51 protein-coding genes and 1 pseudogene (2 of these 52 only partly in view) are annotated in these 56,607 nt (G+C 64.6%); 19 read left to right on the top strand and 33 right to left on the bottom strand.

Annotated features, from left to right (window positions below; genetic code table 11):
* The 4 genes from cyoD to ACIPHM_RS09765 form a co-directional block, all read left to right on the top strand.
* Positions 1–105, top strand: the 3' portion of a protein-coding gene (gene cyoD / locus ACIPHM_RS09750) for a cytochrome o ubiquinol oxidase subunit IV (protein ID WP_400327302.1). It extends 267 nt beyond the left edge of the window; only the last 105 of its 372 coding nucleotides appear in the window; its start codon lies off the left edge, out of view; the stop codon is at positions 103–105.
* A 2-nt stretch (positions 106–107) separates the two neighbouring features.
* On the top strand, positions 108–1,046 hold the full coding sequence (locus ACIPHM_RS09755) for a LysR family transcriptional regulator (RefSeq protein ID WP_400327304.1): 939 nt from the start codon (positions 108–110) through the stop codon (positions 1,044–1,046).
* 171 nt (positions 1,047–1,217) lie between these two features.
* A complete protein-coding gene (locus ACIPHM_RS09760; RefSeq protein WP_400327306.1) occupies positions 1,218–1,838 on the top strand; it encodes a hypothetical protein in 621 nt (206 codons plus the stop codon).
* Positions 1,839–2,039: 201 nt separating this feature from the next.
* Entirely contained in the window at positions 2,040–3,560 is a 1,521-nt protein-coding gene (locus ACIPHM_RS09765) for a hypothetical protein (protein WP_400327308.1), read from the top strand.
* Between the two features lie 112 nt (positions 3,561–3,672).
* Here ACIPHM_RS09765 and ACIPHM_RS09770 read toward each other — a convergent pair whose 3' ends face one another.
* The 3 genes from ACIPHM_RS09770 to hpnC all read right to left on the bottom strand — a co-directional run bounded on the left by ACIPHM_RS09770 (position 3,673) and on the right by hpnC (position 7,066).
* Positions 3,673–4,839 (bottom strand): NAD(P)H-dependent flavin oxidoreductase, encoded by a 1,167-nt coding sequence (locus ACIPHM_RS09770; protein WP_400327309.1) that lies wholly within the window; start codon positions 4,837–4,839, stop codon positions 3,673–3,675.
* Positions 4,840–4,974: 135 nt separating this feature from the next.
* Positions 4,975–5,925 (bottom strand): DMT family transporter, encoded by a 951-nt coding sequence (locus ACIPHM_RS09775; RefSeq protein ID WP_400327310.1) that lies wholly within the window; start codon positions 5,923–5,925, stop codon positions 4,975–4,977.
* A gap of 286 nt (positions 5,926–6,211) precedes the next feature.
* On the bottom strand, positions 6,212–7,066 hold the full coding sequence (gene hpnC, locus ACIPHM_RS09780) for a squalene synthase HpnC (RefSeq protein ID WP_400327311.1): 855 nt from the start codon (positions 7,064–7,066) through the stop codon (positions 6,212–6,214).
* A gap of 215 nt (positions 7,067–7,281) precedes the next feature.
* On the opposite strand from hpnC, the gene hpnD reads away from it, so the two are divergent.
* The 4 genes from hpnD to ACIPHM_RS09800 all read left to right on the top strand — a co-directional run bounded on the left by hpnD (position 7,282) and on the right by ACIPHM_RS09800 (position 12,345).
* The gene (gene hpnD, locus ACIPHM_RS09785; protein WP_400327313.1) at positions 7,282–8,130 is read left to right on the top strand and encodes a presqualene diphosphate synthase HpnD; all 849 of its coding nucleotides are present in this window, start codon (positions 7,282–7,284) and stop codon (positions 8,128–8,130) included.
* Complete coding sequence (hpnE, locus tag ACIPHM_RS09790) at positions 8,130–9,383, top strand: hydroxysqualene dehydroxylase HpnE (RefSeq protein WP_400327314.1); 1,254 nt, start codon at positions 8,130–8,132, stop codon at positions 9,381–9,383. Before hpnD ends, hpnE begins: the two co-directional genes overlap by 1 nt.
* Before the next feature lie 170 nt (positions 9,384–9,553).
* Positions 9,554–11,518, top strand: a complete 1,965-nt coding sequence (gene shc / locus ACIPHM_RS09795) for a squalene--hopene cyclase (protein ID WP_400327500.1) — start codon at positions 9,554–9,556, stop codon at positions 11,516–11,518.
* A 131-nt stretch (positions 11,519–11,649) separates the two neighbouring features.
* Positions 11,650–12,345, top strand: coding sequence for a phosphorylase (locus ACIPHM_RS09800; RefSeq protein ID WP_400327316.1), 696 nt, complete (start codon positions 11,650–11,652; stop codon positions 12,343–12,345).
* Between the two features lie 110 nt (positions 12,346–12,455).
* On the opposite strand, the gene ACIPHM_RS09805 is transcribed toward ACIPHM_RS09800, so the two are convergent.
* The 5 genes from ACIPHM_RS09805 to ACIPHM_RS09825 form a co-directional block, all read right to left on the bottom strand.
* Positions 12,456–13,658, bottom strand: coding sequence for a glycosyltransferase (locus tag ACIPHM_RS09805; RefSeq protein WP_400327317.1), 1,203 nt, complete (start codon positions 13,656–13,658; stop codon positions 12,456–12,458).
* Entirely contained in the window at positions 13,655–14,650 is a 996-nt protein-coding gene (gene hpnA, locus ACIPHM_RS09810) for a hopanoid-associated sugar epimerase (RefSeq protein ID WP_400327319.1), read from the bottom strand. Before hpnA ends, ACIPHM_RS09805 begins: the two co-directional genes overlap by 4 nt.
* A complete protein-coding gene (gene hpnH, locus ACIPHM_RS09815; protein ID WP_400327320.1) occupies positions 14,651–15,772 on the bottom strand; it encodes an adenosyl-hopene transferase HpnH in 1,122 nt (373 codons plus the stop codon).
* Between the two features lie 24 nt (positions 15,773–15,796).
* The gene (gene ispH / locus ACIPHM_RS09820) at positions 15,797–16,756 is read right to left on the bottom strand and encodes a 4-hydroxy-3-methylbut-2-enyl diphosphate reductase (protein ID WP_400327322.1); all 960 of its coding nucleotides are present in this window, start codon (positions 16,754–16,756) and stop codon (positions 15,797–15,799) included.
* A gap of 336 nt (positions 16,757–17,092) precedes the next feature.
* A complete protein-coding gene (locus ACIPHM_RS09825; protein WP_400327323.1) occupies positions 17,093–17,737 on the bottom strand; it encodes a phospholipid-binding protein MlaC in 645 nt (214 codons plus the stop codon).
* 247 nt (positions 17,738–17,984) lie between these two features.
* Here ACIPHM_RS09825 and ACIPHM_RS09830 point away from each other — a divergent pair, with 247 nt between their 5' ends.
* Entirely contained in the window at positions 17,985–20,615 is a 2,631-nt protein-coding gene (locus ACIPHM_RS09830; RefSeq protein ID WP_400327324.1) for an MMPL family transporter, read from the top strand.
* Positions 20,616–20,719: 104 nt separating this feature from the next.
* Here ACIPHM_RS09830 and dxs read toward each other — a convergent pair whose 3' ends face one another.
* The 8 genes and pseudogenes from dxs to ACIPHM_RS09870 form a co-directional block, all read right to left on the bottom strand.
* Entirely contained in the window at positions 20,720–22,624 is a 1,905-nt protein-coding gene (dxs, locus tag ACIPHM_RS09835) for a 1-deoxy-D-xylulose-5-phosphate synthase (RefSeq protein WP_400327326.1), read from the bottom strand.
* A 31-nt stretch (positions 22,625–22,655) separates the two neighbouring features.
* The gene (locus ACIPHM_RS09840) at positions 22,656–23,729 is read right to left on the bottom strand and encodes a 2-aminoethylphosphonate aminotransferase (RefSeq protein ID WP_400327328.1); all 1,074 of its coding nucleotides are present in this window, start codon (positions 23,727–23,729) and stop codon (positions 22,656–22,658) included.
* A gap of 39 nt (positions 23,730–23,768) precedes the next feature.
* A complete protein-coding gene (gene aepY, locus ACIPHM_RS09845) occupies positions 23,769–24,956 on the bottom strand; it encodes a phosphonopyruvate decarboxylase (RefSeq protein WP_400327330.1) in 1,188 nt (395 codons plus the stop codon).
* Complete coding sequence (gene aepX, locus ACIPHM_RS09850) at positions 24,949–26,658, bottom strand: phosphoenolpyruvate mutase (RefSeq protein ID WP_400327332.1); 1,710 nt, start codon at positions 26,656–26,658, stop codon at positions 24,949–24,951. Before aepX ends, aepY begins: the two co-directional genes overlap by 8 nt.
* On the bottom strand, positions 26,655–27,419 hold the full coding sequence (locus tag ACIPHM_RS09855; protein ID WP_400327334.1) for an NTP transferase domain-containing protein: 765 nt from the start codon (positions 27,417–27,419) through the stop codon (positions 26,655–26,657). Before ACIPHM_RS09855 ends, aepX begins: the two co-directional genes overlap by 4 nt.
* Positions 27,420–27,434: 15 nt before the next feature.
* Positions 27,435–28,457 carry a flippase-like domain-containing protein gene (locus ACIPHM_RS09860; RefSeq protein WP_400327336.1) on the bottom strand — a complete coding sequence of 341 codons (1,023 nt, stop codon included), beginning with the start codon at positions 28,455–28,457 and terminating at the stop codon, positions 27,435–27,437.
* Positions 28,458–29,303, bottom strand: coding sequence for a 2OG-Fe(II) oxygenase (locus tag ACIPHM_RS09865; RefSeq protein WP_400327502.1), 846 nt, complete (start codon positions 29,301–29,303; stop codon positions 28,458–28,460).
* 93 nt (positions 29,304–29,396) lie between these two features.
* Positions 29,397–30,044, bottom strand: a pseudogene (locus tag ACIPHM_RS09870) (CDP-alcohol phosphatidyltransferase family protein); the annotation flags it as partial.
* A 331-nt stretch (positions 30,045–30,375) separates the two neighbouring features.
* Between ACIPHM_RS09870 and ACIPHM_RS09875 the strand changes: the two are divergent.
* Complete coding sequence (locus tag ACIPHM_RS09875; protein ID WP_400327338.1) at positions 30,376–31,131, top strand: SDR family oxidoreductase; 756 nt, start codon at positions 30,376–30,378, stop codon at positions 31,129–31,131.
* A gap of 136 nt (positions 31,132–31,267) precedes the next feature.
* Here ACIPHM_RS09875 and ACIPHM_RS09880 read toward each other — a convergent pair whose 3' ends face one another.
* The 4 genes from ACIPHM_RS09880 to ACIPHM_RS09895 all read right to left on the bottom strand — a co-directional run bounded on the left by ACIPHM_RS09880 (position 31,268) and on the right by ACIPHM_RS09895 (position 33,493).
* Positions 31,268–31,615, bottom strand: coding sequence for a hypothetical protein (locus ACIPHM_RS09880; protein WP_400327340.1), 348 nt, complete (start codon positions 31,613–31,615; stop codon positions 31,268–31,270).
* Between the two features lie 200 nt (positions 31,616–31,815).
* Positions 31,816–32,166 (bottom strand): cupin domain-containing protein, encoded by a 351-nt coding sequence (locus ACIPHM_RS09885; protein ID WP_400327342.1) that lies wholly within the window; start codon positions 32,164–32,166, stop codon positions 31,816–31,818.
* A gap of 59 nt (positions 32,167–32,225) precedes the next feature.
* Positions 32,226–33,065: a siderophore-interacting protein gene (locus ACIPHM_RS09890; protein ID WP_400327344.1), complete on the bottom strand. Its 840-nt coding sequence runs from the start codon at positions 33,063–33,065 to the stop codon at positions 32,226–32,228.
* Positions 33,065–33,493 carry a PadR family transcriptional regulator gene (locus ACIPHM_RS09895; protein WP_400327346.1) on the bottom strand — a complete coding sequence of 143 codons (429 nt, stop codon included), beginning with the start codon at positions 33,491–33,493 and terminating at the stop codon, positions 33,065–33,067. The genes ACIPHM_RS09890 and ACIPHM_RS09895 overlap by 1 nt, the downstream gene beginning before the upstream one ends.
* Here ACIPHM_RS09895 and ACIPHM_RS09900 point away from each other — a divergent pair.
* Positions 33,482–33,688, top strand: a complete 207-nt coding sequence (locus ACIPHM_RS09900) for a hypothetical protein (RefSeq protein ID WP_400327347.1) — start codon at positions 33,482–33,484, stop codon at positions 33,686–33,688. The genes ACIPHM_RS09895 and ACIPHM_RS09900 overlap by 12 nt on opposite strands.
* A 332-nt stretch (positions 33,689–34,020) precedes the next feature.
* Positions 34,021–34,467: a GNAT family N-acetyltransferase gene (locus tag ACIPHM_RS09905; RefSeq protein WP_400327349.1), complete on the top strand. Its 447-nt coding sequence runs from the start codon at positions 34,021–34,023 to the stop codon at positions 34,465–34,467.
* Between the two features lie 133 nt (positions 34,468–34,600).
* Here the strand turns inward: ACIPHM_RS09905 and ACIPHM_RS09910 are convergent, their stop codons facing one another.
* The 3 genes from ACIPHM_RS09910 to ACIPHM_RS09920 form a co-directional block, all read right to left on the bottom strand.
* Positions 34,601–35,398 (bottom strand): transporter substrate-binding domain-containing protein, encoded by a 798-nt coding sequence (locus ACIPHM_RS09910; RefSeq protein ID WP_400327503.1) that lies wholly within the window; start codon positions 35,396–35,398, stop codon positions 34,601–34,603.
* A gap of 459 nt (positions 35,399–35,857) precedes the next feature.
* Positions 35,858–36,313: an HU family DNA-binding protein gene (locus ACIPHM_RS09915; RefSeq protein WP_400327351.1), complete on the bottom strand. Its 456-nt coding sequence runs from the start codon at positions 36,311–36,313 to the stop codon at positions 35,858–35,860.
* Positions 36,314–36,637: 324 nt separating this feature from the next.
* Positions 36,638–37,747: a hypothetical protein gene (locus ACIPHM_RS09920; RefSeq protein ID WP_400327352.1), complete on the bottom strand. Its 1,110-nt coding sequence runs from the start codon at positions 37,745–37,747 to the stop codon at positions 36,638–36,640.
* A 362-nt stretch (positions 37,748–38,109) separates the two neighbouring features.
* On the opposite strand from ACIPHM_RS09920, the gene ACIPHM_RS09925 reads away from it, so the two are divergent.
* A complete protein-coding gene (locus tag ACIPHM_RS09925) occupies positions 38,110–39,336 on the top strand; it encodes a sugar MFS transporter (RefSeq protein ID WP_400327354.1) in 1,227 nt (408 codons plus the stop codon).
* Positions 39,337–39,338: 2 nt separating this feature from the next.
* Here ACIPHM_RS09925 and pagP read toward each other — a convergent pair whose 3' ends face one another.
* Entirely contained in the window at positions 39,339–40,031 is a 693-nt protein-coding gene (gene pagP, locus ACIPHM_RS09930) for a lipid IV(A) palmitoyltransferase PagP (RefSeq protein WP_400327356.1), read from the bottom strand.
* 724 nt (positions 40,032–40,755) lie between these two features.
* Here pagP and ACIPHM_RS09935 point away from each other — a divergent pair.
* Entirely contained in the window at positions 40,756–41,742 is a 987-nt protein-coding gene (locus tag ACIPHM_RS09935) for an acetaldehyde dehydrogenase (acetylating) (protein WP_400327358.1), read from the top strand.
* A gap of 34 nt (positions 41,743–41,776) precedes the next feature.
* Positions 41,777–42,796, top strand: a complete 1,020-nt coding sequence (dmpG, locus tag ACIPHM_RS09940) for a 4-hydroxy-2-oxovalerate aldolase (protein WP_400327359.1) — start codon at positions 41,777–41,779, stop codon at positions 42,794–42,796.
* A 178-nt stretch (positions 42,797–42,974) separates the two neighbouring features.
* Here dmpG and ACIPHM_RS09945 read toward each other — a convergent pair whose 3' ends face one another.
* Positions 42,975–43,766 carry an IclR family transcriptional regulator gene (locus tag ACIPHM_RS09945; RefSeq protein WP_400327361.1) on the bottom strand — a complete coding sequence of 264 codons (792 nt, stop codon included), beginning with the start codon at positions 43,764–43,766 and terminating at the stop codon, positions 42,975–42,977.
* Positions 43,766–44,743, bottom strand: coding sequence for a flagellar brake protein (locus tag ACIPHM_RS09950; protein WP_400327362.1), 978 nt, complete (start codon positions 44,741–44,743; stop codon positions 43,766–43,768). Before ACIPHM_RS09950 ends, ACIPHM_RS09945 begins: the two co-directional genes overlap by 1 nt.
* Before the next feature lie 312 nt (positions 44,744–45,055).
* Here ACIPHM_RS09950 and ACIPHM_RS09955 point away from each other — a divergent pair, with 312 nt between their 5' ends.
* Positions 45,056–46,678, top strand: coding sequence for a hypothetical protein (locus ACIPHM_RS09955; protein ID WP_400327364.1), 1,623 nt, complete (start codon positions 45,056–45,058; stop codon positions 46,676–46,678).
* A 61-nt stretch (positions 46,679–46,739) separates the two neighbouring features.
* On the opposite strand, the gene ACIPHM_RS09960 is transcribed toward ACIPHM_RS09955, so the two are convergent.
* The 7 genes from ACIPHM_RS09960 to ACIPHM_RS09990 form a co-directional block, all read right to left on the bottom strand.
* On the bottom strand, positions 46,740–47,942 hold the full coding sequence (locus tag ACIPHM_RS09960; RefSeq protein ID WP_400327366.1) for a flavin-containing monooxygenase: 1,203 nt from the start codon (positions 47,940–47,942) through the stop codon (positions 46,740–46,742).
* Positions 47,939–48,547 (bottom strand): OsmC family protein, encoded by a 609-nt coding sequence (locus ACIPHM_RS09965; protein ID WP_400327368.1) that lies wholly within the window; start codon positions 48,545–48,547, stop codon positions 47,939–47,941. The genes ACIPHM_RS09960 and ACIPHM_RS09965 overlap by 4 nt, the downstream gene beginning before the upstream one ends.
* A 72-nt stretch (positions 48,548–48,619) precedes the next feature.
* Positions 48,620–49,393: an ABC transporter ATP-binding protein gene (locus ACIPHM_RS09970; RefSeq protein ID WP_400327370.1), complete on the bottom strand. Its 774-nt coding sequence runs from the start codon at positions 49,391–49,393 to the stop codon at positions 48,620–48,622.
* Positions 49,390–50,265 (bottom strand): ABC transporter permease, encoded by an 876-nt coding sequence (locus ACIPHM_RS09975; RefSeq protein WP_400327372.1) that lies wholly within the window; start codon positions 50,263–50,265, stop codon positions 49,390–49,392. Before ACIPHM_RS09975 ends, ACIPHM_RS09970 begins: the two co-directional genes overlap by 4 nt.
* Positions 50,262–51,335 (bottom strand): ABC transporter substrate-binding protein, encoded by a 1,074-nt coding sequence (locus ACIPHM_RS09980; RefSeq protein WP_400327374.1) that lies wholly within the window; start codon positions 51,333–51,335, stop codon positions 50,262–50,264. The genes ACIPHM_RS09975 and ACIPHM_RS09980 overlap by 4 nt, the downstream gene beginning before the upstream one ends.
* A gap of 157 nt (positions 51,336–51,492) precedes the next feature.
* A complete protein-coding gene (locus ACIPHM_RS09985) occupies positions 51,493–52,080 on the bottom strand; it encodes a TetR/AcrR family transcriptional regulator (protein WP_400327376.1) in 588 nt (195 codons plus the stop codon).
* A 265-nt stretch (positions 52,081–52,345) separates the two neighbouring features.
* Positions 52,346–53,548: an ammonium transporter gene (locus ACIPHM_RS09990; RefSeq protein ID WP_400327378.1), complete on the bottom strand. Its 1,203-nt coding sequence runs from the start codon at positions 53,546–53,548 to the stop codon at positions 52,346–52,348.
* Between the two features lie 424 nt (positions 53,549–53,972).
* On the opposite strand from ACIPHM_RS09990, the gene ACIPHM_RS09995 reads away from it, so the two are divergent.
* The 3 genes from ACIPHM_RS09995 to ACIPHM_RS10005 all read left to right on the top strand — a co-directional run.
* A complete protein-coding gene (locus tag ACIPHM_RS09995; RefSeq protein WP_400327380.1) occupies positions 53,973–54,272 on the top strand; it encodes an antibiotic biosynthesis monooxygenase family protein in 300 nt (99 codons plus the stop codon).
* A gap of 186 nt (positions 54,273–54,458) precedes the next feature.
* The gene (locus ACIPHM_RS10000) at positions 54,459–55,190 is read left to right on the top strand and encodes a FadR/GntR family transcriptional regulator (protein WP_400327382.1); all 732 of its coding nucleotides are present in this window, start codon (positions 54,459–54,461) and stop codon (positions 55,188–55,190) included.
* Positions 55,191–55,267: 77 nt separating this feature from the next.
* On the top strand, positions 55,268–56,607 hold the 5' portion of the coding sequence (locus tag ACIPHM_RS10005) for an FAD-binding oxidoreductase (protein ID WP_400327384.1). 73 nt of this gene lie beyond the right edge of the window; 1,340 of the gene's 1,413 nt are visible here — the first part of the coding sequence; it begins with the start codon at positions 55,268–55,270; its stop codon lies beyond the right edge, outside the window.

The following is a 56,607-nucleotide window of genomic DNA, read 5'->3' on the forward strand; positions in this document are numbered from 1 at the left end:
TTGATCGCGATCATCGTCGCGGGTTCGTTGTGGGTGATGCATAACGCCAACAACAACATGATGCCCACGCACATGTCCATTGAACGGGCGAAGCTGCGCGACTGACCATGGACCGCCTCAAATGCATGGAGGTGTTCGTGCAGGTCGTGCGTGCCGGGAGCCTGTCGGGCGGTGCGGCGGCCTGCGGCATGTCTGCGGTCACGGCAACGCGTCACGTGCAGGCGCTCGAAGGCCGGCTCGGGCAGCCGCTGCTGCGTCGCAGCGGGCGGCGTCAGGTGCCGACCGAACTGGGCGAGCGCTACTTCATCGAGTGTGCGGAAGTGCTCGCGCGCATCGAGAACGCCGATGCGCTGGGGGACGTCGGGCCTGCGGGGTCGTCGATGTCCTCGGCGCTCGTGCGGCCCGTCGGCCAGATTCGCGTGAGCGCGCCGACCACCGTCGGCTCGCATCTGCTCATGCCGATTTTTGCCGAGTATTTGCAGACGCATCCGGACGTGGCGCTGGATCTCGCTCTCAAGGACCGCGCCGTCGATCTGGAGGAGGAGGGGATTCACGCCGCGTTTCAGGCGGGCGGGAATCCGGAGCCGGGGCTTGTCGCACACACGCTGCGCGGGGTCACGCGCGTGGCGTGCGCGTCACCCGGCTATCTCGCGCGACGCGGTATCCCGGGACACCCATCGGATCTCGCCGGACACGACTGCCTGGGCTTTCGTTATGACGACGTGCTCGGGCGCTGGGCGTTTACCGATGCCGCAGCGAATACCGGGACGGTGCGCGACGCGCGTCTCATCGCCAACAATCCGCTCGCGCAGCTTCAGGCGGCGGTGCATGGCATGGGCATTGCGCTGCTTCCCGAGTATCTGCTGGCGCCGGAGGTGGATGCGGGGCGTCTCGTGCGCGTGCTCGAAGCCGAGGCGCAACTGAGCGAACCGATGCATCTCGTGCATCTCGCCGGACGCTACGTGTCGTCGAAGCTAGAGGACTTTGTGCGCTACATGGTCGCGAAGCTCGGGCCCGAGGCCTGTCCGGTCGTGACGTCGGCCTGAGATCGACATGAGATCGACATGAGGTTGGCACGCCACCGCAGCCAGCGGTGGTGGGGCAGACGTGGGGCGTCGCGCGGTCACTTCGGCTAAGATGCACCCATCGACGTCGGGGCCGATGCGATATCTCCCAGAGCGCGGCCGTTTGAGCCCGCCATCCCTTTTCCGGCAATCATGCTACGAGGCAAAGCACTGCGACGCCTGTTCGCCTGCATTTCCGTGAGCACGGCGGTTGTGTGGACGGCTGCCGCACTGGCGCAGCCACCGCAATACAAGAACGAAGCGGAGTTGATGGGGGCAGCCATTGCGTCGCCCGAGGGCGTGGGGCAGGTGCTGGAGCGGCTCGTGCAGAAGTGCGGGCTGTATGGCGAGGCGACCAAGGCTCATGGCAACGCCGCTCTGCGCGCGTGGCAGACGCGTCATCGCGACTATCTTGCAGAAGGTCAGCGCGTGCGCGCCGAGCTGCGCGCTGTCTACACCGATGCCGAGGCGCGCGAGCGCTTCGACGATCTCCTGAACAACCAGTTTCCGATGCTCGTGGAGCGACAGTTTGTCGTGTATTCGCGCAGCATCGACGACCAGCCGACCGAGGCTGCCAAAGCGGAGCTTTGCGACGGCTATTTCAACGCCGTCGACGATCGTCAGTTCGATCTCACCGTGAACGATCCAGCACTTGCCGGGTTCTTCGACCGACGCATTGCAGCGCGTGCCGAAGCCGCGAAAGACAGTCATGCGGGAGCTGCGCCGGATGCGCAGGTCCCGGCCTCGCCGGCGAGTGCGCCGTCGTCGCAGTAAAGTGCTCGGGACCGGACCCGCGAAGGTACTGCCGCATGCCCTGCCATCGAACGTCAGCACTGCGCCCTCACGCCATCCCGCTTTGAGCACGCGGTGGCGAGGCGATCCGTGTTTTGTATCGCCACGTCGCCTGTCAATGTTGACAGTTGGTGCCCGGTGAGGCGTTAGGTAATCTGGCCGAACCCACATGAGGGGAAGCCAATGAAGATCATTCGGATCTTGGCGCTGATCTGCTGGGTGAGCTTGCTGCAATGCGGGCTTACCGTCTCGGCACTGGCGTTTCAAGGGGATACGGGCGCAGTTGCTGTCGAGCAAGCCGTCGCCCCGCGCCTGGACGGCACAGCCGTCGCCTATCTGGTCAATCAGCGATACAACAACGCGACATCCCGTTGTTTCGTGAACAGCCCCGTCTACGATTGCTCGGGGCTCCTGCTGCGAACCCTGCCGGACGGCGGCAGTGCGGGGAACTTCTGGCAGGTGAGCGATACGGAAGTGGCGAACGGATATGCCACGTTGATATACGCACGCAAGGATGTGCCGCCGTCGACCTTGTCGAATTCGGTTGGATTCATTCTGGCCGATCGACCGAGCGCTGTCGGCGCCGGGCAACCCTACGAGCTTCGCTGCGGCGACGCCCCCATTGGCCCGGCACTGCCGCCGTGCGTCCCTCATCCGACAGATCCGAACGCCGTCGGTGTGAGCCTTTGGGACGTGAATCATCCGGCGTTGCTCGCGGTACAGGCGATCTTCTACGATGCCTCGCTACCCGGTCAACTCGCGCAGGCGCTGCATTATCAGCGGCAGTACTACGTCGCCACGGGGGAGATGGTGCCAGTCCTGCGGGCTTGGTTCGGTGCTGGCGCAGCCACGTCGTTCGGATTCGACGCCAAGGAGCAACTGGATTGGGGCGCGAGCCTCGCTGAGGATCTCAAAAATCGCTACAAGGACACACGCGAGAATTGCGGCGGCCCGAACTTCCCGGCGTTCCTGTGTTCCGGCGTTCTGTTTCGCGCGACCGAGCCATCCACGCAGTACGACGCGTGGGATCCGAGTCCGTCGTCTATCACGCGCGGGGGCGTTTCGTTCGCCTATATGCGTGCGGACGCCAAGGCCTATGGTTTTTACGCGCCGCGGTACTCGAATGGTTTCATCTTCACGCCGTACTTCCGGGCATCCGCGGGTATGGAGCAACCGGAAATCCTGTGCGCGTTCCCCTATGACGCCGGCACGTCGAGCCGCGCACCGCCCGGAGGTTGCGGCGCACAGCCCAGTTACCCGGCAACGAGCGGGCCTTGTCAGACGTTAGGCATTACGACAGCCCAACAGTGGTATTCAAACTTCAAACAAGTGGGGGAATACAGCGGCGGATGGTCCAGCAAGCACGCATACAACGAGTGCGGTTTCTCCCTGGCGGAGAATTACGTCAATAGCGCCCCCATCTTTTATCAGATGCTGCTATCCGTCTCCATGATTCCCGAATTTCTGCACGACGTGACCGATGAACTGATTATCAAACCCTGGGATCCGGGCATTCCCGGCAAGCTGCCGCTCGAAGCCTTTTTCTACGTCGGCGCGGGGCTTGTAAATGCGCAGTACGACCAGCAGAACTTCTTTTCGAAAACGGGGAAGTACGTGCCGATCATCCACTTAACGTGGCCCGTGAACGTCAATGACAATGCGTCGTTTGTCTTTCGGGTCGACGAACAAGTGATCGGGAGATAGCGGAGCAGCGCGGTGCACTTCATGCCGCCACACGGGACGTTTTAGGTGGCGGCCCGTGTGGCGCGTGTCGCGACAAGCGCGCCGAGTGCGTTAAGCTCGACCACGGGGTGACTCAAGCGGCGGTGCCCGACGTCATGTCCGCCGGCCGCTCCCCGGTGAGCAGGTAACGCATCAGATCCGCCACGGGGCGAATGCGCTCGCCGAACGGCAGCGGGTCGCGTCCACGGAAGAAGAGCCCGCGGGCGACGTCGCCACGCACAGCCTGCGCGAGCTTGAGGTCGATGCAGAACTGCCCGATGCGCGCCACACCGTCGCGCAAGCCGCATGCCTGGAGACAATCGAAGCCTTCCAGACACTGACGCACTTTCGCCTTCGCCTGCAACGCACTCTCGCGCGAGAGATATTTCCTGAGCCACGGCGTGAGCACCGCGCGCGCGGGCAACCCTGCCACGCTGGTGAATTCGACGATGTCTTCGGGGCGTGCGCTCGTGAGCACTTCCTTGAATGCGGGGTGCGCATCCGATTCTTCGGTGACGGCGAATGCTGTGCCCAGTTGCACACCTGCCGCGCCTTTTTCGAGCCAATACCTGACGTGTTCGTGACGATGAATGCCGCCGGCCACGATCAGTGGCACTTGCGTCCATTCGATGCCCAGCGACGCGTAAATTTCGCGGCATTCGGTGAGCACGCGTTCGAAGGAAAAGCGCGCGTCGCCCAGCTCCTCGATGCGCGACGCCCCGAGATGACCGCCCGCATGGGCCGGATGTTCGATGACGATGGCGTCGGGCAGTCGGCCCTTCTTCATCCACTTGCGCAGCACCAGGCTCACGCCGCGCGAGTCCGAGAGAATCGGGATCAGCGCGACGTTCGGATGCGAGGCCGCGAGTTCTGGCAGGTCGAGCGGGAGCCCGGCCCCCATGACGATCGCTTGCGCGCCGCTCTCGCACGCTTGACGTACGAGCGACGCGTGCGCACTCACGGCCTTCATGACGTTGACCGCCACGAGCCCGTTGCCGCCGGCAATCGCCTTGGCCGCGCGGATCTCGCGGTCGAGCGCGATCAGGTTCACGGCCTCGATGGCGGCCTTGTCACGTGTGCCTTCGACCTGGGCGAGCAGGTCGGGGTGATGGTGGCGCAGATCGATGCTCGCAATCGTGCCCATGCCGTTGTGCTTCGCCACCGTGCCCGCCAGCCGGTGCGCGGAGATGCCGATTCCCATGCCGCCTTGCACCACCGGCACCAGCCGGCGTCCGGCCAGCGTCAACCATTGCTCGTTCATGTCAGTTCCGTTCGTCGAAGAGTGCCTGCGCGCACGTGCGTATCGCGTGTTTGCCGTGTGTGTGCGCCAGGCAGTCCCGGCAGTCTGGCACTGCGCTTGCGAACGGTTTTTGCGATGGGTCAAGCGCGCTCGCGCTCAGGCGGGGCTGTCGGTGCGGCATGGCGTCGCAGGACGCGCTGCCGTGCCCAGTGCAATGCCGCCCACGATCAGCGCCAGCGCGATCCAGACATCCAGCCCGAGCGACTCGCGCAGAATGAGCGCCGACGCAAGCGTGCCTACCACGGGCACGCCGAGCAGGCCGAGCGAGGTCACGCCCGCCGGTAATTGACGTGTGACGACGCCCGCCAGCCAGTACGCGATGCCGCCACCCACCACGCCGCCGTATGTCAGCAAACCCGAAAATCCGGCCCAGCCGGTCACGCGTGGAGGGCCGTCGACCGCGAGCGCGAGCGTGCACAACAGCACGCTGGCGAGCAGCAGTTGCCACGGGCTGAGTTCGAACGGGCCATTGACCCAGCGGTGAGCGCGCATATGGACGATGGCGAGCGCCCAGACGAAGGCCGACAGCAGCACAAGGGCATTGCCGAAGATCGCGTTGCGGTCATGCCAGTCGAAAGCGAGCGGGTTGAACATCACCGCCACGCCGAGCAGGCCGCAGGCGAGCCCGAGCAGACGGCGCGGCGTGAGCGCCTCGCCCAGCCACAGACGCGCGGCGGGCATCACCCAGAGCGGCGTGGTGTAGGCGAGCACGGCGGAGCGTCCCGCGCTGACGTATTGCAGGCTGAGCGCCACGAGCAGCGAGAACACGGTCATGTGCAGCAGGCCGACGCTCAGGATGACGGGCAGGTCGCCCCGGCGCGGCAACACGAGACGCCGGGTCAGCGCGCAGATGACGAACAGCGTCGTCATGCCGATGGCCGAACGCAGCGCGGCGCTCCACCACGGCGAGACATGCGCGAGCAGCGCCTTGCTCACCGGCCAGTTCACCCCCCACGCCACGATGACGATGGCAAAGAGCACCCCGGCGTGCGAGCGCAGGGGAGAACGATGCGAAGCGAGGTGTTGCAGACTGGCAGGCAGGTTCACGCGGCCGGATTCCGTCAAGGGATGCAAGGGGGACGGTCTGCGCCAGCGTTCTGGAAAGCGGACCGGACTATCCCATCACGTTAGGGCAGTCGTGGCTCGCCGAGAAGCGCCAGAAAGGAGGTAAACGTTGGTGCCATGGCCCGTGAGCGGCGAATGGCACCACGGAGGACATAGAGGAGGTATGGCCCTGCACGGCGACGGTGACGGCGACGGCGGCAGGGCGAGATGTGGGCTGTGCGGCTAAGGCAGGGTCGGCAGGGTCGGCAGGGGCGGCAGGGCCGTCCGCTCAGCGCTTCGGCGGCGTGCCGCTCAGCTTCATGCCGAGGCCGCGCAGGAAGACGCGAATGCCGTCGCTCTTTCCCAGTTGCGGACGGTGGCGGAAGACGTCGTAATCGACGGCCTCGATCATGTCGAGGATGCGCAAGCCGCCGTGCACCACGCAGCAAAGCTCCAGACCGAAGCGGCCCGGCACGCGGTTGGCGAGCGGCGCACCGCGCAGCATCATCTGGCGTGCGAAGTCGACTTCGAAGCGCATGAGCGCGCGCCAGCGGTCGTCGAACGTCTGCGCACCGATGTCGGCATCGGTCACGCCGAAGCGCGCCATATCGTCTTGCGGCAAATACACGCGCGCCTTGCGCCAGTCGACTTCCACGTCCTGCCAGAAGTTGATCAGTTGCAGCGCGGAACAGATATCGTCCGAGCAGGCGATGTTCTCGGGCGTGTCGAGCTTGAACAGGCCGAGCATGATGCGTCCGACGGGGTCGGCGGAGCGGCGCGTGTAGTCGCGCAGTTCGGCAAACGTCCCGTAACGCTTGGTCTCGATGTCCTGATCGAAAGCGGAGAGCAGGTCGGAGAATGGCTGCACCGCGAGTTGGTGTTCGGCGATCACGCGGGCGAGCGCGGCGAACAGCGGCTTGTCGGGCGAGGTCGGCTGCCCGGCGGCAATCTTGTCGAGCTCGGCCTGATAGGCGGCCAGACCGGCGTGGCGCTCGGCATTGGTGGCGTCGCCTTCGTCGGCAATGTCGTCGGCCGTGCGGGCAAAGTTGTAGATCACGCCTACCGGCGCGCGCATCTCGCGCGGCAGCAGGACGCTGGCGACCGGGAAGTTCTCGTAGTGCTCGATCTTGGCGTCGGAAGTCATCAGGCGGGTGAGGCAAATAAGGGCAATGTCGCCCGGATCCCGTGAGGCAATGACCGGGACGAGCCGGGGCGGCGTCAAGTGCCCCGAGATTCTATGTCATCGCCCCGCATCCTGGCGGGAAAGTCGCGCCAATCCCCGGTATACTTCCTCCTTTGTACGAATTCCCTGAGCTTTTTTGCAGTGTCACCCCGTTCCCCTGTACGACGAGGAGCCTCGTGAGCGTCGCCGAACCGATCGAAATTTCGCCTGAGCAGAGCAGCGCACGCGTGGCGTCGGGCAGCAGTTTTTACACTGCGATGCGTATTCTGCCGCCCGCGCAGCGTGAAGGCATGTTCGAGATCTACGCCTTTTGCCGCGCCGTGGACGATATCGCCGACGATGGCGACGACACGTCGGCAAACCGTATGGCGCGTCTGGCCGTGTGGCGGCGCGATCTGGCCGACTTGTATGACGGTCGTCCTGTGCCCTCGCTCGCGAACCTCGCGCGTGTCGTCAAGCAATTCGGCCTGAAGCACGACGACTTCCTCGCCGTCATCGATGGCATGGAAATGGACGCCTGTGGCCCTATCGTCGCCCCGGACCTGCCGACGCTCGATCTGTATTGCGATCGCGTGGCGAGCGCCGTGGGCCGGCTGTCGGTCAAGGTGTTCGGTATGCCCGAGCAGGACGGCATCGACCTGTCCTATCACCTCGGCCGCGCCCTCCAGTTGACGAACATTCTGCGCGATATCGACGAAGACGCCGGTATCAGGCGCGTCTATCTGCCGCGCGAAACGCTGGCGGACGCCGGCGTCGTGAACGCCACACCCGAGACGGTCGTCGCCGCCAACCTCGAGCGCGCGTGTGCGCCGCTCGTGGCACAGGCGCGTGAGCATTACGCTCGGGCGCGCGCGATCATGGCGCGTCATCCGCGGCGCGTGGTCATCGCCCCGGCCGTCATGGCCCGCGCTTATGGCGCGATTCTCGACAAACTCATTGCGCGCGGCTTTGCCGTGCCTCGCGAGCGTGTGCGCGTGCCGCGCTGGCGTCTCATTCTGATGCTGCTGCGGCAGATGGCCTTCTGATGGCGGGCACGGTTCACGTCATCGGCGCCGGCCTTGCAGGGCTGGCCGCCGCGGTAAGGCTCGCCACGCGCGGTGTGTCCGTCGTGCTGCACGAGGCCGCACCGCAGGCGGGCGGACGCTGCCGTTCGTATTTCGACCGGCAGTTGAACGCCGTGATCGACAACGGCAATCATCTGGTGCTCTCGGGTAATACGACGATGCGCGAGTTCACGCGCACGATCGGCTCGGAACACACGCTCACCGGTCCGGGCCGCGCCGAGTTCGCATTTGTCGATCTCGACAGCGACGAGCGCTGGACGGTGCGACTGTCGGAAGGGCGGCTGCCCTGGTGGATCTTCGACAAGACCGCCCGGGTGCCCGGCACGAAGTGGTCGGATTACCTGTCGCTCGCGCCGCTGCTGCGCGCGGGACCGGACGCCACGATGACCGACGCCATGCATTGCCCGCCAGCGCTTTACAAGCGGTTGATTCATCCGCTGTTCCTCGCGGTGCTCAATGCCGATCCGGCAGAAGGCTCGGCGCAGATGGCCGGCGCCGTCATTCGCGAGACGTTGGTGCCGGGCGGCAAGGCTTGTCATCCGCTGATCGCGAGCGAGGGGCTGGACGTGTCGTTCGTCACGCCCGCGCTGGCGTATCTGGAGGCGAAGGGCGCACGCGTGATGATGCAGCACCGGGTGCGGGCGATGCACTTCGCCGCAGACGGCCGCCGCGTCGAATCGATCGATTTCGGCGACGGCCCCGAAGCGCTGGCGGCGGGCGATGCCGTCGTGCTCGCGGTGCCGCCGAACGTGGCGGCGTCGCTGGTGCCGGGTCTGACGACGCCCGACGAATACCGCGCCATCGTCAACGCGCATTACCAGGTGCCGCCCCCGCCGGGCTGCCCGCCGATGATCGGTGTGGTCAACGGCGTGAGCGACTGGATCTTCGCGTTCGACGGCCGGCTGTCGGTCACGATCAGCGGCGCCGATCATTTGCTCGATGAGTCGCGGGAATCGCTCGCGCAACGCATTTGGGAAGAGGTGGCGAAGGCCTGCCGGATGCCGTCCACACCGATGCCGGTGTGGCAGTTGGTGCGCGAGAAGCGCGCCACGTTTGCCGCCACGCCCGCTCAGGACAAGCGTCGCCCCGGTGTGAAGACACGCTGGCGCAACCTCGTGCTTGCCGGGGACTGGACCGCCACCGGGCTGCCCGCGACCATCGAAGGCGCGCTGCGCAGTGGTAACCGGGCCGCCGACGTCCTTCACCCGGCCTGAGTGAATGTTTAACCGGCGCGTACCCCGCGCCGCTCTATCGCCTTTGAGTAGGCAAGAACGCCATGGATACGATACGCGATGCTTCCGAAAAGGAAGCGCGACGCACGGCCACTGCCACGGCCGTGGATCTTAAACTGCATACCGAACTCGCTCAGAAGGTGAGCACGGCAATGGCCACGCAGACGCTGGAAACCGGCATCGACCGTTCGATCACGGCGCTGCTCGACCTGCAACAGGAAGACGGTCACTGGCTCTTCGAGCTTGAGGCCGATGCGACGATTCCGGCCGAGTACGTGCTGCTTCGCCACCATCTGGGAGAGAAGGTCGACGCCGAGCTCGAAGCGAAGGTCGCCGCGTATCTGCGTCGCATTCAGGGCGAGCACGGCGGCTGGCCGCTGTTCCATAACGGCAAGTTCGACATGAGCGCGAGCGTGAAGGCGTACTTCGCGCTGAAGATGATCGGCGAGCCCATCGACGCACCGCACATGGTGCGCGCCCGCGAAGCCATCCTCTCGCGCGGCGGTGCGCAGAATTCGAACGTCTTCACGCGCATTCTGCTGGCGCTGTACGGCGTGCTCTCGTGGCGTGCCGTACCGATGATGCCCGTCGAGATCATGCTGCTGCCGCAGTGGTTCCCGTTCCATCTCTCGAAGGTGTCGTACTGGGCGCGCACGGTGATCGTGCCGCTGCTGGTGTTGCAGGCCAAGCGTCCGCGTGCACGCAATCCGAAGGGCGTGGGCATCGACGAATTGTTCATCGGCAGCCCCAAGGACGTCGGTCCGCCCAAGCGCGCTCCGCATCAGAGCCGGTTCTGGTTCACGTTCTTCTCGGGCGTCGATCATGTGCTGCGCGTGCTCGATCCGTTCTTCCCGAAGACGCTGCGCGAGAAGTCGATCGAGCGTGCCGTCGAGTTCGTCGAGGAGCGCCTGAACGGAGAAGACGGTCTCGGCGCGATTTATCCGGCGATGGCCAACTCGGTCATGATGTACGACGTGCTCGGCTATCCCGAAGATCACCCGAGCCGCGCCATTGCGCGCAAGTCCGTCGAGAAGCTGGTCACGCCGGCCGATCACGAAACATACGTGCAGCCGTGTCTGTCGCCGGTGTGGGATACCGCGCTGTCCGCCCACGCGTTGCTCGAGACGGGCGACAAGCGCGCCATCGAACTGGCGGGCAAGGGGCTGGAATGGCTCATCCCGTTGCAGATTCTCGACGTGCGGGGCGACTGGATTTCGCGTCGTCCGAATGTGCGTCCGGGGGGCTGGGCCTTCCAGTTCGCGAACCCGCATTATCCGGACGTGGACGACACGGCTGTCGTCGCGATGGCGATGGATCGCTACGAGAAGCTCGCCGGCACGTTCAAGAACGACAAGGTCGACGCCAGCACGCGCCCGATGCGTCATGCGATCGATCGCGGCACTGAATGGGTCATCGGCATGCAGAGCAGCAACGGCGGCTGGGGCGCATTCGAGCCCGAGAACACTCATCTGTATCTGAACAACATTCCGTTCTCGGATCACGGCGCGCTGCTCGATCCGCCGACGGTGGACGTCTCCGCACGCTGCCTGTCGATGCTCGCGCAACTGCCGCAATCGCCGGAGCGTAAAGCCTCGGCCGATCTGGCGTTGAAGTACATCCTCGACGATCAGGAAGCCGATGGCAGCTGGTACGGCCGCTGGGGCATGAATTTCGTGTACGGCACCTGGTCGGCCATGTGCGGTCTGGCCGGGGCGGGCGTCCTGCCGGAGCATCCGGCGATGGCACGCGCTGCGCAGTGGCTCATCTCGATCCAGAACGCCGACGGCGGCTGGGGCGAGGACGGCGACAGCTACAAGCTCGAGTACAAGGGGTACGAGGCGGCGCCGAGCACGTCGTCGCAGACGGCATGGGCGCTGCTCGGCCTGATGGCGGCGGGCAAGGCCAACGATCCGGCGGTCAAGCGTGGCGTCGACTACCTGCTCAATACGCAGAACGAAGAAGGGTTGTGGGACGAAGCGCTCTACACGGCGACGGGCTTCCCGCGCGTGTTCTATCTGCGCTATCACGGCTATCGCAAGTTCTTCCCGCTGTGGGCACTCGCACGCTACCGCAATCTGACGGTGCGCAACGACTGCCCGGTGCCTTGCGGCATGTAATATCGTAGCGCGCCGTCTGCGTGCTGCATCCGTCGCCCCGGCGTTGACGATTTTCGCGTCGACTACCGGGGCGATTCGTTTCACTGTTCCCTTGATCCTCTGATCCCTATTGATCCTGCTGAAGGAAGCGCATGAGCTCACCCATCGTCGTTGTGACCGGCATGCCATTTGAAGCCCGCATCGCACGTGGCGACGGGGTGCGTGTGGTGTGTGCGCAGAACACCACGCTTGCCGGTGACCTGGAGACGGTCATCGCTCGCGAGGGCGCGCGCGGTCTGGTCAGTTTCGGCACGGCGGGCGGCCTGATTCCCGGCGTGAAGCCCGGGCAGTGGGTCATCGCGCACAAGGTGATCGATATACCCGCGAACGCGCACGAGTACGTCTCGTCGATGGCGTGGGGCGATGCATTGCGACGGGCCATGCCGTCGGCCTTGCGGGCCGACGTGGCAGGGGTGACGGCACCCGTGGTGACGGCCGGCGACAAGGCCGCGTTGTTCCGCGAGAGTGGGGCGGCGGCGGCCGATATGGAGTCGCATATCGTGGCGCGCGTGGCGCAGGCGCACGGCCTGCCGTTCGTCGTGGCGCGCGTGGTGATCGACCCCGCTGAACGTTCTCTGCCGGCGGCGGCGCTCGCCGGCATGCGCAGCGACGGTTCGACCGACATCCTCGGGGTGCTGCGCTCGCTCGCTGCCAATCCGCTTCAGTTGCCGGCGCTGCTACGCGTCGGGCACGACGCCGGTCGCGCCAAACAGGCCATGCGTCACGGGCGTCAGATCGTCGCCCTCAAACTCGGTGATGGGTTTGGCGCGGCGGTCGTCGGCATCTGAGCCTCTCCTGCGCGTCGTTCTCGCGAGCGGCGGCATCAAAGAAAAATGCCAGCGTGTCTGAACCGACAGGCTGGCATTTTTGTTTCCGGCTGACGCTCGAACGCGGTGAATCAGACGTCCGACGATTGCTGCCCGCGCGCTTGGGCGCGTCCCTTCCACATACCGCCGCGACCGCGCCAGTGTTGCAGCGCCGAGTCGAAGGTGAAGACAGTGTAGAGCGCGGCGACGAGCGGCAGCAGCGGTCCGAAGCTCGACGGCTGACGGTAGAAGCGCAGCATCGGCAGATACGACAGTGTCATCGCGATCCAGGCGAACAGGCCCAGCCACTGGCCGATGCCGTCGCCGAAAATCGTCATGACCGGCGGCACGATGAACGTGAGCAGCAGCGAGACGATCGTGCCCGCGAGCAGCAGCGGCGAGTATTGCAACTGCGCGTAAGCCGTGCGCGACACCATCTTGCGAATCTCGCCGAGGTTGTCGTACGGACGCACGCTCACCGCACGCTCGGTCAGTCCCAGCCAGATGGGGCCTTGCTTCTTGAGCATGCGTCCCATGGCGCAGTCGTCGATGATCTCGTCGCGAATGGCGTCGATGCCGCCGGCTGCTTCGAGCGACGCACGGTGGATCAGCATGCATCCGCCAGCCGCTGCCGCCATCTTCTTCTTCGGATCGTTGACCCATGCGAAGGGGTAGAGCATCTGGAAGAACAGCACGAACGCCGGAATCAGCGTGCGCTCGAACCACGCCGTGCAGCGCAGCTTCGCCATGAGCGAGACGAGCACGCGGTTATCTCCGTTCGCGCGCGTGACCAGACGGCGCACGTTCTCGGGCGAGTGGGCGATGTCGGCATCGGTGTGCAGCAGATAGTCGGGGGAGATGCCATCGTCGTTGGTAGCGGGGTCGCAGGCGAACGCAACCCCCTGACGCACGGCCCACATCTTGCCGGTCCAGCCGCCGGGCAGGGGCTGGCCGCTGAGAACATCCACGCGACGCGTGAGGCCATCGGCTGCCGCGCGCGCAGCTGCGTCGCGAGCGAGGTCGGCGGTGCCGTCGCTGCTCTGATCGTCGACGACGACAATGCGCAGCCGTCCGGCGTAATCCTGACGGCACAGCGACTCGACGACCTGACCGATCGATTCCGCCTCGTTGCGCGCAGGAATGACGACGGCGACAGCGGGCCAGACATCGGGCACGGGCAGACGCTCTTCGTCCAGATCGTCGCGCTCACGCGCACGCCAGAAGCCGCCTTGCGAGCTCAACAAATAGATCCAGATGGCCAGCGACAGGGCGGCGATCCAGGCCAAAACAGTCATGACAGATATCCGGCAGAACCAAACCAGGCGAGCGCGTCGCGCAGGCCTTCGGAGTAGGGGCGAGCGGTGTAGCCCAGTTCGCGCTTCGCCTTCTCCGACGAGAAGAACATGTGGTAGCGCGACATCTTCAGGCCGTCGACCGTGACGAACGGCTCCTTGCCGGTGAAGCGCGCCACGCCTTGCGCCGCCATGGCGAGCGGGTAGAGCGGCCAGCGCGGCAGCGCGATCTTCGGCGCCTTGCGCCCGACCTCGCCTGCGATGGTGGCGAGCATGTCGCGCAGCAGCACGTCGTCGCCGCCGAGAATGTAGCGCTCGCCGATACGGCCGCGCTCAAGGGCCAGCAGATGGCCTTCGGCGCAGTCGTCGACGTGCACGAGATTCAGACCGGTATCGACGAACGCGGGAATCTTGCCCTGCGCCGCTTCGACGATGATGCGCCCGGTTGGCGTAGGCTTGATGTCGCGCGGACCGATGGGCGTGGACGGATTGACGATCACGGCGGGCAGGCCGTCGTTCGCGATCATTTGCTCGACCAGACGCTCGGCCGCGACCTTGCTGCGCTTGTACACGCCGATGGTCGTGGCTTCGTCGTTCGGGGAGGTTTCGTCGACGGGGCCGGCAGCGTCGTGCACACGCAGCGTGGCAACGCTGCTGGTGTACACCACACGCTCGACGCCCGCACGCAGCGCGGCTTCCATCACCGTGCGCGTGCCGTCGATATTGGCCCGCATGATGTCGTTGGGGTCCTTCGCCCAGAGACGATAGTCGGCGGCGACGTGGAGCAGGGCGTCCACGCCGGCGAGCGCGCGTTGCATCGATGCCGCATCGCGCATGTCGCCTTCCACGACTTCAACGGGCAGATCGGCGAGGTTCGCGCGCGGGCTGGTGCCACGCACCAGCAGGCGAACCTCGTGACCGCGCGCGAGCGCCGTGCGTGCTACCGCAGAACCGACGAACCCGGAGGCGCCGGTAACCAGCACTCGCGCCGGCATTTACGCCTTGGCCCGGCGCAGTTCGTCGAGCTTGATCTCGACGTGCTTCGAGAACACGAACTCGGCCGGACGCTGCTTGGCGAACGAGATGTCTTCCGCCATCGGGCCATCGGTACGAACGCCCTTGAGCGCCACACCCAGCGCGCGCAACGGACGCGACATCGTCTCGTTCACGGCCGTGGCTTCGAAGCCGCTGTGCACCATGCAGTCGGCGCACTTCTCGTAGTTGCCCACACCGTACTTGTCCCAGTCGGTGGTGTTCATCAGTTCCGTGTACGTCTTGGCATAGCCTTCGCCAAGCAGGTAGCACGGACGCTGCCAGCCGAACACGGTACGCGTCGGGTTGCCCCACGGCGTGCAGTGATACGAACGGTTGCCGGCCAGGAAGTCGAGGAACAGGCTCGACTGGCTGAACGTCCAGTTCTTGCCGCCGTTGCCGCGCTTGAGAATGTCGCGGAACAGTTGCTTGGTCTTCGAGCGGTTCAGGAAGTGCTGCTGATCCGGGGCGCGCTCGTAGGCATAGCCGGGCGAGACGGTGATGCCGTCGAGGCCCAGGTCCTTCGTCGAATCGAAGAACCTGGCGACCTTTTCCGGATCGGCGTTGTTGAACAGCGTGCAGTTGATGTTCACGCGGAAGCCGCGCGACTTCGCCAGCTTGATGGCCGCCACGGCGCGGTCGTACACGCCTTCCTGCGACACGGCGGCGTCGTGCATTTCACGGTCGCCGTCGAGGTGAATCGACCAGACGAAGAACGGGCTCGGCTCGTAGTCGTCGATCTTCTTCTCGAGCAGCAGGGCGTTCGTGCACAGATAGACGAACTTCTTGCGCTCGATGATGCCCTTGACGATCTGGGGCATTTCCTTGTGCAGCAGCGGCTCGCCGCCGGCGATCGAGACGACCGGTGCGCCGCATTCGTCCACGGCGTCGAGCGAGTCCTTGAGCGAGACGCGCTGATTCAGGATGGGATCGGGATAGTCGATCTTGCCGCAGCCCGAGCACGCGAGGTTGCAGCGGAAAAGCGGCTCGAGCATCAGCACCAGCGGGTAGCGCTTGTTGCCCTTGAAGCGTTGCTTCATCAGATAGGCGCCAACATACGCCTGTTGCAGAAAGGGGATGGCCAAGTTCGGCTCCTGTTTCGTGTAGCGTTAGCCAGCGACCGCGTGGCGCGCGGCGGCCGGCTCGTCTTTGGTCAATTCCGACGGCAAGCGGAACTGGATAGTTTCCTCGATGCCGTCCATGAGAGTCACTTCGACAGTGTCGATACGACGCAGCGCGTCGATCACGTCTTCGACCATGCGCTCGGGCGCGGACGCCCCTGCGGTGATGCCGATGCGGGCCTGGCCGCGCACCCATTCCGGATTTACCTCGGAGCCGTCGGCCACGAGATAGCTCGGCAGCCCCATTTCGGAGCCGATTTCGCGCAGGCGGTTCGAGTTCGAGCTATTCGTCGCCCCGACCACGAGCAGTACGTCCACACGCTCGCACAGCTCGCGCACGGCGGTCTGGCGATTCTGCGTGGCGTAGCAGATGTCTTTGGTATTCGGGCCGACGATATCGGTAAAGCGACGTTGCAGCGCAGCAATGATACCGCGAGTCTCGTCGACCGACAGCGTGGTCTGCGTTACGTACGAGACCGGCGTATCGATGGCGAGCGGCAAAGCGTCGACGTCGGCCTCGGTCTGCACGAGATGCACGGGGCCGTCGATCTGGCCCATCGTTCCCTCGACTTCCGGGTGACCGGCATGGCCGATCAGAATCACTTCGCGCCCGGCAGACACGTAGTTCTTGCCCTGAATGTGCACTTTGGTGACGAGCGGGCAGGTGGCGTTGAGCACCTTCAGGCCGCGAATTTCCGCTTCCTGCTCGACGACGCGTGCGACGCCATGGGCGCTGAAAATGGTGACAGCGCCCGCAGGGGCTTCGGACAACTCGGCGATGAAGCGCGCACCCTTCGCCTTGAGCGAATCGACCACATGCTTGTTGTGGACAATCTCATGGCGAACGTAGACCGGGGCGCCGTATTTTTCCAGCGCACGTTCTACGATTTCGATGGCACGTATGACACCCGCGCAAAACCCGCGGGGTTGGGCAAGCAAGACTTGCATTCAGCTCTCCGGCTCAGGTCGGCCGGGATGGCGGTTTCTATCGGGTGCCCATGTCCTGACATCATGGCCTCATGGAACGCGCGAGGCCAGTTTCGATGGCAATTCGCGTGCACCCGCGGGGGGACCGCCGTCCGGTCGTTTGACAAGCGACGATTGTAACCGCCGCGGCCAAATGTTGCTGACGACCCCCGGTGGGAAGACGTCAGCCGGTGTTGCGTAAATGTTGACGAAACGACACGTATCCGGGGCGGATCTTTGCCGAAGTTGCCGTTATCCCGGCGCGCGCGCCCCGGATGGCTCGCGCCGGTCGCGACGTGCGTCGCTAAGTCTTTGATTTTATTTGCCGAAACGGTCGTTCTTTTCACGCAGGTAGGCGATCAGGCTGTCGATGCCGCCTTGCGCGATGCGTGCCTTGAACTGCGGCTGATACAACTGGATGAGCCATGCGTTGGCCACGTTCTCGCCCATCATGTTGATGTCGTAGATCTTCCAGCCCTTATCGGTCTTTGCCAACCGGTAGGCCACCGACAGATTGTCGCCGGTGCCGCTGACCGTGGCGCCGACCACGACGTCCGAGCTGTTCGCCGTGAGCTTGGCCGGGTCGAACTTGAAGGCGATATCGTTGCCGCGCACCTGCGAGAGTTGCAGCGCGAACGTGTTCACGAGCAACTGCTGGAACTGCTCGAAGACCTGTTGTTGCTGGGCCGGCGTAGCGGCGTCGAAGACCTTCGGGCCGACGGCGTAGCGCGTGGTGCGATGGAAATCGGCGTAGGGCAGGAAGTCGCGCGTGACGACACGCGCCGTGGCGGTGACGTCGCCGGTCTTGGCGGCCGCGTCGGCCTTCACGCCCTTGACGACCGTCTCGACGGCCGTCCTCACCATATCGTTCGGATTGGCGCTGCTCGCCTGTGCCCAGGCGCTGGATGCGCCACCGATGCCGCTCAATGCGACGGCGGCAACCGTCACCAGAAATTTGTTCATGCCAGCTTGTCTTCGTGGGTTGAATGCGGGTAGGCCGTAGTGTAGTGCAGGTGATGCTCACGCGGCCCCTGTATACTGCTGCGATTTTGTAAATTCACCGTTTCGTCGCTTTCCATGGGCTGATCGACGGGCATTGCCTGCGATTGGTTCCTTATTTCCCGCGATGTTTATCCTTTCGTGAACTATCGGAAAGGGAAGAAGCGACGTGCATGACGGTGAGACTTCCACTTTCTTCCGGAACCGCTACATGCTGACTTCGCTCGTCGTGCGCATCGTCCGTTTTTCGGCGAAGCACGCGTACCCAGTCATCTTCGCTTCGCTGCTGCTCGTGGTGGCCAGTTGTGTGTACGTCGCCAGGCATTTCGCGATCAACACCGACGTCTCCAGCCTGATCGATCTGAACACCCCGGCCGCCGAGCGTGGCCGTGAGATCGACCGTGCCTTCCCGCAGAAGACCGATCTCACGCTGGCTGTCGTACAGGCCCCCGCCGCCGAGTTTGCCGACAAGGCCGCCGCCGAACTGGCGGCAAAACTGGAGACCGAGACGGACGTATTCCGCACGGTGAGCCGTCCGGGGGCGGGCGAGTTCTTTGCGCACAACGCGTTGCTGTTCGCCTCGACCGACGACGTGAAGTCGCTCACCGGCAAGCTCGAAGACGCGAAGCCGCTCCTGAATCGTCTTGCCCAGGACCCCAGTCTGGCCGGTCTGTCGAACCTGCTGTCGGTCACATTGCAGACGCCGCTGCTCACCGGTCAGGTGAAGCTGGCGGACATGACGCGTTTGCTCGGCAACGCGGCGGATACCTCGGAAGCGGTGCTCGCCAATCGCCCGGCGGCGATGGCCTGGCGCGCCCTGGTGGCACCCGACACGGTGGCGCGCAGCTACGTGCAGGTGCAGCCGGTGCTGGACTACGCCGCGCTGGAAGCCGGGGCGAATGCCGCCACGCGCATTCGTCAGGCGGCGGCCGATCTGAAGCTCGCGGAGCGTTACGGTGCGACTGTGCGTCTGACGGGCCCGCGCCCGCTCTCGGACGAGGAGTTCGCGTCGGTGCGTCAGGACGCCGGGCCGAACGCCGTCATCACGCTGCTGGCCGTGCTGGTAGTGCTGTGGCTGGCCGTGCGCTCGGGCAAGATGATTGTTGCGGTCTTCATCACCTTGCTCGCGGGGCTGGCCATCACGTTTGCGCTCGGTTTGATGATGGTCGGCGCGCTCAACATGATTTCCGTGGCATTCGCGGTGCTGTTCGTGGGCATTGGCGTGGATTTCGGCATTCAGTTCGGCGTGCGCTACCGCGAGGAGCGTTATCGGCTGGAGCATGACAATGGCGTGTCGGGCGACGAGCGCTTGCGTGGCGCACTGGCGGGCGCAGGCAAGGCGATCGCCATGCCGCTGTCGCTGGCCGCTGCGGCCACGGCGGCGAGCTTCTTCTCGTTCCTGCCGACGGACTATCGCGGCGTGTCCGAACTGGGCCTGATCGCGGGCGTGGGCATTCTGTGCGTGGCGTTCCCGTCGGCCATCACGTTGCTGCCCGCGCTCATCAGCGTATTCAAGCCGAAGGGCGAGCCGAGCCCGCCGGGCTTTCGCAGCCTCGGGCCGGTCGACGACTTCACCGAGAAGCATCGCAAGCCGCTGCTCTACGGCACGCTCGCCCTCGTGATCGGGGGACTGCCGTTGCTCGCGCATCTGCATTTCGACTTCAACCCGCTGCATCTGAAAGATCCGCATACGGAGTCGATGGCGACGCTGCTGGCGCTGTCGAACTCGCCGGAAGCGGGGGTCAACGACGTGCAACTGCTTGCCCCGAACCTGGCTGAGGCCGACACCGAAGCCTCGAAGCTGCGCGCAGTGCCGGAAGTGGGACGTGTCGTGACGCTCACGACGTTTCTGCCGCCGGACCAACCGGCCAAGCTGGCGATGATCGGCACCGCGGCGGCGTCGCTGCTGCCGGTGCTCACGCAAACGGCGCTGGCGCCGGTGCCCGACGCCACACGCGTGTCGGCGCTCAAGACGGCTGCGGGCCAACTGGAAGACGCCGCGCTCGATTACCCGGGCGAAGGTGCGAAAGAAGCGCAACGTCTGGCCGCGGCGTTGCGCAAGCTCGCCGCTGCGGACCCGGCCACGCGTGATCGGGCCGAGCGTGCGATTGCCGAGCCGCTGAAGCTCGCGCTCGGCCAGTTGCGCGACGCGCTGCAACCGCATGCCGTGACGCGCGAATCGCTGCCCAAGGACATCGCGTCGCAATGGATTTCCGCCGACGGACGCGCCCTCGTGAACATCTCCCCGCGCGTGGCGAAGGGCGAAGATCCGAGCAACGACGTGATGCTGCGCAAGTTCACCGAAGCCGTGTTGCAGACCACGCCGGACGCCGTCGGCGGCCCGATCTCGATCCTGCGCTCGGCCAATACCATCATCCGCGCGTTCATCGAAGCGGGCCTGTGGGCATTGCTCTCGATCACGGTGCTGCTGTGGCTGGCGCTGCGTAGTTTTGGCGACGTGCTGCGTACGCTCGTGCCGTTGCTCGTCTCGGCGGCCGTCACGCTCGAAGTCACCGTGTTGATCGGCCTGCCGCTGAACTTTGCCAACATCATCGCGTTGCCGTTGCTGCTGGGCGTGGGTGTGGCGTTCAAGATCTACTACGTGATTGCGTGGCGTCACGGGCAGTACCGTCTGCTGGCTTCCGGCCTGACGCAGGCCATTGTGCTTTCCGCTGCCACGACGGGGATTGCGTTCGGCAGCTTGTGGCTGTCGCATCACCCCGGCACGTCGAGCATGGGCAAGCTGCTGGCGCTGTCGCTGGTGTGTACGCTCATCGGCGCGGTATTCTTCCAGCCGGTGCTCATGGGCAAGCCGCGCGAGAAGGCGGCGCCGAAATCCTGAGAACAGCAGGCGCAGTGAGGCAATAAAAAACGGCACCGAAAGGTGCCGTTTTTCTTGGCGATGCGCTTGCTGCGGGTGTCGTGTGCTGGCAATCGACCACGCGACTACACGGCCTCGACCTTGCCGCCAAGGCGTTCGGCCAATGCACGACGAATCGACGCGGCGATGCCCTGTGCATCGAGACCGACCGACGCGAGTTGCTGTGCCGGCGTGCCCTGATCGATGTACGTATCGGGCAGCCCCAGTTGCAGCACCGGGACCAGCACGCCGTTGGCGTTGAGCGCTTCGATGCACGCCGTGCCCGCACCGCCCATCACCGCGCCTTCTTCGAGCGTGACGACGAGATCGTGCGTGCGCGCCATGTCGAGTACCGTTGCAGTGTCGAGCGGCTTGACGAAGCGCATGTTGACCACGCTCGCGTCGAATGCTTCCGCCACTTGTTCCGCCGCGGCGACCATCGAGCCGAATGCCAGAATCGCCACGCGGCGACCTGCCGGGGCGGCGCTTTGGCGACGCGTCTGTGCGCGGCCCACCGGCAGCGTCGAGAGGCCCGCTTCGGTTTTCACGCCGGGGCCGGTGCCGCGCGGATAACGCACCGCGCTCGGGCCGTCGATGCCCAGCGCCGTTTGCAACATCTGACGGCATTCGTTCTCGTCGGCCGGCGCCATCACCACCATATTGGGAATGCAGCGCAGATAGGCAATGTCGTACGCGCCCGCATGTGTTGCGCCGTCGGCACCGACCAGGCCGCCGCGATCGATCGCAAAGACGACCGGCAGATTCTGCAATGCGACGTCGTGAATCAACTGGTCGTAGCCGCGTTGCAGGAACGTCGAATAGATCGCGACGACGGGCCTGAGCCCTTCTGTCGCCAATCCGCCCGCGAACGTGACGGCATGTTGCTCGGCGATCCCCACGTCGTAATAACGCTCGGGGAAACGCTTTTCGAACGCCACGAGACCGGAGCCTTCGCGCATGGCGGGGGTGATGCCAACGACCCGCTTGTCCGCCGCGGCCGCGTCGCACAGCCATTCGCCGAAGACTTGCGTGTAAGTCTTGGCCGACACCGTGCCCGGCGCCGAGGGCCGAATGCCTTCGTTCGGGTTGAACTTGCCCGGGCCGTGATACAGCACCGGATCGGCCTCGGCCAGTTTGTAGCCTCGGCCCTTGCGCGTCACGACGTGCAGGAACTGCGGCCCCTTGAGCGCCTTGATGTTCTCGAGTGCGGGAATCAGGGCGTCGAGATCGTGGCCGTCGATGGGGCCCAGATAGTTGAAGCCGAATTCCTCGAACATCGTGCCCGTCGGCGAGACGATGGCCTTGGCGTGTTCTTCGAGCTTGTGGGCGAGTTCGCGCATCGGCGCGGGCGCATTGCGCAGCAGATTGCGCACGCTTTCCTTGCCCGCGGAGTAGAACTGCCCTGACATCAGCCGTGTGAGGTACTGATTGAGCGCACCGACCGGCGGCGAGATCGACATATCGTTGTCGTTGAGCACGACGAGAAACGGCAGATCTTCGTACACGCCCGCGTTGTTCAGCGCCTCGAACGCCTCACCGGCAGTCATGGCGCCGTCGCCGATCACGGCAATCGCGTGGCGCTTCTCGCCCTTGACCTTGCTCGCCAGCGCCATGCCCAGCGCGGCCGAAATCGACGTACTCGAATGCGCCGTGCCGAACGTGTCGTACGGCGACTCGTCGCGCTTCGGAAAGCCCGACAGCCCGTGCCACTGACGCAGCGTGGGCATGGCCTCGCGCCGGCCCGTCAGGATTTTGTGCGGATAGGTTTGATGACCCACGTCCCACACAATGCGGTCGTTGGGCGTGTCGAAGACGTAATGCAGGGCAATCGTCAGTTCGACGGTGCCCAGATTCGACGACAGATGCCCGCCCGTGCGCGAGACATTCTCGAGCACGCAGGCGCGCAATTCGTCGGCCACGCGCCGAAGTTCGGCACGCGACAGGGCACGCAGTTCGGTCGGGGAGTGGATGCTGGCTAGCAAATCGGTCATGGCTGAACGTCCTGAACCGCCGTCTTTGCGCTCACTTCACCAGTCTGGCGAAGGAAGCGAGCAGGCGATCGATGTCGGCCGCCGTGAGGTTGCCCATCGTCGAGATACGGAACAGTTCCTTCGACAGACCGCCCTGGCCCGCGTAGATCACGAAGCCGTCGGCCTTGAGCCAGTCGTGCAGGCGCGGATAGTCGACGCCAGCGGGCAGTTGGTACGCGCGCAACACCACCGACGATTCCCCCGGCGGCAACACGCTGTCGATGCCCAGGGCGGCCAGACCAGCACGCGCCTGCTCGGCGAGCGCGCCGTAATGTGCGTGGCGCCGTTCCCAGCCACCGGCGTCGTCCAGTTCGCGCAGGGCTTCGACCAGCGCGTAGTAGGCCTGCACCGACGGCGTGAACGGCGTATTGCGCTCGGCTTGCAGCTTCGCAAGGCGGGCGATGTCGAGGTAATACGTGCGGCTGAAGGCCTTGGCGAGGGCGTCTTTGCGCACCAGCACGAACGACACGCCCGGCACGCCATGCACGCACTTGTTCGCTGTGGCCGCCACGGCCACGATGCCCGAGTCGTTGAAGTCGATGGCTTCGGCAGCAAAGCTGCTCACGCCGTCGACCAGCAGATCGATGCCGCGCTCGCGGCAGACGCGGGCGATGCCGGTCAGATCGTTCAGGCGGCCCGTCGTCGTCTCGTGGTGAATGATCGCCACGTTCGTGTACGGACGCTCACCGGCGGCGTCGAGCCTGGCGACGATCTGCGCCAGATCGGGCGCCTGCATCCATTCGAAATGGATGACGTCGTGATCGATGCGGTACTGCTTCGCGATCTGCGAGATGCGCTCGCCGTACACACCGTTCTCGACGATCAGCAGGCGGCCGCCTTCGGGCACGAGCCCGGCGGTCATGCTCTCGACAGCGGCCGTGCCCGAGCCGGTCATCAGCACCGGCGTCCACACGGCCGGGTCGAGGCCGTAGACAGCCGTCAGACGCGCGCGCGCCTCGTCTTGCAGGTCGAAGAATTCGGGCTCGCGGTGGCACAGATCGGGTTGCAGCAGGCTTTTGCGAACGCGCTCGGTCAGGGTAACGGGGCCCGGATTCAGTAACAGCATGGCGAAGCTTCCTCGGCAGATTTCGTAGTGGGGAGACGCTCAGGCGGTGGCCTGAGGGCGTTGTGCAATGTGGTCCATCAAACGCGACTTGACCGCTTCCGGCGTGATTTTCGGACGCGGCAAGCCGTCAGGCGTGCCGGGGCGCGTGGTCAGGCAGGCGAAGCGCGGGCCGTCGTTCAGGCTGGCGCTGCGGCCATCGAACAGTTGCTCGATGACGTCGAGCGTGTCGCCTTCGAGCGCGAGCGCGTAACCGCTGGCTGCGGCCACGCCGGCGAACGATACCGTCGGCGAGACCGTCGCCTGAGCGCCGGTCGAGTCGTGCGAGGCGTTGTCGAGTAACAGATGCACGAGATTCGACGGACCGTAAGCGCCCAGCGTCGCAAACGCGCCCATGCGCATGAGTGCCGCGCCGTCGCCGTCGAGCGCGATCACCCGCAGGTCGGGACGCGCCAGCGCAAGTCCGAGCGCCAGCGTCGTCACGCAGCCCATCGAGCCGACCATGTACAACTGGTTGGCGCGGTCGTCGAGCGCGTACAGTTCACGTGAGCAGAAGCCGGTCGACGCCAGCACGACGGTGCCTTCGAGCGGGGTGTGAGCGATGACGCGGGCGAGGGCATCGTGGCGCGTCGGCAATTCCGAGGGCGTCACGCCGTGCATGCTCGATACCGGTGCCGGCTGTGCCGGACGTGCGGGACGCTCGGCCGGTTGCAGCGGAAAGGGCGCCACGCTGCCCTTTTGCATGACGAGCGCGTAGGGGCGGCCGGTGTCGTCCATATGACGCACCGCACGCGCGAGCGCCGGGGCAATCGCCTCGGGCTCGGTCGGGAACAGTTCCCACGGCACTTCCATCAGGTCGAGCATGGCCGGCGTGATCGGGCCCATGAGCGCATGCTGCGGCTCATCGGTGATGCCCGGCTGGCCGCGCCACGTCACGATCAGCAACTGCGGCAGACGGAAGGTCCACGTGAGCGACGTGAGCGGACTCACGGCGTTGCCCAGGCCCGAGTTCTGCATCATCGTGACGGCACGCGCGCCACGGCCTTCGCCGAGCGTCGCCCCCGCCGCGATGGCGACCGCGTCGCCCTCGTTGGCAGCCGACAGGTAATGCAGTGTCGGGTCTTGCAGCACGTAGTTGATGAACGGCGTGAGGAATGAGCACGGCACGCCGGTGTACCACGTGAAGCCGTGCTCGCGCGCGGCTTCGACGAACTGTCCTGCCTCAATCACCTTGCGCCTCCGGGGTGGCGCCGCTGAACGGCGTCTGTCCGTGGGCGAAATCCGCCGCGCGGCGGAATTCTTCCATGTCGTTCACACCGCGCCAGTGGCCGTGCACGTATTGAACTTCGATCTTTGCGCCGTCGGCAGCCAGCGCGTTGATGAGTTCCGGCATGCCGAGCTGGTCGAAATCGGGGCGGGCCTGCAACGCGGCGAAAACACGTTGGAGTTGCGCGCGGCCCTGGTCGCCATGCACACCCAGCAGGCCGATCCAGCGGCCGTTCGGGGTGCGCCCGGCATCCGAGGCGTCGCCGCTGATCTTCTGGAGCAGCACTTGCTGGCCGAACAGGCCGCGGTCGTCACCGGCCGAGCAGTACGCGAAATCGCGCACGCTGGCGTTGGCGGTATTGGCATTCACGGCGGCCGTGGAGTCGACCACGACGGTGAAGTCGGCGTCGCTCTCGACCAGATCGCGCACGATGTAGCTGCGGAACAGCAGGTCGCCGTACGAGATGACCGTATCTTGTGCGAAGGCGTCGGCCACGCGTGCGAGCGAGGCGAGCTCGCCGGTTTCGGCGTGACGTTCGTTGATCGCGAGCGTGATACCGGCCGTGTCGATGGCGTCGGCACGATAGCCGCCCACGACCGTGATGTCGTTCACGTTCTGCTTCTTGAAGCCGTCGACCAGCCAGCGCAGCAGCGGCTTGCCCGCGACCGGCAGCATGACCTTCGGACGGTCGGTTGTCACACTCTCCAGATTCTTGCCACGGCTTGCGGCCAGCACGATGGCCGAGCGCGGAGCGTTGGCGGCGGACAGGTAACGGTCTTCGGCTTCGGTGTACTCGTCGGCGTCTTGCAGACGGAAGATTTCGTCGACGGTCGCGATGCGGTCTTCGACATTCACCAGCGTTTCGTTGCGATGGATCTCCGCAGCCACGGCTTGCATGGCCGACGTGGCCGAGCGAATCAGATGGTTCGCCCAGATCACCAGGCTGATGCCCGCTTCGCGGAATACGTCGGTCGGCGTGCTGTAGTACTTCGTCGGCACGATCACCAGCGGGCAGCGGTTATCCCACTCGCGGGCGAACTGCACGATCTCGTCGGCGCGCTTGAGCTTGCTGTGAATCAGGATGGCGTCGGCACCGGCCTGGCGATAGGCCTCGGCACGGCGCAGGGCTTCTTCCATGCCCCAGCCGGCGATCAGCGCTTCGACACGGGCGACGATCGAGAAATCGTCGTCGGCCTGCGAGTCCTTGCCGGCCTTGATCTTGCCGCAGAACTCGTCGATGTCGGCCAGCGGCTGACGCTCGCCGCCAATGAAGCTGTTGGTCTTCGGGAAGACCTTGTCTTCGATACACACGCCGGCAACACCGCGTTGCTCGAGCTTGCGCACGAGACGTCGCATGTTGTTGAAGTTGCCGTAGCCGGTGTCGCCGTCGAGCAGGATCGGCAGGTTGCTGGCGTCGGCCATGAATTCGAGGTTATCGACCACCTGCGTCCAGCTCGCTTCGTTGTTGTCGCGAACGCCGAACTGCGCCGAAATGGCCAGGCCGGACGCCCAGATGCCTTTGAAACCGGCCTCGCGCACGATACGTGCGGACAGGCCGTTGTGGGCTTCCATCAGGAATTCGAGTTGGTTGCTGCGCAGCATGGCGCGCAGTTGTGCCGCGCGCGTGGCGGTCGGCGGGAGGGTGAATGCGTCGGGAGCGTTCATTCGGACACCATCGTGAGCGGTTCGAGTTGCGGCAGCACGTCATCGGCTGCGCGTTTCACATCTTCAGGGTAGTCGATTTCGATCCACGGGAAGCCCGTGACATCGGCCGTTTCGAATTGCGCGCCGCGCTCGAGCAGCAGATCACGCACGGCTTCTTCGTGCGGCATCTTGGCGCGGCCCGATTCGACGTAATCGCGCGTGATTTCCGCCAGACGCGTGGCCGTCGCTTCGTTGAAACGGAAGAAGCCGACCGACTCGCCAACGGTGTCGTATTCGAGGCCGACCATGACCTGCTTGCGCAGCTCGACGGGCACGCCGTCGCGCAGGCACAGCTTGACCGGCTCGTCGCCGACTTCGAAGTCACGGTCGATGAGCAGACGGTTCGCCGTCTTGCCCGCAACGAGCGCGTTGAAAATGCGCTGGTCGTAGAGTACGTCCGCGTCCATCACGAGCACGTCGCCGCCGGCGGTCATCGCGTCGGCCGTAACGTGCAGCGTGAGCACGCTGCCCAGATTGAATTCCGGGTTGAGGTAAATCCTGGGGCGCGGTGTCCAGTTCAGGCGGTCGAGTTCCTCGCTCACCTGCTCATGATGGAAACCGAGCGCCAGCACGACGTCGGTAATGCCCGCAGCGGCCAGCATGCGCAGGTGGCGTTCGAGCAACGACATGCCGTCGAACTTCAGCAGGCACTTGGGCGACTGCTTGTTTTCGGGCTGGAGCAAACGCAGGCCCATGCCTGCTGCGAGAATGATGGCCCGCATGATCGATATCCTTCTTTAGAGCGGTGCAGTATCCGTGGCAGTGGGCAGCGGCACGCTTTGTTGCGCGGCGCGCTGGCGGCGCCAGCCACGTTCGGAGAAATGCAGATAGACGAGGCCCGGCACGCCGAGCAACAGCTCGCGCGTACGTTTGGCCAGCGACAGGGCGAGCGCGGCGTCAGCCGGCAGCCCCACGAGCGGGGCAAGTAGCAGATAACCGCCTTCCTGCACGCCGAGCGAACCCGGCACGAAGAACGCGGCACCGCGAATCGCCTGCCCGAGACTTTCGAGCAGCAGGGCGTCGACCCAACTCACCGGGTGGCCGATGAATTGCAGGATCAGCCAGACCTCGGCGGTGCCGACGATCCAGCCCACCAGGCTGAGCGCGAAGCTCGCGAGCACCTGACGCCGACGGCCGTACATGCGATGCACGATTTCGTCGACGGCGTCGGCGCGGTCGAGCAGCGACGACCAGTCGCGCTTGGACGACATCTTCGAGAGCATGCGAAACGCCCAGCCGAAGATGCCGCGCCGTTGTGCGACGTAAAACGCGTAGAGCAGACCGGAGATGAGCGCGGTCGCGAGCAGCATCGGCAGCCACAGGCTGTCATTGGTGCGATGCGTGGCGCTGATGCCGAACACCGCGAGCCCCAGCAGCGCGAAGACGATTTGCGCCACGGCTTGCAGCGTGGTGCTCACGGTGATGGCGGCAGCCGCTTCGCGACCGGCCATGCCGCGCTGCTTCATTTGACGCACCATCGCAATCGGGCCGCCGATCTGGCCCGCCGGCAGCAGGCTGTTGACCGATTCGCCGACCCAGCGGGTGAGCGTGGCGCGACCGAGCGTGCACGACTTCGCCACCAGCACCTGAATGGCAGCGGCGTCGAGCACCAGCGGCACGAGATGGAAGGCGGCAATGGGCAACAGCCCCCAGCCGGCCATGGCCAGCGTGGACATCACCGATCCCGTGCCCTGCCAGACGAGCAGGGCGACGAAAAGGGCGAAACCGAGGGTGAGAGAGACGATGGCGGTCCGGTTCATTTAGCGTTTCGTCCGTCCCAGAATCTGACGAAACACCTGCCGGAAACCGAAGTAGGCGATGGCGTCCTTCATGTTCGAAATGAAGCGCTGCCAGGTGCCCATGCGCGGGTCGGTCACGTACTCGAACGTGAGCGAAATTCGCTCCTCGTTATCGCCGAGCGGCGTGATTCGGTGATGCAGCTTGTCCCCGTCGAAGAACACCAGCGCACCCGGCGGATACGCCACGGCGCCATCGACTTGCTGCACACCCGGATTGCGCGTGTGCAGCCGGTACTCGAGCTTGCAGCTCGATTGGTCCACTACGCCGAGCAGCAAGGTGTAGCGGCGGCCCTTGTAGTAGGAAGTGTCATAGTGCCAGCCGATGTGATCGCCCGGACGCGTGTAGTAATACAGCGCGTACGCGTGCGGGTCGTCTTGCGGCGACGGCAGCAGCTTCTCACCGGCCAGACGCTCCAGAAAGCGCATCAGGGCAGGCGAGCGGTACAGCTCGGCCACGAACGGGGCGTGCTCGTCGAGCGTGTGGCGGCTCACGCTGCCCCCCTGCTTGTGACCCGGCAGATAGTTGCGGTTCACGTTCGGCGTGACGGCGCGGGCTGCGGCGATCAACTGTTGCGTGACCGATTCCGGCAGGAACTTCTCCATATAGATGAAGGCGTCCTGCGACTTGAATTCGCCAGTGACCGCGTCGAAGTCGACGGCGTCCAGCGCGCGCTCGATTTCGGCGTTTGCGGCGAAGGCAGCGGGTGCCGCCGGTTCGCGCGGCGTGGCGGCGGGGGCGGCAGCCACTCCAGTTTCCGCAGACGCTGCGGCAGGCTCACTGGCCTTGAGCGGCAGCGCGCGGCGCATCACGCGCACGTAATCGGCGAGCACGAGCAGCGCGAACAGCGGTGCGCCGACGGCAGCGGCGATCAGAAAGCCGCGCGTGCCGTCGAACAGCGTGACGAGCGGCATCAGATACAGCACGTCTTCCGTCTCGAAACCGCCTACGGATGCCTGCTTCGTACCGGCTTTCCCCACGCGTTCTTCAATGCGCATGCGCAAAAAGAAGATCAGGGCGACGGCAACGCCGGCAATCCAGCCGAGTGCCGAGGCCGATAGCGGCACGGGCAGCGGGAAGCGACCGGGTGCGGCAGCTGCGACGCCCATGCCGATGCCGCCGAAAAGCAGCACGGTGACGAAGGCGTCCGACGCGAGGTCGTAGAAGTGACCGATACGGCTCGTCTTGCCGCTGATGCGGGCGAGCTCGCCATCCGTATGGTCGATGAAGTTCGAGAGCACGAGCAGCACGGCGCCGAGGTTGGCCATGGCATAGCTGCCTTGCGCGAACGCCCACGCGCACGCCAGCCCGACGATCAGGCGGACGGTCGTGAGGTGGTTCGGCGTCACTGGCGTGCGCACGAGCGGCGTGACCAGCCAACGTGCGAGACGCGCGTCGTATTGACGCGGGCGCGGCGGCACGGGACGTGCGGTTTTGCTTGTAGCCGGCGCAGCAGCAGGCGCCGAAATGATTTTCGGTATCGTTTCCATGAGGGGGGAATATATACCCATAAGGCGGTAATGTGCAGAGCACTCAAAACGCCTGCACATACCGCGACAACCTTGGTGAATCAGGGCATTGACGCGCGATGAACCTTGCGCTGCACGGCGTGCCGGGCACCCCGACAGGGCCCCGCCAAATACCCTGTTACTACGGTAGGAGATAAGCGTACTGAGTTCGCGATTATATTCCGCAATACTCTGTTTCGCTTTTGAGACGTCCGGCGTCGTTTTGACGCACTGCGCCGCGTCCCGCCGCGCTTTTGCCCGGCTTTTCCTTGAAAAACGACTTCATGTCGGTATAGCGGCCGTCCGGCGATGCGCGGATAATGACGGTCCCGTCTGCCTATTTTTGCGGTGTTATCCGACCGCACTCCTCCCAATGTCCCAAACGATTGCCATTCTGACCGGAGGCTCCCGCGGCCTCGGCGCGTCGCTCGCCCGTGGTCTGCTCGCCCCCGGTACCCATCTTGTGACGCTGGCGCGCCGCCCGGACGACGAACTCGCTGCGCTGGCCAGCGCACAGGGCGTCACGCTCGAACAGATCGCCGTCGATCTGGCGGACACCGAAGCCGCCGCCAGCACCGCCGAGCGCCTTTTCGCCGCGTTGCCGCGCGACGCCGCCCGGTATCTGCTGATCAATAACGCCGGCACTGTGGCGCCGGTGGCCAACTCTTCGGCACTGACGGACCCCGTCGCCATCAGCGCCGCTTTTGCGCTGAACGTGACGTCCGTGATGCTGCTGACGGCACGCTTTCTGGCCGCAACGCAAGGTCTGGCCGCGAAACGCCAGATCGTGAACATCTCGTCGGGCGCCGGTCGTAATCCGAACGCAGGCTGGGCCGTCTACTGTTCGACCAAGGCCGCGCTGGATATGTATACGCGCGTGGTCAATGCGGAGCATCGCGAGCACGGCGTGCGGGCGATCTCGCTCGCTCCGGGCGTGGTGGATACCGGCATGCAGGAGGCGATTCGCAGCAGCAGCGTCGACAGCTTCCCGGCGCTGGCACGTTTTCAGGATCTCAAGGCGAGCGGCAAGCTGTCGTCGCCGGAAGACGTTGCACGCCGCATTCTGGCGCTGACCGAGCATGACGATTTCGGGCACACCGAGATCGACGACATCCGGAACTACGCGTAAAAAAACACCAGCCAGCGTGAGTGCTGGCCGGTGTGGTTTTCCTGATGGCTTTCTGACGGCTTCCTTGCTGCGTACGTCTGATGCCTAAGTTCGCCGCCTGATGTCGCCGCTTAATTTCACCGCTTGAGTTCGCCTTCTACTGCTCGGTACTGGTGATGAAGACGCTGCCGTTGCGCTCCGGTGCATACAGAATCAATGTCGGCGCGTGAATGTCGAAGGCGCGCTCGCAAGCCTCTCCGTAGGAATCGAACTGCACGGCCCAAGCACCGTTGCGCACGTAGCAGTGCGTGACGGTGTCGGTGCGCCGGTCGAACTCCTGACCAAGAAACACACCCTGCGTGTAACACCAGACGACGAACCCGTGAAAGTCGGCTTGCTCCGGCGCGCGAAAAACACGCCAGCGCGCGTCGTCTCGTCCTGCCTGACGCGCCGTCGCGCCCGCCGCCCAACGTTCGAAACCGTCGTGTCGTTTGCGTTGCTCCATGTCGTCGTACCCCCTATGGGTGAACCGCCCTCCGGGTGCCGGAATTCGACATCCCCGGGCGCGTTTTCATAGTCGGAATTTGTTCCTGGCATTTCTATCAGGCAATTCCGAAAGACGGCAGGGAATTTCTCCAAAGGGACGACTGAAGGCCGACGGAACACCGACCGACGGCCGTTTGAAACGACGGCATTCGACCCCGCTCAATCGTAGTGAATCGCAAGCCAGACGGTGGTTTCGCCCTGTGCGGTCCATTCCACGCGATGCTGTCGGCCTGCCGCGATCGTGACGGCATCGCCCGGTCTGAGCACGAGCGTCTGGCCGGGCGCGTCCGCGAAGACGAGCCCGGCACTCCCGGTAAGCAGCACCACCCACTCGTGCTGCGGCTGGTCGTACCAGAAGCCTGCCGGCGATGCCTGCCCTGTCGAGACAATGCGCTCGACGCGCATGCCCGGACGAGCCACCAGCGTGTCGAACTGTTCGGCGGCTGCCGGATAGGGATGCGACGGCAGACCGGCAAACAGGTTTGTTTCGGGCAGCAGAGGCGTATCCATACGTATTGAGCGTTCTCTCTTCAATGGGGGATAGAAAGCGTACACGCGCTGCCCCGAACTCAGTCGTCCAGATTTTCGTGGACGGCCGCGTCGCCGCGTCGCCAGTAGGCTGCGGCCTTGACCCATTTGGGATTAAGGCCTCGCGTCTCGACGAGGTGACGGCGCACGGCCTTCGCCACGCCCGCTTCGGCCGCGATCCACGCGTGCACATCGCCCGAGGGCAGGCTGGCGACCTGAAGGGCGTCGATCAGTGCGGTGCTTTGTCCGGCAGGCGTGCCTTCGCGGTAGACCCATTCGACCACGACATCGGCCTCGCTTGCGAAGCGCAGGCGGTCTGATGGCGCGTCGATTTCCGCGAAGACGAACACGAGTGCACCCGCGGGCAACTCGGCCAGACGTCGCGAGATCGCAGGAAGCGCCGTATCGTCGCCGATGAGGACGTAGGCGTCGAAGTTCATGGGAATGACGAACGAGCCGCGCGGGCCGCCGACACCGAGCCGGTCGCCCGGTTTGGCCGAGCGGGCCCATTGTGTGGCGGGGCCGGACTCATGCATCGCGAAGTCGATCACCAGCGTTTTCGACGCGGCGTCGTACTGACGCGGCGTGTAATCGCGCATGAGACGCGGCGCGTCGCCGGGGGCCGGCTTGGAGAGCCCTTCGGGGCCGACTTGCGGCACGGCCAGCTCGCCTGTGTCGGGGTTCGGGAAGAACAGTTTGACGTGATCGTCGAAGCCGGGGCTGGTGAAGCCTTCGAGGTCGTTGCCGCCAAGCGTTACGCGCAGCATGTGCGGCGTGAGGGCTTCGACGCTGCGCACTTCGAGCAGGCGGAATCGAAGTTCGTGACGCACGCGTTGCGGCGTGCGGTCCAGGGTGACGTTCGGTGCAGCGTTGTCTTGCATCAGAGTCGCTCCAGTTGTTGTGCGGCCGCGTCGAGAATGGCGGCGAACGCGTTGGCCTGTTCGGTCGTGAGCGGCTCGCCGCCCAGACGCAAATGCACGGCATATTTGAAGTTGTGCAGCGCGCGCATGACCTGCGGCGGCATGTCTTCCGAGCGCTCGCGACGCGTCGCGAGCCGTGCCAGCAGTTCCGTGACCGAGTCTTCGTTCTCGGCCAGATACTCGCGGCCGGTGTCGGTGATCTCATACGACTTGCGCTGGCTGTCGCCCGCGTTTTCCTGCACACGGATGTAACCCATGTCTTCGAGTAGCGTGAGCGTCGGGTAGACCACGCCTGCGCTGGGGCTGTACGTCCCGTTTGCGCTTTCTTCGATGGCTTTGATGAGTTCGTAACCGTGACGCGGTTGCTGCGAGATCAGATGCAGCAGCACGAGCCGCAAGCCGCCATGACTGAAAAGACGGCCGCCGCCGCGCGGGCCCCGGCCACCGAACTCACCTCGTTCGCCGCGGCCTTCGCCCGGTCCCTCGCCGCCGCCGCGCCGCCCATGGCGCCCACCGCGCCGTTCGTCGCCGAAATCCATTTTGTCCATGTCCAACGGGCCTCTGCCCATGAAATCGCCACGTGATCCACGCATGATGCGACTCCTTATCGATGTAGTTAAGACAGGGTTACGATATATCTAAATTACATCGAAAGCAAAATTATTTTCGAGAGAATCCTGGATGAAGTAGGGAAATCGTTTTGTGACGGGGGATTGGGCGAGGTGGGGGCGACGATGGGGGGTATCGATGTTGCTCGGAAACTATATCGAAATGACTATTTCGATAGTCTCGGGATCGGGGTGGCGCGAGCCGGGAAATCTGCGCAATAATGCGCGGCCTTTGGCGCTCTGCGTTTTAGGATCTTCACGCCTCAAGCGTCTTCTGTCACCCCGATGCACCCGCCGCCGCCGACACCATGGAAATCAGAAAGTACCAGACGCCGGATCTCGACGAACTCGGCCGTCTCTTCAACGACTATCGCGTGTTCTACGAACAGCCGTCGGATATTGCGCTCGCCAGCCGATATATCGCCGAGCGCACCAGCGCTGGCGACTCGGTGATCTTCGTTGCCTCGGAAGACGGCACGACGTTGACGGGTTTCTGTCAGCTTTACCCGTCGTTCTGCTCGGTCGCGGCCGCGCCGATCTATGTTTTGTACGACCTGTTCGTCTCACCGCCGCATCGACGCCTCGGCGTGGGGGCACAACTGCTGAAGGCGGCGGCCGTGCACGCACGCGCAGAAGGAAAGGTGCGGATGGATCTGACGACCGCAAAGGACAACCTCAAAGCGCAGGCGCTCTACGAGTCGTTGGGATGGAAGCGGGACGAGGTTTTCTACACCTATAACTTGTCCCTTTCTTGATGCATGGCGCCTGAGACGCGACGCAGGATGCGCCAAGCGCCCGTCGCCGGAATGGCTCCCGGTGCTGGCAGACTTGCGGACGGGACTTAGCAGTGTTGGTGTTGGGCGTGACGCAACGGAACCGGGCGCAGAGTTACTGCAACACCGGCAGATCCGTCTGCAGCCACTTGCGATAGAGCTTGTTCAACTCGCCGTTGGCGGTGTTGCGCGTGACGAAATCGTTCACGCTCGCGAGGAGTTCCGGCTGATTCGGACGCAGCGCGATACCCATCGCTTGTTGCAGCAGGTTGAACTTCGGCTCGAACTGGCCCGGCGCACGCTGACGAATGACGTTGGCGACCGTCACCGAGCAGCCGATGGCATCGACCTGACCCGAGAGGAGTGCCTGCATGGCGGCGGCATCGTCGTCGAAGCGGCGAATCTCGGTGCCTTCGGGGGCTGTCTTCGTGACGGCGGTGTCCTGCGTGCTCGCACGCGCCACGCTCACCCGCAGACCCTTCAGATCGGCGGCGGATTTGATGGGTGCTCCCGTCTTGCCGAGCAGCAGGATCGTCGCGGCGGCATACGGCTTCGAGAACTGCACCTGCTTGGCGCGCTCGGGCGTGATCGCGAGCGACGCGACGAGCACATCCACTTTCCCGGAGAGCAGATACGGAATGCGGTTAGGCCCCGTCACCGGCACGATGTTGACTTTCACCCCAAGATCCTTGGCCAGCAGTTTTGCGACATCGGCGTCATATCCATCGGGCTGTGCTTGCGCATTGGTCGTGCCATACGGGGGGAAGTCGATGAGCATGCCGACGTTGAGCGTGCCCTTCTTCTTGATGTCGGCGACGGTCTGCGCGTGAGCGGGTGTGGCGAACAACGACACGGTGCCGGTCAGCAGACCGCCAAGCGTGCCACCGAGCGAGCCGACAAAACCGGCCGGCATGGCCGCGACCCCGAGCGTGGCGAGGAAGTGGCGGCGGGTGTGAGGGCCGGAGCAATTCCCGGCTGTCCGATGCTCGGCCGGATGGGCTGGCGACGACGGAACCTGAGCCGGGTGACGCGAAAACTTGCGGGTCATGCGGGATCTCCTGAGTTCGCGAAGACGTTGCCAAGGGCAAATGCGCCGTGCGCTGCCGGGCGACGCGTTGCGTCTCGAGCGATGGTAGCGGGCGGCACAAGAGGCGTCCACTCCGCAAAAACCCCAGCGAAAACCCTGAATCGCGTGGGGACGATGCGACGTCCCGCGCGTTGCTGAGGATGACGAAATCAACCGTCCCCGGGGGCGAGCCGATCGAGCGGACGAAAAAAAACGGTGCCGAAAATCGGCACCGTCTTCAGAGACTGCTGTCAGGTTCTGGCAATTCGCGCTGCCGGGCAGGCCGCAGCGACGCGATAGCAAGATTTACTGAGCGGCGTCCTTGACCTTCTTCAGCGGGCGAACCTTCACGCGCACCGAAGCCGGCTTTGCCGGGAACCAACGCTCTTCGCCCGAGAACGGATCCTTGCCGAAACGCTTCGCCTTGGCGGCGATTTGTTGCGACGTGACTTTGAACAGACCATGCAGCGTGAATTCGCCTGCGCCCTTCTTGTGCAGTGCGCTGATGATCGTCGTTTCGAGAGCGGCCAGCACTGCCTTGACGTCCTTGACGGCGACAGCCGAAGTTTCGGCAATGTGTGCTGCGAGCTGGGTCTTGTTGAGTGCTTCCTTGATCGGCGAAATCTTGGCGGCTGCCTTAGGAGCCGCCTTCGGGGCTGCCTTCGGTGCTGCTGCCTTTTTCGCTACCGGAGCCTTCTTAGCAGCCGGAGCTTTCTTCGCCACAGGGGCCTTCTTTGCTGCTGCTTTCTTTGCCGTTGCCATATCGATCCAATCGATGAGAATAAGAAAGTGCCGTCGGAGAACGGCCACCCGAATGATACGTATTGATGCGCCGACGATTCTACCTAAGAAATCGCTTTATGCGAGCAGTGCGCGCATTATGTTGCGCGCTTGCCGCATAAGGCTGAGCGGCGAAAAGCCCTGCATTTTGCGTCGAAACTTTCGCAAGCCGATGATTTGTTGTCGATGCGACGAATCGGCGCCGCGATCTCCTCGCGTCTTTCGACCCATTTCCCGATCAACTTTTTTATGCGATTTTTGCGCGTGGTGCGTGCGGCATGCACCATCGCAATCGTCTCGAAACGCCTAGAAACGCTGCATTTCGCAGGTTTCGCAGCGGCCGTCGGCATTGCACCACGCGTCGGACAGCGTCGTGCCGTCGGCGCCAAATGTGATGTTGTGCTTCGCGCCGTAACTGCCCGCGAGTTGCAAACGGTCGCCCGCGAGCGTGCCTTGCACTGTGGTGTGAACATTCGGCTCGACGTCGTCGACGCTGCCGCTCACTTGGGCGCCATTCAGCGCGAGCGACATCAGGCGCGTCATCGGCGAGCCGAAAAATCCCCACCACGGTGGTGCATTCGTGCACAGACCGCGCCAGCGTCCCGACGGATTCACCACGGGCGAGGGCGCCGGTGCGCTCGTCTGAATCGTTGCGCCCGGGGGGATCGGCGGTGTGACGATCGTGGTGCCGGCAGGCGCGGGGGCGTCGATGGCGGCTACGTCACGCGCGACTTCCGGGGGGCTCGCGTTGGCTGCATGGGGCGCGTTCACCGCATTCAGTCCCGCGGTGTCGCCGATGCTGCCCGGCGGCGGCGTGTCCACCGGTTGCGGTGTCTGGGACGCAACCGTCGTGGCGATGCTCGCGTCTTGGGCCGCAGTCGCGGGCGGTGCGTAGGTGCTCACGGCCGGTGCCGGTGCAGCAGGTGCAACCGGAGATGCGGGAGCGGCCGGGGCGGCGCTGAACGTGCCGGACGCGCCGTCGACGCGCGCCATATCGGACGTCAGGCCGTCGTTAGGCACGGGCGCCGCGGCCGCTGCACACACGTGACACGACATGTGCGACAGGCTATTGCGCGTGAGCGGACGCGTGCCGTACAGGCGCTGACTGCCTTGCGTGCCGTCGCGCAGAATCGTGACGTAAGGCGTGTCGTCGAGCTGGTAATCGATCTTCGCGCACGAGGGAGCGTCGGTCTGCATCGTGACGTCGGCGGAAAAAACGCCGTTCAGTGCACGTGTCGGCAGCACCGACACCGACGCCGAACAGTCGGCCACGATCTGCGCGCAATTGCACGCGGCGACCGGCGCGCGCGATGCGGCCGACGCACTGCCGGACTGCGCGTGTGCGTGTCCGGCAACGCCGAGCGTGCCCGCAACGAGCCAGCCCGTCGCGATTCTCAAAAACTTGAAACCCCGCATGATGTTTCCCCAAATGTTGCGGCATATCCCATGCTGCGGATAGTCGATCAAAAGATGTCGGCTGGCAAGCGCCGAAAACAGCGAAAAACAAGGGATTACGGGCCCTTTTCGACGGATGAGGACGCGTGACGAAACCTTGTCGCGTCACGCAAATTTCAGATTCCGCTCGTATCGCGGCGTCGATAGTGCGGTCTACACTGCTCGGACCTGCCCCCTTCATTGCGTTTTCAACGCGCCTTTGCCGTTGTCCACTGGAGACATGCATGCCCTTCGACCGCACGAGTGGCCCCAGTTCTACTGCTTCCTCCCCTTCCTCCTCCTCGTCTTCCTCCCCCCGCTCCCGCCATACTCCGACGCCGCCCATGCCATCCGCGAATCGCGTACTCGCGATGCTCGCCACACTCTTCTTCGCAATGGGGCTCATTACGTCGCTGAACGACATTCTGGTGCCGCACTTCAAGGCCGCCTTCGATCTGACGTACCGGGACGCGGCACTCATCCAGTCGAGCTTCTTCGCCGCGTATTTCGTGGTGTCGTACCCGGCAGGGCAATACACCGCCCGCGTCGGCTACCGTCGCGCGCTGGCCAGTTCGCTCTGGCTGGCCGGTTTCGGTTGTGCCTTGTTCTTCCCTGCGGCGGCGCTCGTCTCGTATCCGTGCTTTCTCGTCGCGCTGTTCGTGCTGGCGAGCGGCATCACGCTGCTCCAGGTGGCGGTGAACGCCTATGTGGAGACGCTGGGCTCGCGCGGTGAAGCGCCCAGCCGTCTCACGCTGGTGCAGGCGTTCAACTCGCTTGGCACGACCGTCGGACCGCCGCTCGCGGCGCTCTGGATTCTCGCGCCGCAAGCCACCTCCGCCACTGGCCACGCGGTCGACAGCGTGCGTGGGCCTTACGGGCTGCTGGCGACGGTGCTGGTGCTTGGCGGGATCGTGCTATGGCGATTGACGCTGCCGGAGCAGCGCGCGAGCGACGCGTCGCCGCCGGGTGTGCTCGGCAACGTGCGCGGCCTGCTCGCGCACCGTCCCTTGCGTTACGGCATTGCGGCGCTATTTCTTTATGTCGGCGCTGAAGTGAGTATCGGAAGTTTCCTGATCGGCTACCTGACGCACGCGGATACGGGCATCGTCGATCACGCGCATGCGAGTCGCTATCTGGCGCTGTATTGGGGTGGGGCGATGGTGGGACGGTTCGTCGGCGCGTGGTGGTTGCGCAGGGTGTCGCCGGGACGGCTGCTGAGTCTGTGTGCGCTCTACAACCTGATGCTGATTCTTGCGTCGCTGGCGCTGCCGGCGTCTTTTGCGATGTGGTTGTTGCTCGCGTGCGGTCTGGGCAACGCGATCATGTTCCCGACGATCTTCTCGCTTTCGGTGGGCGGCTTGGGGGCGCGCGTGAGCGAAGGCGGCGGCCTGATCTGCATGGCCATCGTGGGCGGTGCGGTGCTGCCCTATATGCAGGGAGCATTGGCGGATGTCGCGGGTATCGCGCTGTCGTTCCTCGTGCCGGGCGTGGCTTACTGCTATATCGCGGGCTTCGGCGCATGGTGCGCGCGCACCATGCCCGAGTTCGACGCAGCGCCAACGCGCTCGTGAAATCAGCCCGGCTTGCCGAATGTGTACCGGCCGAAGATGAACAGCACGTTGCCATTGCCCTTGCCGCCGGGAACGTAGGCGGTGGCAACCGATGCGCGTCCCAGGCCGATTTCGGCGAGCGGTAGCGCTGCGGGGAAGGGCACGCCGCCGAGCGTATCGGAGCGCGACATCAGGAAGACGGTGTAGCCGAGGCCGAAGCGCACCGGACCCGCATTCGCGACATTCCAGATGCGCCCGTAGCCGGCCATCGGCGACCAGTCGTTGTGCGAATCCTTGAACGCCATCGCGTACAACATGCGCGAGCCGTTCTTGCCGTCGGACAGCACGCGGCCATAGCCTAGTCCCCACGGGTTCTCATTGAACTGGGAGATCTTGTCGCTGGTGTAGGCAAAACGCAGGTGATGCGTATGCAGCGGCACGTACAGGTCGCTCGCGCCTTCGGTGGCGATCTCGCGAAACTCGTCCGCAATAGCGCCCGTCCAGGTGGAGATGATGCCGGGTGAGTCGTCGGCTTGGGCGGCGAGGGGTAACAGGAAGGTCAGCGCTGCACCCAGCGCGACCAGCGAGCGTGGGGAGAAATGGAAGCGATGGAAGCGATTGGGGCGCGACTTCCGCGAAGTCCGGGAAAACGTGGCAAGCGATGCGAGTGAAATCGATGGCGCGAGCCGCCCGGTGAATTGGGGGTTCGTAGTCATGGTTGAGTGAGTCGTGTTGCTGAAAACGTGCCGATCGTGACGTCGACATCGTGCGAGCGAATGGGACACCGTGAGCGCGCCGGCATAAATGCCGGGATACAGATGCGCCGTGTGACGGACATTCGAGAGTCGTCTAGACACTCGAGTATCCGCAAAAGTTCTCGATGCTTCGCTTTTCCCCGTCCACTGCGTACCCACTATCCATCCGCTGGCCGCCGCGCCAGCACGCGTTGATCGAACCTGCTGCGCGACAAAGAAGTCCTTTCACGTCAACGAGATACGGCGGATATCGACGTGTTATTCACCGGGTTGTGAACATTTTCTGTGGATAACGTGCGGACGCGCGGACACCGCCACGCCCCTGTGACTTTGGGAAAACGCCCGCCCACGCACATTCACATCAAGGCGCAGTAAATACGCGCGACATTTTTTCCCCTTCCGATCAAGCACTTGAGATAGCTATCCGCGAGTTGTCCACTGGCTTGCAAACAAATTCTGTGGATAACGAAGCGCTGCGGACACCCGCGCCACGCCTCGTTTTGCAGCACGGGGCACAACTTTCACGCGCGGCAAATCTTCCCTGTCGGATCAGTGGCTTGCGATGCTTTTCCGCAAGTTATCAACGGGCTTGTGAACAAAAAGTGTGGATAAGCCATCGATTCGTTAATCTCAATATATGGGATTTATGTTTACATATTGACATTAAGATTCTCGCGGAATTACGATGCGCCTCATACCAGTGGACGGATACGTTCAGGAGACGACAGTGACGGAACGACGCAAACAGAAAGTGGCGATCATTGGCTCGGGCAACATCGGCACCGACCTGATGATCAAGGTGATGCGTAACAGCGAGCATCTGGAGATGGGGGCCATGGTCGGTATCGACCCGGCCTCCGACGGGCTGGCGCGCGCCGAGCGTCTGGGGGTGCCGGTGACGTCCGGTGGGATCGATGGCTTGCTGGCCATGCCCGGATTCGAAGACATTCGCATCGCGTTCGACGCGACGTCGGCCAAGGCGCATGCGCATCACAATGAACTGCTTCAGGCGCGCGGCGTGCAGGTGATCGACCTGACGCCTGCGGCCATCGGCCCGTACGTCATTCCGTCGATCAATCTCGACGCGCATCTCGACGCCCGCAACATCAATATGGTGACCTGCGGCGGCCAGGCGACGATTCCGATGGTCGCCGCCATCTCGCAAGTCGCGAAGGTGCATTACGCGGAAATCGTCGCTTCGATTTCGAGCAAGTCGGCGGGACCGGGCACGCGCGCCAATATCGACGAGTTCACGGAAACGACGTCGAAGGCCATCGAAGTGCTGGGGGGGGCGTCGCGCGGCAAGGCGATCATCGTGCTCAATCCGGCCGAGCCGCCGCTCATCATGCGCGACACCGTTTTCGTGCTCTCCGAGCCGGGCGATCAGGCCGCCATCGAAGCGAGCATTCAGGCGATGGTCGACAAGGTGCACGCTTACGTGCCGGGCTACCGTCTCAAGCAGAAGGTGCAGTTTGAATTGTTCGACGCGTCGCGTGCGCTGAACGTGCCGGGCCTGGGCAAGCTCACCGGGCTGAAGACATCGGTTTTCCTCGAAGTGGAGGGCGCCGCACACTACCTGCCGGCCTACGCGGGCAATCTCGACATCATGACCAGCGCCGCGCTGGCCTGTGCCGACCGAATCGCCGCCACCCGCCTGGCGCTCGCCGCTTGAGCGCCGCACGCGCCATCAGGAGACACACATCATCATGACGCAGAAAAAGCTCTATATCTCCGACGTGACGCTGCGCGACGGCAGCCACGCGATTCGTCACCAGTACAGCATTGCCAATGTGAAGGCGATTGCCGCCGCGCTCGATGCCGCACGCGTCGATTCCATCGAAGTCGCTCACGGCGACGGTCTTGCCGGGTCGAGCTTCAACTACGGTTTCGGCGCGCATACCGATCTCGAGTGGATCGCGGCCGTGGCTGAAACGGTCACGCACGCCAAGGTCGCAACGCTCTTGCTGCCGGGCGTGGGCACCGTGCATGACCTGCGCGAAGCCTACGACGCCGGTGCGCGCGTGGTGCGCATTGCGACGCATTGCACCGAGGCCGACGTTTCCCGTCAGCACATCGCCTACGCACGCGAACTGGGCATGGACACCGTTGGCTTTCTGATGATGAGCCACATGACCACGCCGCAGCATCTGGCCGAGCAGGCCAAGCGGATGGAGTCGTACGGCGCGACGTGCATCTATGTGGTGGATTCGGGCGGTGCGCTGGGCATGACCGACGTGCGCGAGCGCTTCCGCGCGTTCAAGGATGTGCTCAAGCCCGAGACACTCACCGGCATGCATGCGCACCACAACCTGAGCCTCGGCGTGGCGAACTCCATCGTCGCGGTGGAGGAGGGCTGCGATCGCATCGACGCCAGCCTCGCGGGCATGGGGGCGGGGGCGGGGAATGCGCCGCTGGAAGTGTTCATCGCAGCGGCGTCGCGCCTGGGCTGGAACCACGGCTGCGATCTTTACACGCTGATGGATGCGGCCGACGACATCGTGCGCCCGTTGCAGGATCGCGCCGTGCGCGTGGATCGCGAGACGCTGGCACTCGGTTATGCGGGCGTGTATTCGAGTTTCCTGCGTCACGCGGAAGCGGCTGCGGCGCGCTATGACCTCAAGACCGTCGATATTCTGGTCGAGCTGGGGCAGCGTCGCATGGTGGGCGGTCAGGAGGACATGATCGTCGACGTCGCGCTCGATCTGCTCAAGCGCCGCGCTGCCTAGTCGGATGTCACGCTGCTGAATCGGGTACCGTGCCGCCTAATCAGGCGCGGCTCAGTTCAAGCCACCGGACGCAGCGTTGCATCCCCGAGGTTTCACCCTGGCATCACCCAACGTTTGACCCACGTCGCGGTAGTTGCGCGCCGATGCCGGCCCCTCGTCAGACGGGCCGGCTTTTTTATCACCGTCCATTACCGGACCAGCCGAGCTGGCGACTGATCTGAGCGGCGGCATGCTTCACGCTCGGAACGAGCTCATGCATGCGCTCGCGGCTCATGTACTTGGTCGTGCTCGAGACGCTGATGGCCGCGACGATCCGCTGGCTGGCGTCATACACGGGCGCGGCCACGCAGCGAATCTGCGGCGTGTCGTCTTCCAGATCGAACGCATATCCGAGCCGCGCGTAGTCGTGCATGCGCGCGAGCCACGTCGCCGTGTCGACCGGATGCGATGGCGCTTGTTCCTGATAGTGCGCAAGCTGCGCCTGCCATTGCGCTTCGTCCTGATCGAGCAGCAGCGCCTTGCCGACGCCCGTCACGCAAATCGGTTTGCGCCCGCCGATACGCGAGCTGATTTCCACGGCGCGTTGCCCCGGCAGTTTGTCGAGGTACATCACTTCCCAGCCGTCGGCGACGGCCAGATGCACCGTGTCTTGCGTTTCGCTCGCGAGCATTTCGAGCGCCGGACGTGCGACGCGCGGCAAGTCGATCTGGCGATACGCGAGAAAGCCCAGTTCGATGAGCTTGTTACCGAGCCGGTAACCGCGGCGCGGCTCGAAGCGCAGATACCCCGCATGCACGAGTGCCGACGCAATGCGGTGCGTGGTCGAGGGCGTGATGCCGGTATGCGTCGAGAGCGCAGGGATGGTGTCGATGCCTGCGGCGACCGCCTCCACGATATCGAGGCCCCGGAAGAGCGTCTGACTGGCGAGGGTGCGAGGGCGCTCGGCCTCCGGTGCCTTCGGTTTTGCCATCAGGCCCCCCCGAGCGCGAGCAGGCGCTCGTAGACGTAGCACTTGAGCGCGACGTAATGCGACGGTTCGAGCACCGGCAGCTCGATGCCATGCAAATGCCCGTCGTCGCCCTGCTGCACACCGCGAATCGTGCCGAGGGCTTCGATGGGCATGTCGATGTCGCCCACGTGCACGCGAAACGTCAGTTGCACATTGTCGCCGGGGGCGCCGAGCGGCGCGTCCGCCAAGAGCGAGACCCCTTCGGCGCTGACATCTTGCAGCAACGCCAGATGACGCGCGTCGCCTGCGGTGACGGAGACGACCAGCCTGGCGGGCACACGTTGCGAGCGGCGCAGCACCTTGCGGCGAATTTGCGCCGGTGCCGACAGCACGACGTAATCGAACGGCACCCGCTCGACGCGCTCCACCGTGCACACGAAGTGATAGATGTCCTCGCCCGAGAACGTCCACAGTTCGAGCCGTTCGCTCGCTTGCAGGGTAGGGGGGGCGGCGCGTCCGGTCGGGGCCGTGACGAACAGCATTTGATTGGGGGCGTGCCCGATGACGCGAGTGCGCACTCGCTGCGATCCGGTGCCGGGCGGCAACTGAATTTGCAGCCAGTCGCCGGGGCGCAGATTCAGGTCGGTGAGTCCGTACTGCGGCGACGTCGCGCTTGCGGCGGCGGGGTCAGCGGGCGCTTGCGTCGGTGCTTCTGCGTCGGTGGCGGCGACCTTGTCTTCCCCCAGATTCGCAACGCGATGCGGGGCAAACGACGTGAACAGCCAGTCACGCCCGGCTTGGGTGGGGACGATGTCGCCGGCGGCCAGCAGCGGCTCGCCATTGCGATCGACGATGGCCCAGGGCAGCGCTTGCCCTAGCGGAATGTCATCGGGCGCGAGGGCGACGAGGGGGAGTCCCGGCGCTGCCGCAGGCGCTGGGGAATTGGCGGCATTGCCCGAATTGTCGGCAGGTGCTTGAGAGGGTGTATGGGTAGACATATCGATTCAGCGAAGTGGGCGCTCGCCGGAGCGCCTGAGACGACCGCAGACGTCAGGTGTGGCGAAAGTCTACCGCGCCGCATTGGCACTTGGCGAGAGGGGACGCGTTCGCGCAGTGTCCGTCACTGCACAAGCTGCGTAAGTTGGGGCTCGCTGGGGTGCGTGGCGCAAGGGGGGGGTCGTGCGCGCACGCGCTGGGATGCCGGGGCTTGCGCGCGTGTCCGCCCGACGAGGTGCCGCGAAATCGCCACCGTCTGCCTATAGTCGACGGTTTGCCGGCGCGCCCGGCGACGATCTTGCAGGGAGAATGCGATGTGGTACCAACAGTGTGCAGGCACCAGCGGCTGGGGACAGGGAGCGAGTGCATCGCAGCGAATGGGCGGGGCGACCGATGGGCAGGAACCGCAAGGCCTGGCGGAATTGCCGGGCATGCGCGGGGCGTTGGCGGGCAGACGTGTCGAACGCCCCGATCTCGTGACGCGGCTGACACAAGCGGCGAACGCGGTGCGCAACGCGCGGCTCAACGGGGTTGAGGTGCCGCGTCGCGTCGATCCCGATCTGGCGCGGGCGTTTGCGGGGGCGTGGGCCGGCTTATGGGTGACGACCGGGCCGTGCCAGCACTTCTATCGCAAGGAGTTCAATCTGGCGCATGAGCGCGACGCACGGCTGGCGCAGAACCAGCAGCAGGTCGAGTCGACGTTGGCGCTCACTCACGGCGGTCGCGACCGGCGCGCGGTCGACATCGCCGTCGAACAGGTATGCGGCGATGTGGCGTCGTGGCTGGAGACGATTGCTGCAACGGGGGACCGGGGTTGGCGCTTTCGCGCCGCACGCGACGCCATGTCGCTGGCCGGCAATCTGTCCCTGCTTGCGATCATTGCCGCCTGTTTCTATCAGGCGCAGAACGCCGACGATGACGCGGCGGCGCATCACGGCCGCGGCGTGGAGGCCGCCAATACCCCATTCGGCGTGCCGTGGGCGGATTGGACGTTGCTGGCGCTCGAAGGTGCGAAGGGCGTGGTCACGCAGTCGCTGGGCTCGCCGACGCTCATCCGTCACCACGCGGTCGACGAAGTGCTCAAGCGCATGGATGCGGGATGCCGGTTGCTCGAAGCGTGTGTCGCGTTGCCATTGCCTTCGAAGCCGTCGGCATGGCGCGGCACGCTCGGCAAGCTCACGCTCGCGCGTGATGTCGCCACGCTCTTCACCTTTGCGAACTCGGCGGTGCCGCCAGCGCGGCTCGGGCTCTGGGCGCCGTCGTGGTTCTCCGGGGCGTCGACCACGCGGGACGGCTACCGGGGCATCTTGCGTGTGGCGGGGCTGATGCTCGATTCGTGCCGCGCGGTCACGAGCCTGCTGGGCACATGGGCGCGCAACGAGGGGTTCACGCTCGACGCGCGCGGTCTCACGCGTCGATGGGAAGCGCTATGCGAACGACTGGCGACGGTGCCCGAGGATGACCGTGCGACGGTGCTCGGTCGAGTCGCCCACGTCACACAACTCGCTTCGCTTTGCGACACGCAGTTGCTGGCGAAGATCGCCTCGCAGAGAACGTTACGTGAGCACTTGCTCTCATCGTCCCGTTCCTTGACCGCGAGCGAGATCGCGCAGACGTGCGAGCAGTTCGAGGTGCAGTGCCACGCGTCGTGTGTCGACGGCTCGACCTATTTGAGCCTGAATCCGGCGGAAAGCCCGTGGGGGCATCGCTGGCGTGACGAGGCGTGGCAGATGGGCGCCGCGACGCCCGCCAGGGCGTCGTATCGCCTGTTGCTGTTGTATCAGCATTGGAGCGCAGCGTTGCTGGAGCGGGCGGTGTCGGCGTCGTCTTGCACGAGCGAGACGCAAGATACCGGACGACCGGACGACGACCCGCTCGGTGTGACGCGCACGCGATCCGGCGTGACGCATATCGATATCCGATCGACGCGGGTTTGAGACATGTGAAGTCGAGGACGCTTCGCGCACGTGGCGGCATGTCCGATGCCGTCACGAAACATTATTGACCGGAGACAGCGGGTTGGCCGGGAGCCACTGCGCTTGGGGCATGCGCGAGGTATCTCACGACTGCCTTGGCCAAGCGCGGGGCTTGACGTCCGATCTCGCGCAATTGACCACTCAGCGGGTTGACGAAACCGATGAGAAACAGCCCTGGCACCGGGCTGGTGACGCCATGTGCGTCGGTACGCGGCTTGCCATCGTCGTCGAACAGATCGGGCAGCGCGATGAGTTGCGCCAGTCCGGTTTGGTATCCCGTGCCGGCCACGATGGTATGCACGGGAAGTTCGGTACGTCCGGCGTCTTCGGCGATGCCCGAGCGCACGGTCACATGACGTGCGGTAAAGCCTTCGATCGGCCCCACCACGCGAATACTCCCCGCCTTCAGATCGTCGACGAACGGCATGTACAAGGTGGGCGTCACCGTGCCGAGTTCTGATACGCCATGTGTCGGTCTGGGCAGGCCGTAGGGGAGCAGGTCGCCTGTCCACCGATGCGATAGCCAGGACAGAAAGCGGTCCCGTGTGGACGGAGCGAGCCGTCGCAAAAATACCCCCAATGCGGCAAACGGCAGGCCGGACAAACGCTTCGGCAGCAGATGCGGCGTGCGGCGTACCGATAAAGTGACCGACGCGGCGTGCGGTACCAGACGGCTGGCAATTTCGCATGACGAATTACCGCTGCCTACCACCAGCACGTGTTGTCCGGCGTAGTCTCGTGCATGGCGAAACTGCGCGGCATGCAGGACACGGCCGGTAAAGCGCTCGCGTCCCGGCCAGTCCGGAATGGATGGGACGCGCGAGCATCCTGTCGCGATCACGACCGACGCCGCCAGTATCACGCTCCCGTCGGTCAGGGCGATTCGCCAGACACCGTGTTGCGCTGCCGGTTCGATCTTGCTCACTTCGACGCCGTTACGCACCGTAAATCCGCCGCGCGCCGGCATCCCGGCAAGCAGATCGGCCAGCACGTGGGCAGTGGGCCAACGCCCCGCAGACCATGGAAATGTGACGCCAGGCAGGCCGGAGAACCAGCGTCCGGTGTTCAGGCGCAGTCCGTCATAGTGATTGCGCCACACATCGCCCACCGATTCCGTGCGCTCCAGGACCAGCGGTTGTATCCCCGCCTTCACCAACTCATAGGCGGCGGAAAGACCCGCGGGGCCGCCCCCGACAACGACGACAGGATGTACGGTATGGTTCATGCGTTCCGGCTCTGGGCGACGGGGTCAACGTGTTCGACGTCTTCGACGTCTTCGACGTGTTCGGCGCTTTCAACGTGTTCGATCCGCACATCCAGCGGTACCGGACGCGAGATCGTGTCCGGGATCGGTGCTGTGGGCAGCAGACGTGCGAGAAGCGCATCGAGCTGGGCTTGCGGAGCGTTGGCGTCCAGCGCCACCTGAACCTGAATGCGCTCGAAGCCCGGCGCACCCGGCACCACACCGAAAGCCGCGCGGAAGTCGACGCGACCCGACACATCGATTTTCAGGCTGCGCACTTCAATGCCGGCCGCTGTCAGTCCGCCGACGTAGGTGGCCGCCAGGCAATTGCCGATGGCGGCCAGCAGCAATTCCTGGGGCGTGGCGCCGAGGTCTGCGCCGCCGTAGGTGCTGGGTTCGTCACCCTGCAATACCGCGCCGGATTTCACTTGTGTGCGGGTCCGATAGCCGCTCACCCAATGCACCGAGGTTGCGTAGCGAGGACGCGCGATGTCGCCATCGCCATCGGCCCGGATGCGTTCCTGTACCGCGCGGCCACCGTTGCGGGGAAGTCCGTTGATGCTGAGTTGAATAGGGGTATCGCTCATATTGCGGGCTCGTTTCAAAAAGGGGGGGAGTGCGTCTGGCATCTGGTGTCCGGCCGAAGGGTGACGCCCCTCTCAATCGGCTTGCAGATGCTCGGCCAGACGTGTTTCTGCTGTCAGGAAATCGTCCAGCCGCTGTTGCAGCCGGATGAAATCGTCGCTGCCGACCTGACGCGGCCGGGGCATGCCGACCTCCAGCACCTGAGCGACATGGCCGTGCGGGCTGCTCGCCATCAGCACAATGCGATCGGCCAGCAGGAGCGCTTCCTGCAGGTCGTGCGTCACCATCAGGACGGTGGCGCCGCTGGTCAGCCACGCGCGTTGCAGTTGCTGCTGCATCAGGCGCCGAGTCTGCGCGTCCAGGGCGCCAAACGGTTCGTCGAGCAACAACAGACGGGGCTGCATGGCGAGCGCGCGGGCCAGCGCGATACGTTGGCGCATTCCACCCGACAGCACCGCCGGACGCTGATCGGCGAACTCGACCAGCCCGACCTCGTCCAGAAGTTGTAATGCACGGGTTCTGGCGGCGCTACGCGCGAGTCCCTGGTTGCGCAGCGCGAACGCGATGTTCTCGGCGGCGCTCATCCATGGGAAAAGATTGTTGTGCTGGAAGATGAGGGCGCTGTGCGGCGCCTCGGCAGTCAGGGGCTGGCCGTCGTAAAAAAGCGATCCGTGCGTAGGCGTTTGCAGGCCGGCGGCCAGATTCAGCAGGGTGGTTTTGCCGCAGCCGCTGCGTCCCAGCAGTACGGTAAAGCGGCTGGCGGGGATTTGCAGATTGCCGATGTCGACGCGCGTGCCGGACGCGAAGTGCATGCCGGCGTCTTTGAATTCCAGAACCGCGCCGCTCATGATTGCCACGCCACGAGACGCTGACCCAGCAACAGCACACGGTCTACGGTAAAGCCGACGGCACCGATGGTGATCACGCCGACCATCACCAACGGCATGTTGTACATCTGCTGGGCCATGATGATCAGATAGCCAAGACCGGAATTGATGCCGGCCATTTCACCGGCAAGCACCGCCATCCACGCGCCGAAGAAGGCCATTCGCAGGCTGGTCAATGCACTCGGCGCAATCGCGGGAAGGCGCACTCGCAGCCAGCGCTGCAACGGCGACGCGCGCAGATTTCGCGCGAGCTTCAGATACTGCGGGTCCATACCGTCGAGCGCGGCCACGAGGGACAGCGTCATACTGGTTGTGACCGCCAGGAAAACGATGAATACCGCAGCGGGGCCGCCAATGCCGATGACGGCAATCGTGAACGGCACCCACGCCACGGGGGCGATCGGGGCGAGCGATTGCACCAGTGGCAGCACCAGACGTCGCAGCCAGCGTTGCTCGGCGATCAGCACGCTAAGCAGCAGCGCGGCGGCCACGCCAAGCGTCAGGCCGGTTGTGACGCGTGAGAGCGTGAGCAGCGTGGACGCGAGCAGGCCCGTGCGTTGCTGGCCGAAGCCGACACTCGCCTCGCCTGAAAAGGCATAAGGCAAGGTGACGCTGGGCGGCGGCAGAATGCGTCCGTCCAGCCACCCCTGCGCCACCGCGAGTTCCCAGACACCGCCAAGCAGCACCCACGCCAGCGCGAACCAGAGCAGGGGCTGGAGGTGACGCAGCCGGGCAAGCCAGCGGCGAGCATCGACGGCGCTGTGCTGCGCCTGCTTGGTGTCGGACGCTTGCGGCGCTACACGAGCTACGGGCGCGAGGGGCTTTGCACTCATGCCAGGGCTGCCGGTTGATGGCGCAGGTCGAGCAGTTGGGGGATGGGGTTGCCGGTGAAGTAGCCCAACTGCTTAAGATATTCGGCGCCACGCGTGAGGCCTGCCACACCCACCGGCGAGATCACCGGATTGGGCACCTGACGTGCCAGTGCGACTTCGAGCACTTCGCGCGATACGCCATAGACCGGCTGCAATTGATCCACGGCGGCGGCGTAATGCTGCGTCAGGTTCGTGGCCGAGGCTTGCAGCACCTTCAGATAGCGGCGTAGTGCATCGCCTTGCCGATCGCTGGTGCGTTGTTTCGTCGTAATCACGCAGTCGGCCGCCTCCGGCCCCCAGACGGCGTTCGAATCGGACAGGTAGCGCGCGCCGTTGCTGCGCACCACGTTCTCGGCATAAGGCTGCGCGAGTGTGCATACGTCGAGCTTGCCGTTCGCAATCGCTTCGCCCATGCCGACCATGCTCGGGAAGAAGGTCATGTCGTAGTCTTTGTACGACTTGCCATGACTGGCCATCGTGCCGTAGCCGACCAGCTCCAGCGTATCGAGACGCAGCGTACCCACACGCAGCCCCTTGCCTGCCGCGGCGATGAACTCGTCGACGGTGGTCACCGAGCCCTTGCGCGCGACCAGTTCGATGCCGCCCTTGCCCGAGCCGCCGATGATGCGCAGCTCCTTCGTGCCCTTGGCATAGGCGGCGGCCGTCATCGTCCAGGGGGCGTGCATCACTTCGAGTCGATCGGCCACCAGCGCCTGCAATGACTCGCTCGGGCCATTGAATTGCGTCAACTCGACGCGCAGGCCGGCAGCGGCAAAGTCGCCGCGCAGTTTTGCCAGCAGCAAATGCGAAACGCATCCCGCAGGCAGATGACCGACGCGAACCAGCGGTCCACCGGTGGCCGCTTCGGCGCGGCTGGCGGCCGAGAGCAGGGCACTGCCGGTCGCGCTCAGGGCGAGCGCGCTGCAACCGCAACCGCAAAGAAACTCGCGGCGCGAGACCTTCGCGCTGCTTGAGGTGTCAGGGGTGTCGAAATGGGCGGCAGCCATCAGCCGCTGGAAAATGTCGCGCATGAAAAAGCTTCTCCGGATGAAGTAGACCGATCGTTCTCAGTGAGGTGCAATCATCCGGGAAACCCGTTGGGGCGCAAAACAATGATTTGGCCTTAGCTTATGAAAAACCTTGCGATAGCCGCCGTATGCGCTTGCGGCGAGGCGACCGAGGGGGGGATCACGGGCGTTCGGCGTGATCGAGCAGGCATTGGGCGATGGTCTTTGCCGTCCCCGCGCTTTCCGATTTGCGCGTGACCATGGCGATGGCGATCGCGCCGTCGACGAGCAGACAGAATTGCCGGGCAAACGCTTCCGGCTCAGCCAGTGCGGCGGCGCGCGAGAGAATGACGATGCGTCTTTGCACTTCGCTGAAATGCGCGAGCGCCAGGTCTCTTACCCAGCTCGACTCTTTTTCGTGTTCCGCAACGGCATTGGTGAATAAACATCCGAAGAAGCGGTCGCTGGAAAACCACTCCTGCAAGATATCGAACAGCACCAGCAACTGCTGCTCGGGGTCGGTCGCCCGGCGGGGGAGATCGTCGAGCCATTGAAACCACATCTGCGCTTCGTGTTCGAACGCCGCCTTGAGCAGGTTGTCCTTCGAGCCGAAGTTTTCATACAGCGTGCGGCGTGCTACGCCGGCTTCGCTCAGAATGCGCGCGACGCCCGTTGCGTGAATACCTTCGCGGCAAAAGAGCCGTCGAGCGGTATCCAGCAGCCGCTGTCCAGGCGGCAGTTCACCGGTCAAATCGGAATGTGATGACATGAGACGTTCGATGGATTCAGCGCTGGCAGCGTGATGACATGACATCTTGGCGCCGGGCCAGACTGTTGGAATGACGAATCGCGTAATGCTACACCGGCAACGCGAAGTCGGCCGGCCATCGCGAATGCTTAATGAAGCATTCGCATTAGCCGCTTAACCTGTGCAGGTTTTGCTGGGTCAATACATGGCCGCCGAGCAGTATCACTGTCTTAGTGGGGGGGCAGCTTCAAATGTTTCCGGACAACTTCAATTGTTCGCTTTCAAATCACCAGTTCGTTTCGCGCTCCGGCGTTGCGGTGATCTTGTGGATCGACAGGTCGGCGCCGTAATACTCCTGTTCGTCGTCGAGTCGCAGTCCGGCGAAGCGTTTGATGACGCCGTACACGATGTAGCCGCCGGCAAATGCAATCGCAACGCCCATCACGGTGCCGACGATCTGCGCGACGAAGCTCACGCCGCCCAGTCCGCCGAGCGCCGTCTGCCCGAAGATGCCGGCGGCCAGGCCGCCCCAGATGCCGCAAACGCCGTGCAGCGGCCACACGCCGAGTACGTCGTCGATACGCAGGCGGTTCTGCGTCACGGTGAAGAGCCACACGAACAGACCGCCAGCCACTGCGCCCACGATCAGCGCGCCCAGCGGATGCATCACGTCCGAACCCGCACATACGGCAACGAGCCCCGCGAGCGGGCCGTTGTGGATGAAGCCGGGGTCGTCCTTGCCGACCCACATCGCTACCAGCGTGCCGCCGACCATCGCCATGAGCGAGTTCACGGCCACTAGCCCCGAAATGCCGCCCACGCGCTGGGCGCTCATCACGTTAAAACCGAACCAGCCGACGATCAGAATCCACGCGCCAAGCGCGAGGAACGGAATCGACGAAGGCGGATGCGCAGCGACTTGCCCTTGGCCGTTGTAACGTCCCCGGCGCGCGCCGAGATGCAGCACCGCCGCCAGCCCGATCCATCCGCCCACGGCGTGCACGACCACGGATCCCGCGAAATCGTGGAACGGCGCGCCGAGCGTGCGCGTGAGCCAGTCCTGAATGCCGAGGTGTCCGTTCCACGCGATGCCTTCGAAGAACGGATAGATCACGCCGACGAGGAAGAACGTCGCCACCGACTGCGGGTGAAACTTGGCGCGCTCCGCGATCCCGCCGGAGACGATGGCCGGAATCGCCGCGGCAAACGTCAGCAGGAAGAAGAAACGGATCAGTGCGTAACCGTTGTGCTCGGAGAGCACCGTTGCGCTTGACCAGAAGTCGACGCCGTACGCGAGCGGATAGCCGATGAAGAAGTACGCCAGCCCCGAGACCGCGAAGTCCGTCAGAATTTTGACGAGGGCGTTGACCTGATTCTTCTTGCGAACCGTGCCGAGCTCGAGAAACGCAAAGCCGGCGTGCATGGCAAGCACCAGGATCGCGCCGAGCAGAAGGAACAGCACGTCGCCGGGTGTATTGGAATTGGGCATGAATGTGCTCTTTTGGTGCAAACGTGAGGAGAAATGAGGATATGCAAGAGCAATGCCAGAAATGATTAGCCCATTGATTTGTATCGACGTTTTATCTGATGAGGCGATGTCGGCCGTGCCGTGTTGCACGTTCGTGGTGCTGCGTCATCCTCGCGTGAGCGAAGTCCGTGCATAAGCATTCGGAAGGACGTTGAAGGGCGCGTGAAGCGCGGAACCAGAAAAATGCTGAAAGACTAGGGCAGTGCCGAACGCGATGCATGTCACGAACGCGCGGTATAGAATCGAACGTTCTCGCGGTGCCGGGCTGTCTACACCCCCCGCTGCCGGCGATCCTGCGATCCCGCCCAACCGGCGGCGTCATCGTGCGACGACAACGACAAGATCGACACAAGCAAAATCACGCACAAACCTCTGAGGAAAATCCATGATCTTTGAAATCGCCCAGATCGAAGTGAAGCCCGGCAAAGAAGCCGAGTTCGAGCAAGGTGTCGCCAAGGCCGCGCCGCTGTTCAAGAATTCGAAGGGCTGCCACGGCATGCGTCTGCTCAAGTCCATCGAGCAGCCGACCCATTACAGCCTCGTCGTTACTTGGGAAACGCTCGAAGACCACACCGTCCATTTCCGTAATTCGGACGCTTTCCCGCAATGGCGCGCACTGGTGAGCGAATGCTTCGCCGCACCGCCGAATGTCGGGCACGTGACGGAAGCGCTGATCGGCTTCTGAGGTTGACGCGAGCCGCGAGCGGTCTCGACGCCAAGCCGCACAGCAAGCGGTGGCGGAGCCAGTCTCCGCCACCGCTTTGTTTTTCATCGACGTCGATGGCGGGCGTTCTAAGGGTTAACGCGATGCAGTGTTATTAAAGTTTTCAGATAACATGCAAACCAGAAAAGTATCAGGTAATGTGAACGGATGACGACCAAGCCCAAGACCCTGACCGAGCAGGTCGCGCAACAGTTGCAGGACGCGATCCGGCAGGGTGTCTACCCCATCGGTACGCGACTGCCGACCGGCAAGCAGCTCTCCGAGACGTATGGCGTGAGCCCCGCGGTGATTCGCGAGGTGACGGAGCGTTTGCGCGCGCAGGGGCTGATCGACAGCCGTCAGGGCGCTGGCGTGACGGTGAGGGCGCGCACACCCCAAAGTGGTTTTCAGGTTCCCGTGGGGCAGGACGCGGCCGATCTCGCCAGCGTCTACGAGCTGCGTCTGGATCTGGAGAGCACTGCCGCGGCGCTCGCCGCCGTGCGTCACACCGCGGAAGACATTCGTCATCTCGCCGAGATTCTCGGGAAACTGGAAACGAACCTGTATCACACAGAAAACGGCGTGGAGTTCGATACGGCGTTTCATGCCGCCATCGCGCGCGCCACGCACAACCGCTATTACGCGGACCTTCTGCAATACCTCAACCTGCAAATCCGTCAGGTCGTGCAGGCTGCGCGCACCAACACGCTGCGTCACGAAGGCCTCGCCGCGCAGGTGCATCAGGAGCACGTGGCCGTGTTCAATGCCATCAAGGCGCGCGACCCGCTGCGCGCGCGCGAGGCGTCGCTCTCGCATCTGTTGCGTGCTTCGGCGCGTCTCGGGCTGACGCTGCCCGGGCGTGACATCATCACTGGCGCGATTGCGCCCACGCGCGCCTGAGCGTCGTCAGATGCCGTTTATTTGCACTCCCCGGACTTCCCGCATACCCCGCACCGTAACCCCCGACGCGTGAACCTATGACCCTCACTGCTTTTGCTCAACGTCTCATTGACGCCGTCGGTGCCGACAGCGTTTTCACTTCCGCCGACGATATCGCCCCGTGGCTTGCCGACTGGCGCGGCCTGTATCGCGGCAATGCGCAGGCTGTCGTGCGTCCGCGCTCGACGCAGGACGTCGCGAAGATCCTCGCGCTGTGCCAGAGTACGGCCACGCCGGTTGTGCCGCGCGGCGGCAACACCGGGCTGTGCGGCGGCGCGACGCCGGACAAGTCCGCACAGAACGTGGTGCTCAGTCTCGATCGGATGAACGCCGTGCGCAGTCTCGACACTATTGCCAATACGATGGTCGCCGAGGCCGGTTGCATTCTCGAAGACTTGCAACGCACGGCGCGCGACGCGAATCGTCTGCTGCCGCTCAGTCTGGCGGCCGAGGGCTCGTGCCAGCTTGGCGGCAATCTCGCGACGAACGCCGGGGGCGTGAACGTCGTTCGCTACGGCATGACGCGCGAGCTGGTGCTCGGCGTCGAGGCGGTGCTGCCGAACGGCGAGATACTCCACGGCCTGCGCACGCTGCGCAAGGACAACACCGGTTACGACCTCAAGCAGTTGCTGATCGGCTCGGAAGGCACGCTCGGCGTAATCACGGCGGCGGCGCTGCGTCTGTACGCGCCCACGCCGGTGCGTCAGGTGGTCATCGCCGCCGTGACATCGCCGCGTCAGGCGCTCGAACTCTACGAACTGCTGTTCGCCGAATGCGGCCCGCGCATGCAGGCGTTCGAGTTCTTCACGGGCGAGTGCGTCGATCTCGTGATGGCCCACGTGCCCGGCGTGCGTGCGCCGTTTGGCGAGCGCCACCCCGGTTACGTGCTGGTGGAACTGGCCGACACGGCCGACGAGCAGGCCCTCAACGCGTTGCTGGAGCGCGTGATCGAAACGGCCATCGAGCGCGATCTGTGTGCCGACGCCGTGGTGTCGTCCACCCTCGGTCAGGTCGAGGAGATGTGGAAGCTGCGAGAGGAAATTTCCGAGGCGCAGCGCGCCGACGGCCCTCATCTGAAGCACGATATCTCGCTGCCGATCGAAGCCATTCCGGAATTCATGACGAGTGCCGAAGCGCGCGTGCGACGCGTGTGCCCGCAGGTGCGCCCGTTCATCTTCGGGCATTTCGGCGACGGCAATTTGCACTACAACCTGTCGCGCCCGGCCGGTGAACCGGCAGAGTTCATGGCGACACACGGCAAGGCGATTACCGCCGAGGTGCTCGACGAAGTGGCGCGCTTTCATGGCAGTATCAGCGCCGAGCATGGCATCGGACAACTCAAGCGCGACGACTTCGCGAAGTACAAGTCGCCGCTCGA

It is taken from the genome of Pandoraea sp. NPDC087047, from assembly GCF_044745225.1.
Taxonomy (GTDB): Bacteria; Pseudomonadota; Gammaproteobacteria; order Burkholderiales; family Burkholderiaceae; genus Pandoraea.

What these genes read in the sequence shown, in the direction of transcription:
- ACIPHM_RS09755 (WP_400327304.1), top strand. Translation starts at nt 108, where the DNA reads ATGGACCGCCTCAAATGCATGGAGGTGTTCGTGCAGGTCGTGCGTGCC.
- ACIPHM_RS09760 (WP_400327306.1), top strand. Translation starts at nt 1,218, where the DNA reads ATGCTACGAGGCAAAGCACTGCGACGCCTGTTCGCCTGCATTTCCGTG.
- ACIPHM_RS09765 (WP_400327308.1), top strand. Translation starts at nt 2,040, where the DNA reads ATGAAGATCATTCGGATCTTGGCGCTGATCTGCTGGGTGAGCTTGCTG.
- ACIPHM_RS09770 (WP_400327309.1), bottom strand. Translation starts at nt 4,839, where the DNA reads ATGAACGAGCAATGGTTGACGCTGGCCGGACGCCGGCTGGTGCCGGTG.
- hpnC (WP_400327311.1), bottom strand. Translation starts at nt 7,066, where the DNA reads ATGACTTCCGACGCCAAGATCGAGCACTACGAGAACTTCCCGGTCGCC.
- hpnE (WP_400327314.1), top strand. Translation starts at nt 8,130, where the DNA reads ATGGCGGGCACGGTTCACGTCATCGGCGCCGGCCTTGCAGGGCTGGCC.
- shc (WP_400327500.1), top strand. Translation starts at nt 9,554, where the DNA reads ATGGCCACGCAGACGCTGGAAACCGGCATCGACCGTTCGATCACGGCG.
- ACIPHM_RS09800 (WP_400327316.1), top strand. Translation starts at nt 11,650, where the DNA reads ATGAGCTCACCCATCGTCGTTGTGACCGGCATGCCATTTGAAGCCCGC.
- ACIPHM_RS09805 (WP_400327317.1), bottom strand. Translation starts at nt 13,658, where the DNA reads ATGACTGTTTTGGCCTGGATCGCCGCCCTGTCGCTGGCCATCTGGATC.
- hpnA (WP_400327319.1), bottom strand. Translation starts at nt 14,650, where the DNA reads ATGCCGGCGCGAGTGCTGGTTACCGGCGCCTCCGGGTTCGTCGGTTCT.
- ispH (WP_400327322.1), bottom strand. Translation starts at nt 16,756, where the DNA reads ATGCAAGTCTTGCTTGCCCAACCCCGCGGGTTTTGCGCGGGTGTCATA.
- ACIPHM_RS09825 (WP_400327323.1), bottom strand. Translation starts at nt 17,737, where the DNA reads ATGAACAAATTTCTGGTGACGGTTGCCGCCGTCGCATTGAGCGGCATC.
- ACIPHM_RS09830 (WP_400327324.1), top strand. Translation starts at nt 17,985, where the DNA reads ATGCTGACTTCGCTCGTCGTGCGCATCGTCCGTTTTTCGGCGAAGCAC.
- dxs (WP_400327326.1), bottom strand. Translation starts at nt 22,624, where the DNA reads ATGACCGATTTGCTAGCCAGCATCCACTCCCCGACCGAACTGCGTGCC.
- ACIPHM_RS09840 (WP_400327328.1), bottom strand. Translation starts at nt 23,729, where the DNA reads ATGCTGTTACTGAATCCGGGCCCCGTTACCCTGACCGAGCGCGTTCGC.
- aepX (WP_400327332.1), bottom strand. Translation starts at nt 26,658, where the DNA reads ATGAACGCTCCCGACGCATTCACCCTCCCGCCGACCGCCACGCGCGCG.
- ACIPHM_RS09855 (WP_400327334.1), bottom strand. Translation starts at nt 27,419, where the DNA reads ATGCGGGCCATCATTCTCGCAGCAGGCATGGGCCTGCGTTTGCTCCAG.
- ACIPHM_RS09860 (WP_400327336.1), bottom strand. Translation starts at nt 28,457, where the DNA reads ATGAACCGGACCGCCATCGTCTCTCTCACCCTCGGTTTCGCCCTTTTC.
- ACIPHM_RS09865 (WP_400327502.1), bottom strand. Translation starts at nt 29,303, where the DNA reads ATGCGCCGCGCGCTGCCGCTCAAGGCCAGTGAGCCTGCCGCAGCGTCT.
- ACIPHM_RS09875 (WP_400327338.1), top strand. Translation starts at nt 30,376, where the DNA reads ATGTCCCAAACGATTGCCATTCTGACCGGAGGCTCCCGCGGCCTCGGC.
- ACIPHM_RS09880 (WP_400327340.1), bottom strand. Translation starts at nt 31,615, where the DNA reads ATGGAGCAACGCAAACGACACGACGGTTTCGAACGTTGGGCGGCGGGC.
- ACIPHM_RS09885 (WP_400327342.1), bottom strand. Translation starts at nt 32,166, where the DNA reads ATGGATACGCCTCTGCTGCCCGAAACAAACCTGTTTGCCGGTCTGCCG.
- ACIPHM_RS09890 (WP_400327344.1), bottom strand. Translation starts at nt 33,065, where the DNA reads ATGCAAGACAACGCTGCACCGAACGTCACCCTGGACCGCACGCCGCAA.
- ACIPHM_RS09900 (WP_400327347.1), top strand. Translation starts at nt 33,482, where the DNA reads ATGCAGCAGCACGAGCCGCAAGCCGCCATGACTGAAAAGACGGCCGCC.
- ACIPHM_RS09905 (WP_400327349.1), top strand. Translation starts at nt 34,021, where the DNA reads ATGGAAATCAGAAAGTACCAGACGCCGGATCTCGACGAACTCGGCCGT.
- ACIPHM_RS09910 (WP_400327503.1), bottom strand. Translation starts at nt 35,398, where the DNA reads ATGCCGGCCGGTTTTGTCGGCTCGCTCGGTGGCACGCTTGGCGGTCTG.
- ACIPHM_RS09915 (WP_400327351.1), bottom strand. Translation starts at nt 36,313, where the DNA reads ATGGCAACGGCAAAGAAAGCAGCAGCAAAGAAGGCCCCTGTGGCGAAG.
- ACIPHM_RS09920 (WP_400327352.1), bottom strand. Translation starts at nt 37,747, where the DNA reads ATGCGGGGTTTCAAGTTTTTGAGAATCGCGACGGGCTGGCTCGTTGCG.
- ACIPHM_RS09925 (WP_400327354.1), top strand. Translation starts at nt 38,110, where the DNA reads ATGCCATCCGCGAATCGCGTACTCGCGATGCTCGCCACACTCTTCTTC.
- pagP (WP_400327356.1), bottom strand. Translation starts at nt 40,031, where the DNA reads ATGACTACGAACCCCCAATTCACCGGGCGGCTCGCGCCATCGATTTCA.
- ACIPHM_RS09935 (WP_400327358.1), top strand. Translation starts at nt 40,756, where the DNA reads ATGCGCCTCATACCAGTGGACGGATACGTTCAGGAGACGACAGTGACG.
- dmpG (WP_400327359.1), top strand. Translation starts at nt 41,777, where the DNA reads ATGACGCAGAAAAAGCTCTATATCTCCGACGTGACGCTGCGCGACGGC.
- ACIPHM_RS09945 (WP_400327361.1), bottom strand. Translation starts at nt 43,766, where the DNA reads ATGGCAAAACCGAAGGCACCGGAGGCCGAGCGCCCTCGCACCCTCGCC.
- ACIPHM_RS09950 (WP_400327362.1), bottom strand. Translation starts at nt 44,743, where the DNA reads ATGTCTACCCATACACCCTCTCAAGCACCTGCCGACAATTCGGGCAAT.
- ACIPHM_RS09955 (WP_400327364.1), top strand. Translation starts at nt 45,056, where the DNA reads ATGTGGTACCAACAGTGTGCAGGCACCAGCGGCTGGGGACAGGGAGCG.
- ACIPHM_RS09960 (WP_400327366.1), bottom strand. Translation starts at nt 47,942, where the DNA reads ATGAACCATACCGTACATCCTGTCGTCGTTGTCGGGGGCGGCCCCGCG.
- ACIPHM_RS09965 (WP_400327368.1), bottom strand. Translation starts at nt 48,547, where the DNA reads ATGAGCGATACCCCTATTCAACTCAGCATCAACGGACTTCCCCGCAAC.
- ACIPHM_RS09970 (WP_400327370.1), bottom strand. Translation starts at nt 49,393, where the DNA reads ATGAGCGGCGCGGTTCTGGAATTCAAAGACGCCGGCATGCACTTCGCG.
- ACIPHM_RS09975 (WP_400327372.1), bottom strand. Translation starts at nt 50,265, where the DNA reads ATGAGTGCAAAGCCCCTCGCGCCCGTAGCTCGTGTAGCGCCGCAAGCG.
- ACIPHM_RS09980 (WP_400327374.1), bottom strand. Translation starts at nt 51,335, where the DNA reads ATGCGCGACATTTTCCAGCGGCTGATGGCTGCCGCCCATTTCGACACC.
- ACIPHM_RS09985 (WP_400327376.1), bottom strand. Translation starts at nt 52,080, where the DNA reads ATGTCATCACATTCCGATTTGACCGGTGAACTGCCGCCTGGACAGCGG.
- ACIPHM_RS09990 (WP_400327378.1), bottom strand. Translation starts at nt 53,548, where the DNA reads ATGCCCAATTCCAATACACCCGGCGACGTGCTGTTCCTTCTGCTCGGC.
- ACIPHM_RS09995 (WP_400327380.1), top strand. Translation starts at nt 53,973, where the DNA reads ATGATCTTTGAAATCGCCCAGATCGAAGTGAAGCCCGGCAAAGAAGCC.
- ACIPHM_RS10000 (WP_400327382.1), top strand. Translation starts at nt 54,459, where the DNA reads ATGACGACCAAGCCCAAGACCCTGACCGAGCAGGTCGCGCAACAGTTG.